Annotated in this window: 49 protein-coding genes and 2 pseudogenes (1 of these 51 running past the window's edge); 26 read left to right on the top strand and 25 right to left on the bottom strand. The window is 71.8% G+C overall.

All coding sequences use genetic code 11. The annotated features are described in order from the left end of the window. Both MTF69_RS33845 and MTF69_RS33840 read left to right on the top strand, forming a co-directional pair. Positions 1-1,414, top strand: partial view of a hypothetical protein gene (locus MTF69_RS33845; protein ID WP_243340191.1) — the 3' portion only. Its footprint begins 23 nt before the window's first position; the window shows 1,414 of its 1,437 coding nt (coding positions 24-1,437); the start codon falls outside the window, past its left edge; the stop codon is at positions 1,412-1,414. Positions 1,415-1,461: 47 nt separating this feature from the next. Further along, a complete protein-coding gene (locus tag MTF69_RS33840) occupies positions 1,462-2,232 on the top strand; it encodes a BTAD domain-containing putative transcriptional regulator (protein WP_243340190.1) in 771 nt (256 codons plus the stop codon). A 61-nt stretch (positions 2,233-2,293) separates the two neighbouring features. Here MTF69_RS33840 and MTF69_RS33835 read toward each other — a convergent pair whose 3' ends face one another. Continuing rightward, a complete protein-coding gene (locus MTF69_RS33835) occupies positions 2,294-2,815 on the bottom strand; it encodes a site-specific integrase (protein WP_243340189.1) in 522 nt (173 codons plus the stop codon). A gap of 125 nt (positions 2,816-2,940) precedes the next feature. Here MTF69_RS33835 and MTF69_RS33830 point away from each other — a divergent pair, with 125 nt between their 5' ends. Both MTF69_RS33830 and MTF69_RS43560 read left to right on the top strand, forming a co-directional pair. Next, entirely contained in the window at positions 2,941-3,390 is a 450-nt protein-coding gene (locus MTF69_RS33830) for a hypothetical protein (protein ID WP_243340272.1), read from the top strand. A 366-nt stretch (positions 3,391-3,756) separates the two neighbouring features. Then, the gene (locus MTF69_RS43560) at positions 3,757-4,938 is read left to right on the top strand and encodes a cytochrome P450 (RefSeq protein ID WP_374324779.1); all 1,182 of its coding nucleotides are present in this window, start codon (positions 3,757-3,759) and stop codon (positions 4,936-4,938) included. A 32-nt stretch (positions 4,939-4,970) separates the two neighbouring features. Here MTF69_RS43560 and MTF69_RS33815 read toward each other — a convergent pair whose 3' ends face one another. After that, positions 4,971-5,534: an EF-hand domain-containing protein gene (locus tag MTF69_RS33815; RefSeq protein ID WP_243340188.1), complete on the bottom strand. Its 564-nt coding sequence runs from the start codon at positions 5,532-5,534 to the stop codon at positions 4,971-4,973. Positions 5,535-5,727: 193 nt separating this feature from the next. After that, positions 5,728-6,426, bottom strand: coding sequence for a hypothetical protein (locus tag MTF69_RS33810; RefSeq protein WP_243340187.1), 699 nt, complete (start codon positions 6,424-6,426; stop codon positions 5,728-5,730). A gap of 426 nt (positions 6,427-6,852) precedes the next feature. Between MTF69_RS33810 and MTF69_RS33805 the strand changes: the two genes are divergently transcribed. Continuing rightward, positions 6,853-8,319, top strand: a complete 1,467-nt coding sequence (locus MTF69_RS33805; protein WP_243340186.1) for an FAD-binding oxidoreductase — start codon at positions 6,853-6,855, stop codon at positions 8,317-8,319. Here MTF69_RS33805 and MTF69_RS33800 read toward each other — a convergent pair. The 5 genes and pseudogenes from MTF69_RS33800 to MTF69_RS33780 all read right to left on the bottom strand — a co-directional run bounded on the left by MTF69_RS33800 (position 8,268) and on the right by MTF69_RS33780 (position 12,816). After that, positions 8,268-8,591: a hypothetical protein gene (locus MTF69_RS33800; RefSeq protein ID WP_243340185.1), complete on the bottom strand. Its 324-nt coding sequence runs from the start codon at positions 8,589-8,591 to the stop codon at positions 8,268-8,270. The genes MTF69_RS33805 and MTF69_RS33800 overlap by 52 nt on opposite strands. Before the next feature lie 141 nt (positions 8,592-8,732). Further along, a pseudogene (locus MTF69_RS33795) lies at positions 8,733-9,083 on the bottom strand (hypothetical protein); the annotation flags it as partial. A gap of 313 nt (positions 9,084-9,396) precedes the next feature. After that, positions 9,397-10,950: a fused MFS/spermidine synthase gene (locus MTF69_RS33790; protein WP_243340184.1), complete on the bottom strand. Its 1,554-nt coding sequence runs from the start codon at positions 10,948-10,950 to the stop codon at positions 9,397-9,399. 98 nt (positions 10,951-11,048) lie between these two features. Next, positions 11,049-12,284 carry a PP2C family protein-serine/threonine phosphatase gene (locus tag MTF69_RS33785; RefSeq protein ID WP_243340183.1) on the bottom strand — a complete coding sequence of 412 codons (1,236 nt, stop codon included), beginning with the start codon at positions 12,282-12,284 and terminating at the stop codon, positions 11,049-11,051. A gap of 124 nt (positions 12,285-12,408) precedes the next feature. Beyond that, positions 12,409-12,816: a RidA family protein gene (locus tag MTF69_RS33780; protein WP_243340182.1), complete on the bottom strand. Its 408-nt coding sequence runs from the start codon at positions 12,814-12,816 to the stop codon at positions 12,409-12,411. Between the two features lie 109 nt (positions 12,817-12,925). Between MTF69_RS33780 and MTF69_RS33775 the strand changes: the two genes are divergently transcribed. After that, positions 12,926-13,306 (top strand): helix-turn-helix domain-containing protein, encoded by a 381-nt coding sequence (locus MTF69_RS33775; RefSeq protein WP_243340181.1) that lies wholly within the window; start codon positions 12,926-12,928, stop codon positions 13,304-13,306. Between the two features lie 80 nt (positions 13,307-13,386). On the opposite strand, the gene MTF69_RS33770 is transcribed toward MTF69_RS33775, so the two are convergent. Then, entirely contained in the window at positions 13,387-15,021 is a 1,635-nt protein-coding gene (locus MTF69_RS33770; RefSeq protein WP_243340180.1) for a phosphocholine-specific phospholipase C, read from the bottom strand. A 606-nt stretch (positions 15,022-15,627) separates the two neighbouring features. On the opposite strand from MTF69_RS33770, the gene MTF69_RS33765 reads away from it, so the two are divergent. Then, complete coding sequence (locus MTF69_RS33765) at positions 15,628-17,505, top strand: ABC transporter ATP-binding protein (RefSeq protein ID WP_243340179.1); 1,878 nt, start codon at positions 15,628-15,630, stop codon at positions 17,503-17,505. Between the two features lie 200 nt (positions 17,506-17,705). Then, positions 17,706-19,508, top strand: a complete 1,803-nt coding sequence (locus tag MTF69_RS33760) for an FAD-dependent monooxygenase (RefSeq protein WP_243340178.1) — start codon at positions 17,706-17,708, stop codon at positions 19,506-19,508. Between the two features lie 16 nt (positions 19,509-19,524). On the opposite strand, the gene MTF69_RS33755 is transcribed toward MTF69_RS33760, so the two are convergent. Then, entirely contained in the window at positions 19,525-19,980 is a 456-nt protein-coding gene (locus MTF69_RS33755; protein ID WP_243340177.1) for a hypothetical protein, read from the bottom strand. Between the two features lie 38 nt (positions 19,981-20,018). On the opposite strand from MTF69_RS33755, the gene MTF69_RS33750 reads away from it, so the two are divergent. After that, entirely contained in the window at positions 20,019-21,101 is a 1,083-nt protein-coding gene (locus MTF69_RS33750) for an enoyl-CoA hydratase/isomerase family protein (RefSeq protein WP_243340176.1), read from the top strand. 27 nt (positions 21,102-21,128) lie between these two features. On the opposite strand, the gene MTF69_RS33745 is transcribed toward MTF69_RS33750, so the two are convergent. Then, positions 21,129-21,560: a VOC family protein gene (locus MTF69_RS33745; RefSeq protein WP_243340175.1), complete on the bottom strand. Its 432-nt coding sequence runs from the start codon at positions 21,558-21,560 to the stop codon at positions 21,129-21,131. Between the two features lie 108 nt (positions 21,561-21,668). Here MTF69_RS33745 and MTF69_RS33740 point away from each other — a divergent pair, with 108 nt between their 5' ends. Further along, positions 21,669-22,439 (top strand): TetR/AcrR family transcriptional regulator, encoded by a 771-nt coding sequence (locus tag MTF69_RS33740; RefSeq protein WP_243340174.1) that lies wholly within the window; start codon positions 21,669-21,671, stop codon positions 22,437-22,439. A 15-nt stretch (positions 22,440-22,454) separates the two neighbouring features. On the opposite strand, the gene MTF69_RS33735 is transcribed toward MTF69_RS33740, so the two are convergent. The 3 genes from MTF69_RS33735 to MTF69_RS33725 form a co-directional block, all read right to left on the bottom strand. Beyond that, positions 22,455-23,384, bottom strand: coding sequence for an SDR family oxidoreductase (locus tag MTF69_RS33735; protein ID WP_243340173.1), 930 nt, complete (start codon positions 23,382-23,384; stop codon positions 22,455-22,457). 159 nt (positions 23,385-23,543) lie between these two features. Further along, the gene (locus tag MTF69_RS33730; RefSeq protein ID WP_243340172.1) at positions 23,544-24,614 is read right to left on the bottom strand and encodes an esterase family protein; all 1,071 of its coding nucleotides are present in this window, start codon (positions 24,612-24,614) and stop codon (positions 23,544-23,546) included. A gap of 157 nt (positions 24,615-24,771) precedes the next feature. After that, on the bottom strand, positions 24,772-25,356 hold the full coding sequence (locus MTF69_RS33725) for a DoxX family membrane protein (RefSeq protein WP_243340171.1): 585 nt from the start codon (positions 25,354-25,356) through the stop codon (positions 24,772-24,774). Positions 25,357-25,656: 300 nt separating this feature from the next. Here MTF69_RS33725 and MTF69_RS43555 point away from each other — a divergent pair, with 300 nt between their 5' ends. Beyond that, complete coding sequence (locus MTF69_RS43555) at positions 25,657-26,439, top strand: hypothetical protein (protein WP_243340170.1); 783 nt, start codon at positions 25,657-25,659, stop codon at positions 26,437-26,439. Continuing rightward, complete coding sequence (locus tag MTF69_RS43550; protein ID WP_243340169.1) at positions 26,436-27,452, top strand: DNA repair exonuclease; 1,017 nt, start codon at positions 26,436-26,438, stop codon at positions 27,450-27,452. Before MTF69_RS43555 ends, MTF69_RS43550 begins: the two co-directional genes overlap by 4 nt. A 35-nt stretch (positions 27,453-27,487) precedes the next feature. Here the strand turns inward: MTF69_RS43550 and MTF69_RS33710 are convergent, their stop codons facing one another. From MTF69_RS33710 to MTF69_RS43125, 4 genes are all read right to left on the bottom strand, one after another. After that, complete coding sequence (locus MTF69_RS33710; protein WP_243340168.1) at positions 27,488-29,083, bottom strand: molybdopterin-dependent oxidoreductase; 1,596 nt, start codon at positions 29,081-29,083, stop codon at positions 27,488-27,490. Positions 29,084-29,142: 59 nt separating this feature from the next. Next, positions 29,143-29,430, bottom strand: coding sequence for a hypothetical protein (locus tag MTF69_RS33705; RefSeq protein WP_243340167.1), 288 nt, complete (start codon positions 29,428-29,430; stop codon positions 29,143-29,145). Between the two features lie 225 nt (positions 29,431-29,655). Further along, positions 29,656-32,019 carry an alpha-N-acetylglucosaminidase gene (locus tag MTF69_RS33700; RefSeq protein ID WP_279346599.1) on the bottom strand — a complete coding sequence of 788 codons (2,364 nt, stop codon included), beginning with the start codon at positions 32,017-32,019 and terminating at the stop codon, positions 29,656-29,658. A gap of 110 nt (positions 32,020-32,129) precedes the next feature. Further along, the gene (locus tag MTF69_RS43125) at positions 32,130-33,851 is read right to left on the bottom strand and encodes an alpha-galactosidase (protein ID WP_308401485.1); all 1,722 of its coding nucleotides are present in this window, start codon (positions 33,849-33,851) and stop codon (positions 32,130-32,132) included. Positions 33,852-34,031: 180 nt separating this feature from the next. Here MTF69_RS43125 and MTF69_RS33675 point away from each other — a divergent pair, with 180 nt between their 5' ends. Then, positions 34,032-34,676: a TetR/AcrR family transcriptional regulator C-terminal domain-containing protein gene (locus tag MTF69_RS33675; protein WP_279346598.1), complete on the top strand. Its 645-nt coding sequence runs from the start codon at positions 34,032-34,034 to the stop codon at positions 34,674-34,676. Between the two features lie 31 nt (positions 34,677-34,707). Then, a complete protein-coding gene (locus tag MTF69_RS33670) occupies positions 34,708-35,709 on the top strand; it encodes a serine/threonine dehydratase (protein ID WP_374324763.1) in 1,002 nt (333 codons plus the stop codon). Positions 35,710-35,766: 57 nt separating this feature from the next. Here MTF69_RS33670 and MTF69_RS33665 read toward each other — a convergent pair whose 3' ends face one another. Then, positions 35,767-36,216 carry a universal stress protein gene (locus tag MTF69_RS33665; RefSeq protein ID WP_243340165.1) on the bottom strand — a complete coding sequence of 150 codons (450 nt, stop codon included), beginning with the start codon at positions 36,214-36,216 and terminating at the stop codon, positions 35,767-35,769. Between the two features lie 191 nt (positions 36,217-36,407). Between MTF69_RS33665 and MTF69_RS33660 the strand changes: the two genes are divergently transcribed. Beyond that, positions 36,408-36,764, top strand: a complete 357-nt coding sequence (locus tag MTF69_RS33660; protein ID WP_243340164.1) for a hypothetical protein — start codon at positions 36,408-36,410, stop codon at positions 36,762-36,764. Positions 36,765-36,897: 133 nt separating this feature from the next. Here MTF69_RS33660 and MTF69_RS33655 read toward each other — a convergent pair whose 3' ends face one another. Then, positions 36,898-38,856 (bottom strand): transposase, encoded by a 1,959-nt coding sequence (locus MTF69_RS33655; RefSeq protein ID WP_243340163.1) that lies wholly within the window; start codon positions 38,854-38,856, stop codon positions 36,898-36,900. Positions 38,857-39,114: 258 nt separating this feature from the next. After that, positions 39,115-40,206: an ABC transporter ATP-binding protein gene (locus tag MTF69_RS33650; RefSeq protein ID WP_243340162.1), complete on the bottom strand. Its 1,092-nt coding sequence runs from the start codon at positions 40,204-40,206 to the stop codon at positions 39,115-39,117. 416 nt (positions 40,207-40,622) lie between these two features. Between MTF69_RS33650 and MTF69_RS33645 the strand changes: the two genes are divergently transcribed. The 4 genes from MTF69_RS33645 to MTF69_RS33630 all read left to right on the top strand — a co-directional run bounded on the left by MTF69_RS33645 (position 40,623) and on the right by MTF69_RS33630 (position 47,084). Continuing rightward, positions 40,623-41,957, top strand: coding sequence for a sugar ABC transporter substrate-binding protein (locus MTF69_RS33645; protein ID WP_243340161.1), 1,335 nt, complete (start codon positions 40,623-40,625; stop codon positions 41,955-41,957). Between the two features lie 221 nt (positions 41,958-42,178). Continuing rightward, a complete protein-coding gene (locus MTF69_RS33640) occupies positions 42,179-43,072 on the top strand; it encodes a carbohydrate ABC transporter permease (RefSeq protein ID WP_243340265.1) in 894 nt (297 codons plus the stop codon). Then, complete coding sequence (locus MTF69_RS33635; RefSeq protein ID WP_243340160.1) at positions 43,069-43,944, top strand: carbohydrate ABC transporter permease; 876 nt, start codon at positions 43,069-43,071, stop codon at positions 43,942-43,944. The genes MTF69_RS33640 and MTF69_RS33635 overlap by 4 nt, the downstream gene beginning before the upstream one ends. Before the next feature lie 116 nt (positions 43,945-44,060). Beyond that, positions 44,061-47,084, top strand: a complete 3,024-nt coding sequence (locus MTF69_RS33630; protein ID WP_243340159.1) for a glycoside hydrolase family 38 C-terminal domain-containing protein — start codon at positions 44,061-44,063, stop codon at positions 47,082-47,084. A gap of 29 nt (positions 47,085-47,113) precedes the next feature. On the opposite strand, the gene MTF69_RS33625 is transcribed toward MTF69_RS33630, so the two are convergent. Both MTF69_RS33625 and MTF69_RS33620 read right to left on the bottom strand, forming a co-directional pair. Further along, positions 47,114-47,908, bottom strand: coding sequence for a hypothetical protein (locus tag MTF69_RS33625; RefSeq protein ID WP_243340158.1), 795 nt, complete (start codon positions 47,906-47,908; stop codon positions 47,114-47,116). Continuing rightward, positions 47,905-48,618: an alpha/beta fold hydrolase gene (locus tag MTF69_RS33620; protein WP_243340157.1), complete on the bottom strand. Its 714-nt coding sequence runs from the start codon at positions 48,616-48,618 to the stop codon at positions 47,905-47,907. The genes MTF69_RS33625 and MTF69_RS33620 overlap by 4 nt, the downstream gene beginning before the upstream one ends. A 218-nt stretch (positions 48,619-48,836) precedes the next feature. On the opposite strand from MTF69_RS33620, the gene MTF69_RS33615 reads away from it, so the two are divergent. The 3 genes from MTF69_RS33615 to MTF69_RS33605 are packed head-to-tail and all read left to right on the top strand — an operon-like array spanning position 48,837 to position 52,655. Further along, a complete protein-coding gene (locus MTF69_RS33615) occupies positions 48,837-50,861 on the top strand; it encodes an NADPH-dependent 2,4-dienoyl-CoA reductase (protein WP_243340156.1) in 2,025 nt (674 codons plus the stop codon). A gap of 58 nt (positions 50,862-50,919) precedes the next feature. Further along, a complete protein-coding gene (locus tag MTF69_RS33610; protein ID WP_243340155.1) occupies positions 50,920-51,336 on the top strand; it encodes a PaaI family thioesterase in 417 nt (138 codons plus the stop codon). Then, the gene (locus MTF69_RS33605; protein WP_243340154.1) at positions 51,333-52,655 is read left to right on the top strand and encodes an MFS transporter; all 1,323 of its coding nucleotides are present in this window, start codon (positions 51,333-51,335) and stop codon (positions 52,653-52,655) included. The genes MTF69_RS33610 and MTF69_RS33605 overlap by 4 nt, the downstream gene beginning before the upstream one ends. A 7-nt stretch (positions 52,656-52,662) precedes the next feature. Here MTF69_RS33605 and MTF69_RS33600 read toward each other — a convergent pair whose 3' ends face one another. Further along, complete coding sequence (locus tag MTF69_RS33600; protein WP_243340153.1) at positions 52,663-53,475, bottom strand: hypothetical protein; 813 nt, start codon at positions 53,473-53,475, stop codon at positions 52,663-52,665. Positions 53,476-53,666: 191 nt separating this feature from the next. Between MTF69_RS33600 and MTF69_RS33595 the strand changes: the two are divergent. Beyond that, positions 53,667-53,912, top strand: a pseudogene (locus MTF69_RS33595) (substrate-binding domain-containing protein); the annotation flags it as partial. Between the two features lie 94 nt (positions 53,913-54,006). Next, complete coding sequence (locus tag MTF69_RS33590) at positions 54,007-54,237, top strand: substrate-binding domain-containing protein (RefSeq protein WP_243340152.1); 231 nt, start codon at positions 54,007-54,009, stop codon at positions 54,235-54,237. Between the two features lie 105 nt (positions 54,238-54,342). Here MTF69_RS33590 and MTF69_RS33585 read toward each other — a convergent pair whose 3' ends face one another. After that, the gene (locus MTF69_RS33585; RefSeq protein WP_243340151.1) at positions 54,343-55,155 is read right to left on the bottom strand and encodes a DeoR/GlpR family DNA-binding transcription regulator; all 813 of its coding nucleotides are present in this window, start codon (positions 55,153-55,155) and stop codon (positions 54,343-54,345) included. Between the two features lie 128 nt (positions 55,156-55,283). On the opposite strand from MTF69_RS33585, the gene galT reads away from it, so the two are divergent. Both galT and galK read left to right on the top strand, forming a co-directional pair. Then, positions 55,284-56,345: a galactose-1-phosphate uridylyltransferase gene (gene galT / locus MTF69_RS33580; protein WP_243340150.1), complete on the top strand. Its 1,062-nt coding sequence runs from the start codon at positions 55,284-55,286 to the stop codon at positions 56,343-56,345. Further along, positions 56,342-57,499 (top strand): galactokinase, encoded by a 1,158-nt coding sequence (gene galK, locus MTF69_RS33575; protein WP_243340149.1) that lies wholly within the window; start codon positions 56,342-56,344, stop codon positions 57,497-57,499. The genes galT and galK overlap by 4 nt, the downstream gene beginning before the upstream one ends. Positions 57,500-57,671 lie beyond the last annotated feature (172 nt).

Below are 57,671 nucleotides of genomic sequence, written 5' to 3'. Positions count from 1 at the left end.
GACGGGCACGGCCCCCGGGCCCGGGTCCGACGGCAGGCTGGACACGGCGGGCGGCGGGATCGAACGGCTCAACGCCTTCGACGGCCTCTTCCTGCGCGCCGAGCACCTCAACCGCATCCAGGACCACACCGAGGCCCACGCCCGAGCCCTGGGCGAGGCGGGCGGCCCGGGCGTGGTCGAGGGCTTCGCCGTCGAACTGGAGGACGGCGCCCTGCACGTCGGCGCGGGCCTCGCCGTCACGGCGGACGGCATCGCGCTGCGTTCCGGGCGCTTGACGAGCCTGCCGCTGCCGGCGGACAACTTCCGCGAGGACGGCTTCTGGTGGGTCGAGGCCGTTCCCGCGACCTGGCAGTACGGCGAGGCCCCGGTCCAGGGCGCCTACTGCGACGACCCCTGCTCCGGCTCCGGCACCGTCCGCCGCCCCTACGAGGTGGAGGGCGTCCGGATCCGGCTGGTCCAGGCCCTCGCGGAGGGCCTGGGCGGGAAGTCGGCCAAGCACCGCCGCAACTTCCTCGCCAACTGGTACTTCCGCGCCGAGCGGCTGGCGGCCGACCCCTGGCCGTACCGCTCGGACGCGCCCGACCTCCCCCGGCACTGGGAGCCGCCCGGCGTGGCGGGCAGGCCCGCGGGTGTCCGGCTCGCCGCGCTCATCAGGCACTGCGAGGGGGCATGGGAGACGGACACGTGGACCGCCCGCCGGGACCGGGGGGCGCCGCCGCCCGAGCGCTATTGGCAGATGCGGCTCGGTATGCGCCCCTGGGACGTGTTCATGGCCCAGATCCTGCAGTTCCAAGCCCAGTTGGCGGACGTGACGGGCAAGCCGGGGGTGCCGGAAGGCGCGTTGGGCCCGCTGGTGCACAAGCTGCTGAGCTTCGGGGGCCAGGACTACCTGAAGCGGCACACCAAGCTGGAGGTGGGGAAAGACCTGACCGAGCTCGCCGAGGGCGTCCGCACCGGTCGGTACAGCCCGCCCACCCGTCCGGGAAAGGGCGTTCACGCGCTGCGGGACCTGGGGTTCGACGAACTCCCTCCCGCCGGCTACCTGCCCGTCGAATACGGGGACCTGACGCAGTGGTTGGAGGAGCTGCGGGATCGGATGAGTACGTACCTGGGCGACGCGGTCGAGCTGCGCTACTGCGCGGTCACCGTCGCGGACGTCGCGCAGGCGGTGGAGGAGGCCCGGCACCGCGACCGCATCCGGATCAAGCTCGACGAACGAGTTCGAGAGCGGGTGCCCGTCGACATCCTCGTTCCCTTGGGCCCGCACTACGAGCCGGTGACCCGCTGGGTGGCGTTCGTCCGTAGGGATCAACGCCGGTGCATCGAAGAGCAGTGGAAGTCGCAGCAGGACACGCGTGAGCAGGATGCCGACCAGACTCCAGACATCGCATTGGGTGACGCATCGGTGACGTAGCGCACATAGCATCGGGCCGGTCGAACTGCTACCAGGAGGCCGCCTATATGAATCCGCAGTTCCTCGAGTCGCCGGTCCGGATCCCCAGGCAGGTGGACGCGCCGGTGCTCCATCTCCTCGGCGGCCCGAGGGTCCTCCACCGGGGGAGATGGCTGGACGTGCCGGAGGGGAGCAAGCGGCTGCTCGCCTTCGTGGCCCTCAACGGCGGCCGCGTCGAGCGCCGGCACGCGGCGGGCACGCTGTGGCCGGCCGGGGACGATCAACGGGCGGCAGGGAACCTGCGTTCTGCGCTCTGGCGGCTGAAGGCAGCCGGGATCGACCTGCTCGACTCCGACAAGTGCTCGCTCTCGGTGCGCGAGCACACGGTGATCGACCTGTACGTGCTCTACGGCTGGGCGGGGCGCCTGATCGCCGGCACCGCCACCGCCGAGGACCTGTCCGCGCTCAAGTGGCGCACCGACGCACTGGACCTGCTGCCCGGCTGGTACGACGACTGGGTCCTGTTGGAGCGCGAGCGGGTGCGTCAGCGCCTGCTGCATGCTCTGGAGGCGCTCAGCCGCGAGCTGGCGCGGGTCGGCCGGCATGCGGAGGCCGTCGAGTCGGCACTGGTGGCAGTGGCCGCGGAGCCGTTGCGCGAGAGCGCCCAGCGCGCCCTGATCGAGGCCCACCTGGCGGAGGGGAACCTGGTGGAGGCGAAGCGCTCGTACAACGCGTACCGCGGCCTGACCCGGCGGGAGCTGGGCGTCGGGCCGGGCAGGGAGCTGTCCGCCCTCATGGATCGGGTGTGCAAGTCCCTGACGTACAGCTCATCCTCCTGACGTTCCGAGGGGTCTTGGGGACCAGTTGGGGACCACGCGGCACGCGCGCTGCCGCTGGGGGTCAAGGGGTCGCAGGTTCAAATCCTGTCGTCCCGACTTTGCTTTGTGCAGGGGTCGAGAGGGTGGAGTGCCGCCGCGTCTTGGAGACCACGGTGAGGGGGACGCCGGCGGTGATGGTGATCGTGGCGGCCAGGTGTCGCAGGTCGTGAACGGTCACCCGCGGTACACCGGCCCCTTTGGAGAGTTTCCGGAGCCGGTCGAGGACGCTGTGGGGTCGCAGCGGTCGGCCGTCGGGTCTGCAGAACACGAGTCCGGTGAACGGGTCGGTTGGGTCGCTGCGGGAGAGGGCGCCTGACCGGGCCCGGTGTTGGAGGGCGATGGCGACGCGGGGCGAGATGGCGACCCAGTTCTTGCTGGTACGGGTCTTCGGGTTGGTGAGGACGAGGTGGTTGTTGTCGATCGCGGAGAGCGTGCACCGTACATAGAGGACACGCTCGGCCAGGTGGACGTCGTCCCAGTGCAGACCGAGGGCCTCGCCCTTGCGCAGGCCGGTGCCGATGAGGAACTCGAACAGGTCGGCCATCTCCGGGTCTGCCCGGTGGCAGTGCTGGAGGAAGCGGACGGCCTCGTCCGCGGTCCAGATCCGCCGCTCTGGCGACGGTGGCCGGTGAAAAGCCGGGGGCTGGCGGGGTTGTGGGGGAGGCGGTGTTGGCGGAAGGCGTCGCCGAGGGCGCTGGAGAGGGTGGCCAGGCATCGGTAGAGGGTGGTCCGGCCGAGGCCTGCGGCGAGCTCGCCGGTGACGAAGGCGGCGATGTGCCGGTGTCCGAGCTCGTCCAGCTTCAGGGTCCCGAAGGCGGGGACGAGATCGTTGTGGACGTAGTCCCGGTAGCGCGCGATGGTGGTCTTGAGTGCGAGGGCCTTGGCGGTGAGCCAGGCGGTCAGGTAGTCGTCGACGCTCTGGTTCGGGTCGGCGTTGAACCCGCCGGCCTCGCCCTCCAGGAACCTCCGCAGCGCCTCCTCGGCCGCGTCGTGGCTGCCGAATCCGCCACGGCGCACGGTCGTCCGGCGGTGGCGCGGTGCCGGGACGTCGACCGCGAACGTCCACGTCGCGTGGTCACCGTCAGCGAGCAGGTGGGGCAGTGGGCTCCGAGCTGGTGACGCAATGTGTCTCGGCAGCCACACCTGCGGTACATGCGGCCGCGCTCGCCGGTGGTACGCATGGGGATCGCCTCCAGGAGACGGAGGAAAGGTCGACACCTCCAGTCTCGTGCGACCACCCGCGACCACCACGACCCCATGCGCCCGCTGTGACCTGCGCCTTCCCCTTGTCTACGCGTCAAGGGCGGGTCCGCCGCCCCACGGTCTGGTCCGTGATTGGTCCGGATCTTGCCTGCCGCGTGCGTCCTCGGCATCCTGGTGGTCCGTGGTCGCGAACCACGGGCCAGCCCGACCATCGTCGCGGAGACGTCCATTCCGGTCACCCGGAATCCGGCCCGGACAAGCGCCTCGGCCACCGGCCGGCCCGTGCCGCTGCCGCCTGTGTGCCCGCACGCCGGGCGGGGCGTCGAGGCAGGCTCTGTGGACGGCTCGCCGCTGTTCGAGGTGTACCCCAATGGTGTGGGTGCCTGGTCGATCACCCGATCCTCCGATGTGCGGGCCGTGCGGGCCGACTCGGGGACCTTCTCGTCGCGTCGCGGGCCTGAAGACACGCTCCCCGGCTCCGAGAGCAGGGCCGCGCTGGAAGTCCTGCCGGGCATGTTCTCGCACCAGGATGGCGATGCGCATCTGGGCTACCGTCGCTTGCTGGCCCGGGAGTTCTCCGTCGTGCGTACCCGGCGCATGGCCGCAGGCATCGGCCGGATGGCGCAGAGCCGGCTTGAGGCCATGACCGCGGTGGGGGCCCCGGCGGATCTTGTCGCTGACTACGCGCTCCCGCTCTGCTCCGAGGCTGTATGCGGCGTGCTCGGTGTTGAGTGGACGAAGACGACGGCCGGGGAGATCCTGCGCCTCTTCTCCGGCCAGGACCTCGGCAACCACGATCTGTACGCCACGGGCACCCCCGTCGACGACTTCGTTCTGGACTTGGCCCGCCGGATCCTGAAGGAGCCCGGCCGGCGGTCCGGCCTGTTGGACAGGATCGCCGGCCTGCGGATGCCGGACGGCGGACGGATCGGAGACGCGGAGCTGGCCGGCGTGGCCAAGCTGGTGCTGATGGCAGGGCATGTGAGCCCCACCCACATGCTCGCACTGGGCGCGCTCACCCTTCTGGAAGACCACAGGGACTGGTACACGGCCCTGGGGCAGGATCCGGCCTGCGCGGCCGCGGTGACCGAAGAGCTACTGCGTCACATCACCGTCAAGCGTCTCGGGCTGATCCGCCGTGCCACGCGGGACGTCGAGATCGCGGGGGTGCGGATCCGCGACGGCGAGTGGGTGGTCTGTTCTCTTTGGGCCGGCGCGGAGGACCCCTGCGGGCAGGCCCCCGTCGCCTTCGACCCTCACGGCCACGCTGGCGGTCATCTCTCCTTCGGGCACGGTCCGCACCAGTGTCTGGGGCAGAGCCTGAGCCGGGTCGTCCTTCAAGAAGGGCTGGCCGCACTCAGCCACCGTCTGCCCGGATTGCGGCTGGCGGTGCCCAGGGATCAGCTGGCCTTCCGCAAGGAGAAGACGGTCTACGGCATGGAGCGTATGCCGGTCGAGTGGTGACCGGCATACGCCCCACACGTTCCGGGCTGCGATCAGCCGGCCGCTGCCGAAGCGCTGGCCAGCGGCCCGTAGAGCCAGTTCCCGGGCGCACTCGCATCCGTGCTCAGGAAGAACTCCTCGAAGGCGCTGGTGAGTTCATCGCGACGGATAAGTCCGTCATGGTCTCGGTCCAGGTGCTCGAACGCCTCCAGCGCCGAGGCCTGGTCGACTCCGTAGGCTGCGAGCCAGCGCGTGAACTCCTGTACGTCGAGAGCGCCGTCGCCGTTGCGGTCCATGGCCGCGATGACCGTGTCCACGATGGGCAGGATCGACGTGGTGAAACCGTAGGCCTCCTGCACGCCGTGCCAGGCGTCGACGAACTCCTCCCGGTTCATGCTCGTGTCCGTCCCACGTCCCAGCTGCTTGCACATGCGCAGCCAGCCCTCGTCGTACTCCTGGCGCAACCGCTGGGCCGGGTCGGAGTCCGGCTCACTGTCGGAGGCCTCGGCCAGGCGGACAGCGAGCCGGTCGTAGTCCGCCTTGCTCACCCGGCCGTCGCGGTCGTCGTCGAACAGTTCGAAGCGCCGCTGCAGTTTCGTGCGTGTCAGGCTGTTCATCGGCTCCGCACCTTCCTCATCGGATTGTCTTGTGGGGAGCCCCATGGAACTGACCTCGACCAACAACCCTGGCTTGCCGGGCAGCGATGGCTGACCGGCGAATCCTGTAACGCGACCTCGCTGCGACCGAAGATCACTAACAGCATCCGGAATGTGTGCCAGAAGCGAGTCACGAAAGCGCGTGCAGCTCAGTTCACAGTAGGTTGTGGCTACCGTTGTTCGCCTGGAGCGCGGCTGCCCGGTACACCTTTGGATCGGGGTTGACCGAAGCAAGTCCGCCGGAGACCATGCCTGGGAGTGGGTGCCTGCCGCCGAGCGGGTCGGGCCTGGGCGGGTCGTGCTTGGCGATCGGTGCGTCGACTTCCTTTTTGACCTCCCCGCCGTCCGAGGATCCCTCCAGATGACCTTGGATCCCGCAGAGGACGCGGCCTGAAGCGCCGGAGGCAGGATCTCGTAGCGTCGCCGCAATGGCTTTGCCGTAGTAGTCCGGGAACTCATCGAACACCAGGGCCTGGGTTCGCTCGCCGGCGGCGAAGGTCACCGGCCGGGAAATGCGCTTGGTGTAGGGGCCGCCGAGGTTGGTGACGTCACCGTGGAGATCCAGATGCAACGTAGCGCTACACCCGAAGTCGACGCTGCCGCTCTGCGGGTTGACCAACTGCTTCGCGTTGAAACGGTGCCTGTACTGCTTGTATCCGGTGGCGTCGCCGCCCCCTCTCTCCCACACCGGGTCGCTGGTGACGGATCCCTCTGTCTGGGAGGTCACCCGCATGCCCTCGCGGGCAACCACGATGAGGATGCTCTTCTTCTCTCTGGTCCAGCGCAGTACGCGCAGGCTCAGGACGGTGACGTTCTCCTGCTTCTCCGGACCGTCATACTCAACCGTCGGCACGGCTCACACTCCCTGGGTGACGCAGAGGGTGGGCGGACGGATGCCCATAATGACTCCATCAGCTCGGGGACCTGTACAGAACACCGTGCGGCACAGAAACCCGCCGCCCATTGCACTGTTGGTGGGCGTGGCCGCCTTCGAGGCCGAGATCCATCACCCTCAGGTCCTGCTGCTACTCAGGTTCTGACTCAACTTCTGGATGCTGTTGGTGATCTTCGGTCGCAGCGTGGTCGCCTTACGGAATTCGCAGGTCAGCCGTCGACCCGGCCCGGGCTCTCCATCGCACCCGGAACGGTTCAATGTGCCGCCGTGCCGGCCCTGGATCCTGTCCATTGCGTACGGGTGGTGTCTGAAGCGGGTTGTGCGGTCGTGTGAGGGGAAGGCTGCCGCGACAGTCAGGCGGGAAGGGAGTCTGTGGTGCGGCGGATGACGGTGGATGTGGCAGTAGTGGGCAACGGGGTGCTGGGACTGTCGATCGCCCTGGAGTTGGTGCGGCGATCCCCGGGAACGCGGGTGGCCGTGGTCGGTCCGGCTTCGCGGCGGGGCTCTGCGACGGCGGCGGCGGGGGCCATGCTCAACTGCTTCGCCGAAGTCACCGACGCCACCGACCGGCACCCGGCCTCCCGTGCCAAGTTCGCCCTCGCGCGCGAGGCACTCGATGCCTGGCCGCAGTGGTTCGAGGGCTTGCACCACGAAAGGGCGCCCTCGGCGCCCTTCTCCCTTTCCCCGGGCACGTTCGTCGTCCTGGGAGCACAGGCGACGCCCACAGCCGTCAGGAACTTCGAGGCCATCCACGCGGCGCTCAAGCAGTACGCCGAACCCCATCACGAGGTGGAACCCGCCGACATTCCCGGCCTGCGCCCCGTCCCGCACGAGCGCCCTGTACGCGCCCTTTACCTGGAACGCGAAGGATCACTCGACGCCCGCGCCGTGCTCGAGGCGCTGGAGAACGCCGGACGCCGCTCCGGTGTCACCTTCCTCGACGGCGAGGCATCCGATCTGGTCAGCGCGCACGGCAGAGCCTGCGGGCTGCGCCTTCTGGACGGACGGGCGATTTCGGCGGGGACTGTCGTGCTGGCCGCCGGCACCGGTTCGCAGCAGCTCCTGGACCGGCTGGCACCCGATGAAGCGCCCCCGCTGCTGCACGGCACCGGCTTCGCCGTGGAGACCCGGCGCCAGGTTCAGCCCGGGGGCTTCGACCGCGTCGTCCGCACCCCTGCCCGCTCGGGCGCGTGCGGAATGCACCTGGTTCCCCTGGGCGACGGAGTGGAGTACATCGGCGCAACCAACATCGTGCTGTTCGACCCTCCGGGCGGTCCCCGTATCGGGGTCACCCAATCACTGCTGCGGTTCGCCACCGACCAGTTCGACGTCCACCTGGGAATGTCCGCGATCCAGCGATGGCACTACGGCAGCCGCCCGGTCCCCCTGGACCGATTCCCGCTGCTGGGCCTCACCACCGTGGGCGGACTCCTTCTCGCCACGGGTACCTACCGCGACGGATTCCACAGCTCCCCGGTCATCGCCCGCCACCTCGCCGACATGGTCCTGGACTCCAACCCCGTCCCCGGGATCTTCACTCCGTTCGCGCCAGTGCGAGCCCCGATCGAAACGATGACCGTCGACTCCTCCATCGAGTTGTTCGTTGCCGACGCGGTCGAAACAGCGACCGAGTACGGCCTGCGCCTTCCGTACTTCCTCGATCCCGAACCGATCGTCTCCCATGCCCGACACGAAGCCCAGCAGGCCTTCGAACGTCTGGACCATCCGCTTGCGCTCGCCCCCGAGATCCTCGGCGCCGTCCGCGATGCCTCCTCAGCCCACGTCCAGCGGCTGAATGCCTACCTCCGGGCCACCCGCACCCGCCACCCCGTACCGACGTCGGCCGGTTGACCCGCAATTCGCACCCACACCGTCCCAACGCCGCAGGGGTCGCCGCCGGATGCCTCCCAGCCCCACGCCGCCCGCGCCGCCCGCTCCGCGATCAGCTCGCGCTCCTCGGCGGGCAGCTTGGCGCTGAGATCACTGCCGCTGAGGGACTGGTCGATGATGCGGCGGGCGGAGCTGACGTTGAGGCTGTGGACGAACTCGCCGACCCGGCCGGCCGGACGGGACCGGATGGCCCGCATGCGCAGGACCTCGTCCAGGCGGCCTTCCTCCTCCAACTTCCGGAGTCTGGCTTCGTAGGCCTCGTAGTCCGGTTTGGGCGTGTCCCGCGGCGGGCGACGCCCATGCTGGACACCGGCCGCCCCGACCCACAAGATCGCCGTCTCGTACGCATGATCGACCTTCGGGCTGGCTGGTTGTCACACGGGGCAGGGGCGGTACTCGAGGCTGAGTTCGCGGTCGACGGCGTAGCTGGTCCGCATCGACGCGTCGGTGACCTTCTCCCAGGAGCCGTACTTGGCGTAGAGCTGGTCCGCGGTGGGCCCGAGAGGGTTGCCGTACTTGGCCGTGTTCCGGTCCTCCAGGATGCGGACCTCCTCCGGGGTCATCCCGGCCCGGGTGATCTCCTTGGCCTGGTTGCGCATGTCGACCAGCTCCCTCGCGATCTCCTCCTCGGAGGCTCCCGACTCGCGCATGTTCGCCTCGGTCCGGTGCATGTCCTCCAGGAGGCCGTGGTAGCGGATCCGGGTCCGCTGAGCCTCCACCTTCTCGTCCACGAGGGCACGGCTCAGCAGGGAAGATGTAAGGCGCATGCGCGCATCCTTGGCGACGACGGCCCATGCCTCCACGTAAACACACCGATGATCACTCGTACGGGGCGCTCTGGTCCGCTCCACCGTCTCGTGTAGGGGCCCGCGCATCCGTCCGTGCTTGGGCCGCCGGGATCTGCGGGCCGCCGCGATACGCGGCGGACGTGTCCCGACTTTGCTTTGTGCAGGTCGGAGGTCGTCATCTCAGAAATGAGAAGGCGGCCTTTCGTGCGTTCGAGGCCGTGGCGGGGTTCGGCGTGGAGCATCTGACGACTCACCGGCTGCTGCGTGACCCGTACGGCTGGAGGAGCTGGTCGACGGGGGCGTGGTCGTCCGTGAGTGGTTGGGCATCGCCGATCCAGGACGTGAGGGCGTCGCCGGTGGTGATCTTCCAGCCGGGTTGCCGGGCGTCGAGTGCTGCCTGGGTCGCGGGGGCGTCGACCGGCCGGTTGGAGGCGAGCACCACCAGGTTGCCGCCCTTGGGGCCGGCCGTCGGTTCGAGGCCGATGTCGGTGGGCTTGCCGACGAGGGCGACGTGTTCGAAGCTCTTGCCGAGGGTGGCCACTTCGGCACGTGCGAAGGCCAGACCGCCGTGGTCGATGAGGTTGGCCACGTACAGGCCGTCTTCGTTGAGCACCCGCCGTACGTCGGTCATCGCTTCCACCGTGGTGAGGTGCCACGGCACGCTGACGCCGCCGAAGGCGTCGCCGACGATGAGGTCACGACTGCCGGCAGCCAGTCGCCGCAGTCCGATCCTGCCGTCCTCGACGCGTACGTCGATACCGCTGGTACCGCTGGTACCGCCTTGTGATCGCAGGCCCAGTTGGTCGCGGTCGATGCGCACGACCCCGCTGTCGATCTCGGACACACCGCTGCGCGTTCCCGGTCGCGTGGCCGCGAGGTAGCGGGGATAGGTGAGCCCGCCACCGCCCAGGTGGTGGGCGGCCAGTGGACTGTTCTTCGGGAAGGCGGCATCGACCACCGACGCGATGGCGCGCACGTACTCGAACTTGAGCGAGGTCGGGTCGTCGATGTCGACGTAGGAGTGCCGTACGCCGTCCAGAACGAGCGTGCGGCCGCTGCCCCGGTCGGGGTCCGCGACGACCCGGGCGCAGTGGTACCTGGTCTCCGTGTCGCAGCCGCCGGGCGCGACCGTGGTGGCCAGGCCTCCGGCGACGACCACGAGCGCCAGGGCGGGCGTACCGCTCCACCCGCGCGTCCGCCACTCGACCAGGGCCGAGCCGGCCACCAGCAGTGTGCCGAGACCGATCAGGATGCCGCTGACGGGCAGCCGCGAAACGAGGACGAAGCCGGTGAGGAGGGTGCCGACGATGGCGCCGACGGTCCCGACGCCGGACAGCCGGCCGACGACCGTTCCGGTTTCGGCGAGGCTGGTGAGACGCAGCTTGGTCACGATGGGCGTCACCGCGGAGAGCAGCGCGCCCGGCACGAGGATGGTCAGTGCCGCGATCAGCAGGAGCAGCGCCGGTGCCCACTCCGCGGTCGTGCGGAGCACGGCGGGGGTGAGTGCGACGACCGCTCCGGACAGCCCCAGCGAGGGGCCGATGAGCCGGCGTGCGTTGACCTGGTCGGCGAGGCGCCCACCCAGCCAGGAGCCGAGGGCGATCGCGGTGAGGGCGATGCCGATCACCATGGTGCTGGTCTCGAGGGTGAGGCCGAGGTAGGGAGCCAGCAGCCGCAGGGCGACGATCTCCACCACCAGGACCGCGGCCGACGATCCGAACACGAGCACGGCAGCGGTACGGGGGCCCAGGCCGTGGTCGTCAGGCGTGCCCGTTGCCACAGGCGGGGAGGACGAACTGGTCACGGCCGACATCCTTGCACGCGACTCATCGGCGCATCGCGGAAAGCCTGATCCGACGGGGAAGCACGGTTGACGAGAGGGTTGTTGGGGTTGTCGACCCTCTACGGACGCGTGCGGCTGTCGTGCGGTGCGGTGAGGGTGTGGTCCGCGCCTTCGGCGGGGTGGGACGGCCGGTGGCGCAGGCGTGCGGCGAGTACGGCCACGTCGTCCTCGGCGTGTTGGGCGTCCAGTCCGGCGCAGACCGTGTCCACCACCTCCGAGAGGCTCGTCCTGGAGCCCAGGCGCAGGGCGGCGAGCCTGGCCAGTGAGACGTCGATGTCCTCGCTGCGCCGTTCCACGAGGCCGTCCGTGTACAGCAGCAGGGTCTGGTCCGCGGTGATCGGCCGGGCGAGGGCCTCGTAGCCGCCGGCGCCGGTGCCCAGCGGTGGGCCGACCGGTACGTCCAGGAGTTCGCCGGCGCCGTCGCGGGTGAAGAGGGCGGGCGGCAGGTGGCCCGCGCTGGAGTAGAGGGCCATGCCCCGGGCCGGGTCGATGCGGACGAGCAGGCAGGTCGCGGGCCTGCGGGTGTCGTCCGACGCGGACAGGGAGTCCAGCTGGCGCAGCACCCGGTGCGGGGCGAGATCGGTGGAGGCGACCTCGCGCAGCACGGAGCGGTACGCGTTCATGTCGACCGCGGCCTCCAGACCGTGCCCCATCACGTCCCCGACGGCGAGGAGGGTGCGGCCGAAGTGCAGGCGGATCGTCTCGAACCAGTCGCCGCCGACCAGGGCGCGGGCCCCGACGGGCAGGTAGCGGCTGGCGATCTCCAGGTTGGGGTGGGGCCGGCCGGGCTCCGCGACCAGGGCGCGCTGCAGATCGAGTGCGGTCTTCTCGGTCGCCGCGAGGCGCCGGGCGTGAGCGAGGTGGACGGAGGCCAGGCGCGCCGCGAAGTGCAGGGTGGCCAGCTCGTGGTCCCCGTAATCTCCCCGCGTGCGGGCGGTCAGGACCCTGCCGTACAGCTCGCCCCGGGCGGTGAGCGGTACCGAGGCGAGGTAGGTGCGGGCGGCCCCGGCGCCCGCGGTCCACGTTTCCAGGGGGTGGTCGCGGTCCAGCGCCCGGACCAGCGGCGCGCCTTCGACGGCGGAGCCGTCCAGGAGGGCCGTCGCGCCGGCCACCGCCACGCGTTCGGTACGGGCGCCAGGGCGGATCAGGTCCACCGCCGCGGCGTCGGACAGGATGCGGAACAGGAATCCGGCCAGCTCCCGGCAGGTCTGCCGCTCGTCGGGGGAGGTTCCGATCTGCTCCAGGGCCTCCTCCATGGAACGCAGCCGCGCCTCCAGCCCGCCCTGTTGCGACACGTGCCTCCTCCGCCCGCCACCCGCCGTGGCCGCCCTACTGCGTTGAAGGCATTTCATCAGTCCGCCCGGCTCGCGGGGGCCAACCTGGCGGGTGTGGCGGGGAGTGGGCCAGGGCCGGGTGGGTTCAGCCGATGACCGCCGTGGCCTCGATCTCGACCAGGTGCTCGGGTACGTCCAGTGCCGCGACGCCCAGCAGGCTGGCCGGCGGTACCGGGGCGCTCCCCAGTGCCGCGGCCGCCCGGGTGATGCCTTCCAGCAGCAGGGGCATCTTGTCGGGGGTCCAGTCGACCACGTAGACGGTCAGCTTCGCCACGTCGTCGAAGGAGGCGCCGACCGCGGCCAGGGCGGTGGCGATGTTGACGTAGCACTGCTCGACCTGAGCGGCGAGGTCGTCCTTGCCGATGGTGACGCCGTCGGGGCCCCAGGCGACCTGTCCGGCGACGAAGACCAGCTTCGAGCCGGTCGCGATCGACACCTGCCGGTAGACGTCCGTTTCCGGGAGTCCCTTGGGATTCACCAGGGTTATCGCCATGTCGTGTGCCTCCATGTGCGGGGAGATCGCTCTCTTGTGGTTACTGAGGAACCGTAGGAGAGTGGCCGCCGACAGGGAAGAACGCACTTTTCGGTGACTGGGGAACCTGATGGTGACCAAGCAGTACAGCGGCTCGCCCGAGGACGCGGACCTCAGGCGCGCGGACTCCCTGGCGCGGGAGATCTTCTCGGACGTCGCCAACAAGTGGGCGCTCCTGATCATCGAGGCACTGGGGGAGCGCACGCTGCGCTTCAGCGAGGTGCGCGGCGAGATCGAGGGCATCAGCCACAAGATGCTCACTCAGAACCTGCGCATGCTGGAGCGCTACGGCCTGCTCGAGCGCACGGTGCACCCCGTCGTGCCGCCGCGGGTGGAGTACGCCCTCACCGGGCCGGGCCGGGCCCTGCGGGTGACGATCGCCGGACTGTGCGACTGGACCCACCAGTACCTCGGCCACATCGAAGCCTCCCGCCACCGCTTCGACGGCTGAAGCGCGAAGTGCCCGCGGGGCCGCCTGGAGCGGCTCCGCGGGCACTTCGTGGGGCGGATGCCGTCACGAGGACGTCTCCGTCAGGAGGACGTCTCCGTCAGGATCGCCGGGTCCGACAGGCCCGCCGCGCCGGTCTCCACCTTGCCGGCGAAGCGGCGAAGGAAGCCCGGGGCGCCGGACGCGGTGACCGTCACGTCGTACCAGCGGCGGGTGTTCTTCAGGGAGACGGAGTGCTTCACGGTGGCGCCCTTGGCGACGGTGAGGCGCTTCGGGCTGCCGCCGTAGGCGTTGGCGACCGTCAGCGTGGCGGTGGAGCCCGCGGCGTTGGTGAGCGTGAGGTCCAGGTTCCCGGTGGCGGCGTTGTGGCGCGCGGTGACCTCGGGGCCGGGGGTGGTCCCGGGGTTGCGGAAGCCGCGCAGGAAGCCGTTCGGTCCGTGCACTGCCAGGTCGGTGGACCCGGCCGAGTAGGCGGTGTTCCAGGTGTCCGCGATTGACTTGCCGGCCTCGGTGGTGTAGGTCGAGGGGGCGTCGGTGCGGTTGCCGGAGGTGACGTAGAACTGTGCGCCCAGCTGGGGGCCGCCGCTGAACGTCAGCCGGAACCTGCCCTCCGCGACGAGGGCGGCGCCGTCCACGTACGGGGCGTACTTGAGCGCGCGCGTGGGACGCACGCCCTTCTCCTGGCGCGGCATGGTCCCCTGGGCCGGCGGGGTGGCCCGGAAGTCGGGGTGGCGCTCGCGGTCCGGCGGGAACCAGCCGTCGGTCTCCGGCAGCGGGGCCGGGGCGGTGTCCTTGCGGGCGAAGTCGAACGCGGTGAGGTCGCCGCAGACGGCGCGGCGCCAGGGCGAGATGTTGGGCTCGTGGACGCCGAAGCGCTGCTCCATGAAGCGGATGACCGAGGTGTGGTCGAAGGTCTCGGAGCAGGCGTAACCGCCGGTGCTCCAGGGGGAGACCACGAGCATCGGCACGCGCGGGCCCAGACCGTAGGGGCCGGCCGCGTACCCGGCCTTGCCGGGGAACACGTCCAGGGCGGTGGGCGTGGTCGACAGGCCCTGCGCGGCACTGGCGGGCGCGTACGGCGGGACGACGTGGTCGAAGAAGCCGTCGTTCTCGTCGTAGGTGATGAACAGCGCGGTACGGGCCCACACGTCGGGATCGGCGGTGAGCGCGTCCAGGACCTGAGAGATGTACCAGGCGCCGTAATTGGAGGGCCAGTTGGAGTGTTCGCTGAACGCTTCGGGGGCCGCTATCCAGGAGATCTGCGGGAGGGTGCCGCCCACCACGTCCGCGCGGAGCTTGTCGAAGTAGCCTTCGCCCGCAGCGGCGTTGGTGCCCGTGCGGGCCTTCTCGTAGAGGGCGCTGCCGGGCTGGGAGCCCCGGTACGTGTTGAAGTACAGCAGCGAGTTGTCGCCGTAGTTGCCGCGGTAGGCGTCGTCGATCCAGCCCCAGGAGCCGGCGGCGTCGAGGCCGTCGCCGATGTCCTGGTAGACCTTCCAGGAGACCCCGGCCGCCTCCAGGCGCTCCGGGTAGGTGGTCCATCCGTAGCCGGCCTCGGCGTTGTTGAGGACCGGGCCGCCGCCCTGGCCGTCGTTGCCGGTGTGGCCCGACCAGAGGTAGTAGCGGTTGGGGTCGGTGGAGCCGATGAACGAGCAGTGGTAGGCGTCGCAGATGGTGAACGCGTCCGCCAGGGCGTACGCGGTTGCGGGGTGGCTGAGCACCCCACAGCACGTCCGGGGTTCCGGTAAGGGAGCGTCTCTGATGAGCTTAGGGTTCCTGGGCGGGCCTGCTTCAGGCCTGCGCGGAAGGCGGCTTGTGGTGCTGGGCAGGGTGTGGACGCCTGCGGTGTGCCGCGTGCCCGTGCCGCTGGATGCGGCTCGGGTGCTCATCGTGTGCGGTGCCTGCCGCCTGTGCCGCCGCTGGGTGCGGCGATTCGGTGGCTACAGCAGCCGCCCCGCCGGACGCTTTCCGCCCGGTGTGGACCCGGGTGGGGCGGGGCCCCCGCGTCGCTTCCTGGGCACGGGGCGGATTCTCATGGGTCCGCTCTCTTCGGCGGACCGTTCCGCCTCGTACAACGAGGGCTCAGCCACGAGGACACGGCCGAAGTTGCGATCAACGGATCAGCGGATCGCCCATGAAACCCAGGCCAACCAGCCAACTGCACGCGACCCTGACGTGACGCCGGCGCGTACACCATGCGAACGGCGGTCGGCTTTCGCGCCAGGTCGGCCGGTTTTGGGCTATCGGAGGAAAAGCCTTGGACCGCGTGGGCGCCCGTGCGGGACACTCCGCTTTCTGACCAGACGGTCCGAGAAGGCAGGGTTGGGATGGGATCGCCCGAATCGCACGGAAGTTCACTGAACACGAGTCCCCCGCGCAGGAGTCCGGTACTCCTCGCACTTCGTTACTACGGGCGGGAGCTGGTCCGCCTGCGATGGCTGACGGCGCCCGCGATGCTGCTTCCGGCGCTGGGCAACATCGGCATCCACTACCTCGCGCCGCTGGTCGTCGCGAAGCTCGTCGGCCGGATCGCGGGAGGAGGGGGAGGAGAGGGAGCAGGGGGAGGAGAGGCAGTCGCCGAGGGTGTCGGCGGCGCACTCGGCTGGGCGATGCCCTACGTCCTCGGGTTCGCCGGGGTCCTGCTGCTCTCGGAGGTGTTCTGGCGCATCGGGCTGCACTGCCTGAACCGCCTCGACGCCCGCGGGATCGAGCAGCTGTACGTCACCGGGATGGACGAACTGTTCGCCAAGGACGCGGCGTTCTTCCACGACAACTTCGCCGGATCGCTGACGAAGAGGGTCCTGAGCTTCGCCTCCCGCTTCGAGGAGTTCGTCGACACGCTGACGTTCTCGGTCATGGGCAGCTTCGTGCCCCTGCTGTTCGCCTCGGTGGTGCTGTGGCAGTACGACCCGCTGCTCGTCGTCGGGCTCCTGACGATGATCACGGTCACGGGACTGGGCGTGGTGCCCCTGATCCGCCGCCGCCAGGTGCTCGTCGCCCGGCGGGAGGAAGCGATCGCCCGGGTGTCCGGCCACGTGGCGGACAGCCTGATGAACATGGACACGGTCCGGGCGTTCGCCGCCGAACCGCGCGAGGCCGCCGAACACCGCACCCGGGTGGCGGAGTCGAGGAAGCTCACCCTGCGCTCGTGGGACTACGGCAACCTGCGCATCGACACGCTGGTCGCGCCGCTGTCCGTGGCGACCAACGTGCTGGGGCTGATGCTCGCCATCGTGCTCGGCGGGGGAGCGCACGGGGTGGAGGCGGTCATCGTCGCCTTCACCTACTACGCCGGGGCGACGCGGATCATGTTCGAGTTCAACCAGATCTACCGCCGCCTGGAGAGCTCGATGACGGAGGCCGCGCAGTTCACCGAACTGCTGCTGACACCGCCGACCGTGCTCGACCCGGTGGAGCCGGAACCGCTGCGGAGCCCGCCGGCCGCCGACGTGCGGTTCGAGCGGGTGGTCTTCGGCCACGAGGGCGGGAAGCCGCTCTTCGACGGCCTGGACCTGGCCGTGCCCGGCGGCTCCAAGCTCGGTCTCGTCGGCCGGTCCGGCGGGGGCAAGACCACGCTCACCCGGCTGCTGCTGCGGATGACGGACATCGACGCGGGCCGGATCCTGATCGGCGGGCAGGACATCAGCCGGCTGAGCCAGGCCGACCTGCGCAGCCTGATCGCCTACGTCCCCCAGGACCCGGCGATGTTCCACCGCACGTTGCGCGACAACATCGCCTTCGCCCGCCCGGACGCCACCGAGGCGGAGATCCGCCGCGCGGCCGAGGCGGCGCACGTCACGGAGTTCGCCGACAACCTGGCGGACGGCTTCGACACCATGGTCGGGGAGCGCGGCGTGAAGCTGTCCGGCGGGCAGCGCCAGCGGGTCGCCCTCGCCCGCGCGATCCTGCGCGACGCACCGATCCTGCTCCTCGACGAGGCGACCAGCGCCCTGGACTCCGAGAGCGAGATCCTGGTCCAGGACGCGCTGTGGCGGCTGATGGACGGGCGGACGGCGCTCGTGGTCGCGCACCGGCTGAGCACGGTCGCCACCATGGACCAGCTCGTCGTCCTCGACCACGGACGGATCGTCGAGCAGGGCACGCACCACCAACTGCTGGCCGCGGACGGCGCCTACGCGAAGCTGTGGCAGCACCAGTCGGGCGGCTTCATCGACGACACCGCGGCGCGGGCCGACGTGCGCTGACCGGGTGACGGGCGGGTGCCGTCGTAGCAGCGGGTGGCGGGTGTGCCGGTGGGTGGCGGGCGTACCGGTGGGTGGGGGCGTGGTACCCACGGCACGGCGGGCTGACCCGCTGGGCTGACCCGCTCGTCTGGCCGTACGCGCCCTGCCGGGTCAGCATGGTGGGAGGGAACCGGCTCGGGGCCAGGCGGTCGGGAGGACCCATGGCGCACACTCCGCCGACCGACGTGCTGATCGTGGGCGCGGGTCCGGTCGGCCTCAGCGCGGCCGCGGAACTGCGCCGGCACGGCGTGAACTGCCGCCTCGTCGACCGGCTGCCCGCCCGCCTCCCGTACGCGAAGGCCGTCGGCATCCAGCCGCGCACGCTGGAGATCTGGGACCGGATGGGCCTGGCCCGCACCGTCATGGAGACCGCCGTGTCCCTGCGCGGTCAGCTGATCTACGTCAACGGCACCGAACGCGCCCGGATCGAGCTCATGCTGCCCCCCGACGTGCCGTACCGGTTCGCCGCGCTGCCGCAGTACGAGACCGAGCGCATCCTCGAAGAGCACCTCGCGGCGCTGGGCACCACCATCGAACGCGGCACCGAACTGCTGTCGTTCACCCAGGACGGGGACGGGCTCGAAGGCGGCGTCACCAGCCTCCTGCGCACCGCTTCCGGCGGTGAGGAGGAGCTGCGCACCCGCTACCTCATCGGCTGCGACGGGGCGCACAGCACCGTGCGCAAAGGGCTGGGACTCTCGTACGAGGGCGGGGCCTTCGCCGAGGAGTACATGCTCGCCGACGTCGTGAGCGACTGGGACCTGCCCGACGGGTACGGACTGCGGTCCACGCACCAGGGCGCCGACGGATCCACCGACGACCTGCTGGTGTGCATCCCGCTGCCCGGCCGGGGCCGCTACCGGATGTCGATGCTGGTCCCGCCCGAACTCTCCGCGCAGCCGGACGGCGGACCGGAAAGGGGACCGGAAACGGGATCGGGAAGGGGACCGGAAACGGGACCGGCAGGCGGCCCCGGAGCGGGCGACGGCGTGCTGCACGGGCTGGAAGGGGGCCGGGTTCCCGAGCTCTCCCACATCCAGGCCGTCATCGACCGGCTCGCCCCCGCCCCCGCCACGGTCTCCGGCATGCGCTGGTCCTCCGTCTTCCGCATCAGCCACCGCATCGTCGACCGCTACGGCGACGGCCGCGTCTTCGTCGCGGGCGACGCCGCCCACATCCACCCGCCCACCGGCGCCCAGGGCATGAACACCGGGATCCAGGACGCCTGCAACCTGGCCTGGAAGCTCGCGCTCACCCTGAGGGAATCGGCCGGGCCCGCCCTGCTCGCCAGCTACGACGCCGAGCGCGGCCCCGTCGGCGAGGAGGTCGTCGGCCGGACCGTGCGGCACGCGACCCAGGGCATGGAAGACGAACCGGACGATCCGCGGGCCGTGCTGCTCCGCGAAGCCCAGCTGCTCGTCGGCTACCGCGACGGACCGCTCGCCGGCAGTCCGTTCGGCCCGGCGGACGCACCCCAGCCCGGCGAACGGGCCCCGGACTGCTCCGGGTTGGCCCTGCCCCTCGCCGCCTACCCCTCCCGGCTCCTCGACGTCCTGCGCGGCCGGGCCGGCCACGTGGTGCTCCTGTACGGGGCCGACGGCGCGGCCCTGGCCGAGGCCGCCGAGCAGGCCCGGGCCGCGGGCCCGGCGCTGGCGGAGGGCGGCGCGGGCGGCGCGGGCGGCGCGGGCGGCGCGGGCGGCGCCGGCGGAGCTGACGGGGATGCCACCGCCCTGCGGACCGTGGCCGTCCTCGCCCGCGAGGCCGCACCCGACGCGTCCGCCGGCCTGCCCGTTCCCGGATACCGGGACGCCGCCGGGGAGTTCGCCCGGCTGTACGGCGCCGACGGCCCGACCGGTTTCCTCGTACGCCCGGACGGTTACCTCGGCGCCCGCTTCCCGCTGTCCGGCACGGAGGCGGCCCTGTCCGGCTACCTCGCCTCGCTGTCCGCGCCGGCCACTCCCTAGAGCTCGCCGCGGGTTCCTAACTTCCTCCCGCTCCCTGTGCACCGGAGCCGAGGGCGTCGAGACCGCCGATCCAGCGCCGGGCGTCCTCGGTGAAGTCGCGGCGTCCGACCTCGTGGTGGGCGGCGACGGCGCGCAGGGCCGGCGGCTTGTCCTTCCAGACGGTGTGGCGCCGGTCGGCATCGCGGAGGAAGATCTCACTGCCGACCGCGTTGGTGTGGAAGGTCAGCTCCAGCGGTCGCGGGCCGGCGAGCAGGAAGGTCTGCCGGAGGGAGAGGTGCCATTCGACGTCGGGGACGGCGGGCTTGTGGGCCGCGGTGAGGTTGGCGGGTTGTAGAGGAGCGTCAGATGGATGCCGTTCACCTCCACGGCGCGGTCCGGGGCGCGCAGCGACGCGGTGCCGGTCGATCTGCCGCTCCGGACACTCGTAGGAGCCGTCGAGGGAGACCTGCGACATCAGGGTGATCTTGCGCATAACGGACCCGCTTGCGCGGCTCCATACTGGAGGGCGTGATGACCGAAGCCGACACCGCCGCCGCCGCTGAGACCGCAGGCACCGCAGACACCGTCCTGTGCGCCGTCGAAGGGCGTACCGGGGTGCTCACCCTCAACCGCCCCAGGGCCCTCAACGCCCTCACCCACCCCATGGTGCTCCGCATCACCGAGGCCCTGACCGGCTGGGAGCGGGATCCGGGAGTGGAACAGGTGCTCATCCGTGGCGCGGGCGAACGGGGGCTGTGCGCCGGCGGGGACATCCGGGCCATCCACGACGACGCCAAGGCCGGGACGCGGTCCTCGGCCGCCTTCTGGCGCGACGAGTACCGGCTCAACGCGTACATCGCCCGTTACCCCAAGCCCTACGTGGCCCTCATGGACGGCATCGTGATGGGCGGCGGAGTCGGCGTGTCCGCCCACGGCAGCGTCCGCGTGGTCACCGAGCGCTCCCGCGTCGCCATGCCCGAAACCGGCATCGGCTTCGTCCCGGACGTCGGCGGCACCCACCTGCTGGCCCGCGCCCCCGGCCTGCTCGGCACCCATCTCGCCCTCACCGGCTCCGCGGTGGGCGCCGCCGACGCGCTGCTGTGCGGGCTCGCCGACCACTTCGTACCCGCCGGCCGGCTCCCGGCGCTGACCGCCGAGCTCGCCGGGGCCCCGGCCCGGGAGGTGCTGGGGCGGTACGCCGCCGAGCCCGGGCCGGGGGCGCTGGCCGGGGCTCGGGGCTGGATCGACCACTGCTACGCGGCCGCCACCGTCGAGGAGATCGTGGACCGGCTGCTCGGCTACGGGGACCCGGAGGCCAAGGAGGCCGCCGAAACGATCCTCGCCAAGTCCCCGACAGCGCTGAAGGCGACCCTGGAGGCGGTGCGCCGGGCCGCCGCGCTCGGCGCGCTGGATCCGGTGCTGGAACAGGAGTTCCGGGTCTCCTGCCATGCGCTGACCTCGCCCGACCTGGTGGAGGGCATCCGGGCGCAGGTCGTCGACAAGGACCGCAGCCCGCGCTGGTCACCGGCCACCCTCGGCGAGGTCACCGAGCAGGACGTGGCCCGCTTCTTCGCCCCGCTCACCGGGGACGGCCCCGGGATCGCCACGGGGTGAACCCGTCCGCGGCGCTGGGGCCGTGGGTCAGAGGGCGGTGTCGGTCTGGGTGTCGGGGTCCGCCGCGGTCCCGGTGGTCCCGGTGGTCTCCACCCAGTCGACCAGTTCGATGATCACGCCGTTGGGGTCGGACACCAGGAACACCCGCTCGCCCCAGGGCTCGACCCGCGGTTCCATGACGACCGGGACGCCCTCGGCGCGCAGCCGCTCGTACTCGGCGGGCAGGTCGGCCACGGTGAACGCGAGCAGCACCCCGGCGGCACGCTGCTCGCGCAGCTCCTCGGGCAGCACCTCCAGGCCGCGCCGCACGAAGATCACGTTCGGGCCGTCGGGGTGGGAGAGGGAGGCGAAGCCGTCGGCGGCCATCGATTCCTTGAACCCGAAATGCCTGGCCAGGAACGCGGAGGAGGTGGTGACGTCCTCGACGGTGAGGCAGATGGCGGTGTCGGTGATCCGCATGGGGTCCTCCTGGGTGTCCGGGGCTCGGAGTTTTATTATACACAGTATTCTATACGGCGTAGAAAGTTAACTGAGCGGCTGCCGGACGGCGGCGGGAAGGGGTCGGGAGTGACCACGGACAGGAGCGGCGCGGGAGACCCCGTCCGCACGTTGGAGCTGCTGTGGCGCGAGCCGGGGCAGGGGGCGCCCAGCGGGCGGCGCGGGCCCCGGCAGGGGCTGACCGTCGACGCGGTCGTCGACGGCGCGATCGCGCTCGCCGACGAGGCGGCGAACGAGGGGCGGTCGGGACTGGCCGCGCTGACGATGCGGGCGCTGGCCCAGCGGCTGGGGGTCACCCCCATGACCCTCTACACCTACGTCCCCGGCAAGGCCGAGCTGCTCGACCTGATGCTGGACGCCGTCTACCTGGCCATGGAGCGTGCCGAGCCGGCCCCGGACGGAGCCTGGCGGGAGAAGGTCGCGTGCGTCGCAGAGGAGAACTGCGCGCTGTTCCTGCGGCACCCCTGGATCGGCGAGCTGTCCGTCACCCGCCCTCCGCTTGGCCCCGGGGTGATCGGCAAGTACGAGCACGAACTCGCGGCCTTCGACGGCATCGGCCTCACCGACGTGGAGATGGACGCGGCCCTGACCCACCTCCTCGGCTTCGTCCACGCGCAGGCCCTGGCCGCCGCCGACACCGCGGCCCACAACGCCCGCCAGAGCGACCAGGAGTGGTGGGAGCTCAGCGCCCCGCTGCTGGAGCGGGCCATGGACCCGGAGCGCTACCCCCTCGCCGGGCGGGTCGGCAGCGCGGTCGGCGGGTACAGCCCCGAGACCGTGTGGGACTTCGGCCTGCGCTGCGTCCTCGACGGGATCGCCCGACTGCTGGAACGGGGCTGACCCGAGGGGCAGGCCCTACCGGTAGCCGCCGGGGTCCGCCGGGAGGCCCGGGTCCTGCACCTCGACCATGTACCGCCAGGCGTCCGGCCGGCTGCCGTCCACGTCCGTGAAGCCGTAGACCCGCGCGAGCTGTCCGCTGGAGAGCGACTGCCCGTTCCAGCGGGACAGTTCCGGGTCGCCGGCCAGGGCCGCGACCGCGCGGCCGACGTAGAACGGGGTCTCCGAGATGCCGAAGTGCGGGACCTTCGTCAGTGCGTCCCGCCAGTTCGCCTCGGTGACACCGAAGTTGTCGAGCATCATCTCCGACCGGAGCCAGCCCGGGGTCAGGGCCACCGCCGTCGCTCCGCGCGGGCCCACCTCGTGTCCGAGTGCGAACGCCATGCGCAGCACCGCCGACTTGGCGATGTCGTAGAAGAAGGAGACCCGGTAGCGGCTCGCGTTGTACTCCGCCGTGCCGTCCGTCATCTCCACCACCAGCCCGCCCGGCTCGCGCAGCAGCAGGGGGAGCGCGTAGTGGCTTGTCACCGCGTGGGTCTCCACGGCCAGTCGCAGCAGCCGCAGCCCGTTCTCGAGGTCGTGTTCCCAGACCGTGCTCTCCCACTCGAAGAGCCGCTCGCCGCCCCAGATGTCGTTCACCAGCACGTCGAGGCGGCCCTGCTCGGCGTCGATCCGCCCGACCAGCGCCTCGACCTGTCCGGGCACCAGGTGGTCCGCGACCACCGCGATTCCCTGTCCGCCCGCCGCCGTGACCAGCTCGGCCGTCTCCTCGATCGTCTCGGGCCGGTCGTACTCCGAGCGCCTGCCCCGCGTACTGCGCCCGCTCACGTACACGGTCGCGCCCCGTGCCCCCAGCTCGACCGCGATGCCTCTGCCCGCGCCGCGGGTCGCCCCGGCCACCAGGGCGACCTTGCCTTCGAGTGTCCGCCGTGCTGCTTCCTGCACCATGACCGCGACCCTACGACGCCCGCGTGCGGCGCGGGCGGTGCGGCGCGCCTGCGGATTCCCGGGACGGGCGGGCCCGGCCTTGAACAACCGGCCCCCGAAGCCGAACTCCCGCACCGGCGCAGCTTCATCGGCAACAGCGTGGAGTCGCTTCCCCTCCTCCTACGGGGCTTCGCCCGGCGGTGAGATCTCCGTGCTCAGCCACCCCAGGGCGTCGGGGTACATCGCGATCCAGGTCTGGAAGTTGTGCCCGCCCTGAGGGCGGACCAGGGTCTTGACCCGGACTCCGGAGTTCTGGGCCGCCCTGGTGAAGTCGGTCAGCTGCTGCGGCGGGCTGTCCTTGTCCTGAGCGGACGTGGCCAGGAACAGCCCGACGTCCGTATTCTTCTCGTGCTGGACCAGCCACATCGGGCTGTTGCGCTCCCGCAGCACGGGATCGGACAGCACCTCCGGGTCCCCGGTCAGCGGATCCGGGTCCAGGGCGGCGCCCGCCCGGAACGCCTTCGGGTACTGGAGCGGCAGCTTGGCCGCGCAGAAGGCCCCGGTGGAAATGCCCATCAGCCCCCAGCCCTTGGGCTCGGGGAGCGTGCGGAAGTTCTTGGCGACCAGATCCGGCACGTCCTCGGCGAGCCAGGTCGCCACCTTCCGCTGCGGGGTGTCCGTGCAGTCGGTGTTCACCCCTCCGGGGTACAGGTCGGGGATCACCAGGATGAAGGGGTGCGCCGCCCCCAGCTGGACGAGCTGCTCCAGCGCGCCGGGCATGTCGCCGATGTCGATCCAGGAGCGGGGCGAGCCCGGATAGCCGTGCAGCAGCATCAGCACGGGGAACCGGGTCTTGTCCGCGCCCGGTGCGTCGTACTCCGGAGGGGTCCACACGATGACCTGCCCGGCGAGCTTCGAGTGGGAGCCGCGGAAGTACGTGGTGCGGGTCCCGTCGCCGCCCAGGGCGAACTTGGCCCGCCCCAGCGGCGGCCCGGTCATGGCGGAGTCGTTCTGCCCGGTGTCGGTGCCCAGCAGGTCGTCCCAGGAGGAGTAGAGGCCGTAGCTCCCGTTGATCCAGGTGGCCACCACGCAGATGGCGGTGAGCTGGCACAAGCCGATCATCAGCAGCCGGGACGGCCAGCGCACCCAGCCCGGGCCGGGGATCCGGTTCCACAGGAGCAGGGCGGCGATCATCGCGAGTGCGGTGACGACGATCAGCGTGACGAGGAACGACGTGCTGGTCAGCTCCACTGCGCCGACTCCTGGCGTGCGACGGAATGATGGAGAATTCCGGACAATACGCCAAATCTACGATGCGCACCGCCCGGGGGACGGGGCGGCGCGCATCGTGTCGGACCCGGGAAGGTCGGACCCGGGACGGGGGGAGGTGTCGGACGGGGAGCCGGTCTCAGATGAGGAAGCGGTACCGGCGGACGAGCGCGGTCCGGCGCCAGGCCCGGCCGAGCCCGAAGTGGTTGCCCGCGGCGGTCGTGGCCACGACCGCGCCGCCCACCGCGAGGATCCAGTGGTCGTCGGTCAGCGGGTTGGTCGCGGGCAGCATCGTGACGAGCCACATGAAGCCCATCATCAGGGCGCAGGACGCGGCGGCGATCCGCGTGCCGATGCCGAGCAGGAAGGCCAGGCCGATGCCGAGCAGGCCCGTCATGAAGATCAGGTCAAGCCAGCCGGCGCCGGCTACCGAGTCGAAGGTGTGAGCGAAGGGGCCCTTCGTCCCGTGCAGCAGGAACCCTTCGGTCGGCGAGCCGCCGTTGAGGACGGACTTGGCCGACGGAGTGCTGAATCCGAGCCCGAACAGCTTGTCCAGGAAGGGCCAGATGAAGGTCCAGGCGACCAGGAGGCGGAGGGCGGCGAGGGCGATGCGGGCCGGGAGGGCGAGTGTGGGACCGCTCTCGCCCCCGCTCTCACCTCCGGTCGCGCCGGCGGCCGGGCCGGTGGCGGTGGTCTTGCGGGAAGGGGTGAGCAGAGTGGCCATGACGTGCACCTTTGTCCGTTGCCGGGATCTTGTGAATGCATTCACAATCTACGATCCTTATCTGGCGTGAACGCACGGCGAAGATCCCGAACCGGGGGGCCGGGAGACCTCGCAGGTCAGGACCTTGGTCCTGCGGTAGATTCACCGCCTGTTCACCTGCGCGGTTCCGGGGCTTTCGGGCGGGCTGGTGTCGTATGAGGCATGATCGACGGGGATATGCGGAACACGCGGAAAACACGGAAAATCACGAAAGCGACGAGTCGCCGGATTCGTTCCGGCACGCGAGCCGGGATGTCGCCGGTGGCGCCGTCGCGCGCGGGCTACCAGGTCAAGCTGCTGGTCGACCCGGACCGGGTGCTCGACGCCGACGGCCTGCCCACGGTCGCCGCGGCCGCGGCGCTGTCACTCGGCGCACCCGCCCGGACGGAGGTCGCCCAGTACATGGACGACGCCGGGCGCAGCCTGAACGGGCAGGGCTGGATCGTCCGCATCCGGCGCCACGACGACGAGAACCGGATCCGCCTCGCCTACAAGGCCCGCTTCGACATCGAGGGCGACGGCACGGACCCGGCCGCCGTGCGGCGCGTCATGGACCGGGCCTCCGGGCACAACTTCTGCGCGGGCGACGGCAATTACACCGTCCAGGTCAACCTCAGCCACACCCGCGCCACCCTCGACTTCACCAACAAGAAGTGCCGGCCGGTCCCGGGCCTGGCGCCCGGCGAACTGCCGGGGCTCGACGCCTCCCGCGCCCTCGTCCTGGACCGCCTTCCCGGAAAGCTCGCCAAGTGGGGTGCGAAACCTGCCGGTTGGGCGGAGTCGGTCACCGCTTCATCTCGGCTCCACGGTCCCGTAAGACAGGCCAACTATCCTGGCCGGATGCTCGATCACGCGATGGAGACGCAAGTCAGCCGGCTGCGGACCGCCTCCGGCGAGCTGACCTGGTTCGCCGAGATCACCGCCAAGGGGCGCACCCTGCGCGACGCGGTCGAGCTGCGCTCCGACCTGATGGGCAAGCTCCGCGCCGAGGGCTGGCTGCTGGAGCGGGACGCCTTCAAGACCGAGCTCATCCTCGGCCCGTGAACACCTCCGCGCCCGCGCCGATACGCGTGGCCCACCTGGCCGACCTGCACATAGGTTCCGCCCTGCGCGGCCTGGCGGACTACCCCGGGGCGCCCGCGATAGACCGGCGCGAAGCCCCGTACGAGGCCCTGAGCGCGGCCGTGCGCCGCATCGTCGAGGGCGGCTACGACGCGGTGCTCATCGCCGGCGACGTCTTCGACCGCCGCCACGCCGACGCCCGGGCGCTGGCCGCCTGCCAGGACGCCCTCGGCGCCTTCCACGAGGCCGGCCTGCGCACCGTGATCGTCTCGGGCAACCACGACGCCGAGACCCCGCTGCCGCACAAACTGAACCTCCCGCCCTCGGTGCGCTGGCTCGGCGCCGACGCCCCCGAGTCGGTGACCTGGCCCGACCTCGGCATCACCGTCCACGGCCAGTCGGTGGCGGTGCCCGACGAGCGCCGCGACCTCGCCGCAGGCTTCCCCCGCGCGATACCCGGCGCCGTGAACATAGGACTGCTGCACACCAGCCTGCACGGTGCCTGGAGCCGCCGGATCTGCGCACCGGCCGACCCCCGGGCACTGGCCCGCACCGGATACGACTACTGGGCGCTGGGCCACGTCCACCACCGGCTGGTCCCCGGCGCCGCCGCCTTCGCCGCCTACCCGGGCAACACGCACGCCCGCGGCCCCTCAGAGCCGGGCGGGCGCGGTTTCACCGAGCTGCTGATCGAAGGCCCCGCCGCGGACCCGGACCCGGGCGGCGACCGCCGCCGGATCCGGATCCTCCCGGTGGACACCGCCCCGGTGCGCTACGAGACGCTCCACCTCCCGTACCCGCAGACCGCCGGGGCCGACCTGAGGGACCTGTTGGCGGCCGTCCCGGAGCAGCCCGCGGGCGGCGCCGTCGTCTGGACCCTCAGCGCCGCCACCCCGCCCGGCCTCCTCCACGAGGCCCGCGCCGCGGCCGGTCCGGCCGCCATGGTCTGCCCGGCCGAGGGCACGGCGGGCGAGGGCCCGGCCGTCGCCTGCTGACACGGGCCTGACCGGCGAGACCCGAAAGGCAGGCCCTAGCCCCGGACCCGGACCGTCACCGCGTGCCATCCGGTGGCCCCGTCGGGGAGGGTTCCGGCGCGTTCCCCCGTCTGCACGGCGCCCGTGCGGTCCGTGGCCCGGACCTCCAGGGTGTGCCCGCCCGGAGCCGCCTCCCAGATCCACACCCACTGGCGCCAGGTGTCGTCGCCGTCCGCCGCCCCGAGCCGGGCCTCCCGCCACGCGCCCGCGTCCACCCGTACCTCGACCCGCGCGATGCCCCGGTGCTGCGCCCACGCCACCCCGGCGACGGCCACCCGGCCCGCCGCGACCTCGGCGAAGGAGCGCGGGGTGTCGATGCGCGACTGGGTCTTGACCGGAGCCTGCTGCGCCCAGGAGCGGCGCACCCAGTACGCGTCGTACGCGGCGAAGGTGGTCAGCCGCAGCTCGCGCAGCCACTTGCACGCGGAGACGTACCCGTACAGGCCCGGCACGATCATCCGGACGGGGAAGCCGTGCCGGAAGGGGAGCGGCTCGCCGTTCATCCCCACGGCCAGCAGCGCCTCCCGGCCGTCCATCACGGCCTCGACGGGGGTGCCGAGGGTCATCCCGTCCACCGAGCGCGCCACGAGCTGGTCGGCGCGGCCGCCCTGGGACGGTGGCCGCACCCCCGCCTCGCGGAGCAGATCGGCGAGGCGCACGCCCAGCCAGCGGGCATTGCCCGCGTACGGGCCGCCGACCTCGTTCGACACACAGGTGAGGGTGACGTCGTGCTCGACCAGGGGGCGGGCCAGCAGCTCCCGCAGGCTGAGGGTGAGAGGCCTGGAGACCCCGTCGCCGTGCACGCGCAGCCGCCAGCTGTCCGCGTCCACGCGCGGGACGACCAGCGCGGTGTCCACCCGGTAGAACGCCTGGTTGGGGGTGATGAAGCGGGAGGCCCCGGGGATCCGCAGGTCCGACCCGGCCGGTACGGGCGGGGCCGCCACGGCGGGCGGCGGAAGGACGAGCCCGGCCCGCGAAGCCGTGGCTCCCGCGTCCCCGAAGGCGCCGAGCCGCCGCCCGGCGTACCCGGCCCCGGCCGACAGGGCCAGGGTGGCGACGGCGAGGCGGCCGAAGCCACGCCGGTCCATGGCCCCGGGCGGGCCGGCTCCGGAGGTCCGCGTCGTGGGCCGGGGGATGGCTCTGACCAGCAGGTACAGCACCGCTGCGGCCGCGAACCCGCCCACCAGCGAGGGCAGTGCGTCCTGCCAGGCGGCCTCCGGCCGGCTGAGCGCGGCCGCCGCGCCGAGCACGCCGAAGGCGGCCGCGAGCGCCGTGCCCGCGGCGGGGCGGCGTACGGCGAGCAGCCCGGCCACGATCGCCACGGCGGCCAGCACGGCGCCGATGCCCAGGGTCAGGACCAGCTTGTCGGCCGTACCGAACTGGCGGATCGCCCACTCCCTGACGGCGGCCGGGGTGCGGTCGACCACGGCCCCGCCGACGGCGGTGACCGGGACGGCCTCGGGCCGTACGGCCGCCGCGGCCAGCTGGGCCAGGGCGAGCCCGGCGAAGGCGGCGAGCAGTCCGCTGACGGCGCCGAGCGCGGCCCGGCCCCGCCTTCCGGCGCCGGCCCGCCCCGCCTTCGTACGGATCATGCGGAGTCACCGCCCGCCCCGCTCGGTGGGATGTGCCCCCAGCTACCAGGGTGCCTCAGCTACCAGGGTGCCTCCGAACCAGTGGTCCGCGCCTGGGGCGGGCGGGCGGTCTGCCGCCGCTTGCGCAGTTCCACGATCCCGTCGGTGAGCCGCTCCCGCAGATCGGAGCGGCGGCGCAGCTGCTGCTCAGGCTCCGGCTCCGCGGGCGGGCGTAACCGGCCGGTGGGGGACAGGGTGGCGGGCGCGGTGGCGGGCAGGGCGGCGGTCGCGGGCGCGGTGCCCCCGCCGGTGAGGAGCGTCAGCAGCTCCAGCGTCGCCGAGGTGCGGTGCGGGTCGGGCTCGGTCATGGCGGGGTCCTTCCGGCGGCGATGGCGGCGTCGGAAAGGGCGGTCGCCGGATGATGGTTCCGGTGACCGCCCCTGATCCGCTTCCGTCAGTTCCCTTCAGTGAACCCGGCACCGCGCCGGAGCGGCGGCCGGTCCACCCGGTTGTCCCCCGGGCGGGTGGGGAGCTTCCCGCCGGAGGGTGAGCGGCGCCGCATCGGGAGGTCCCCATCCCCCCTGTGGTGTAGGTCAGTTGACCTCGGGAAGGGAGGCGGCGATGTCGGTCGCCAGGACGTACGGGTCGCCGCTCGGCCGCGCCGGGTGGCGGGTGGTGAGCCGGGCCCAGTCGTCCTCGAAGGCGTGCCAGTCGATCGCCCTCGGCGCGCCGCGCCGCACCAGGGCCTCCTCCAGCGAGGCGAAGTAGGAGGACCAGCGCCGGGCGTACAACTCGCTGATCAGGCCGCTCCATTCACGGTTCGCGTAGTCGTGCAGGAAGCCGCCCTCGCTGGTGCTCTGCCGCCCCCACACGCTGAGGATCGAGCGGGCGTCGTACTCGTACCGGTCCTGCTCGGCCTCGTCCGCGCCGTGCGAGCGGGCCGCCGTCAGCCAGGAGCCGAGCAGGAAGTTCGGATCGGAGCCGACGAGCGCGTCCAACTGCCGCTCCCGGTAGGACCAGTCGGCGGTCAGCTCCCGGAACAGGGCCAGGTCCTGGGCCTCGTAGGCCGTCTTGATCTCGGGCAGCAGGACCCGGGAGTGGTTGGCGAGGGCCTGCCGGGTGGTGTCCACCAGGTCGAAGCGGTAGGCGCTGGAGGCGCGCAGCCGGGGGTCCACCTTGAGCAGGTGGTCCAGGGCCCGGCGTACCGAACCCGCCGGATACCGCATCGCCTTGGGGCTCCAGTAGGCCGATCCCACCGCCGTGAGGCTCGGCCGGGCGGTGAACAGGCTGTCCTGGGACTCCGACCACAGCCCCGAGGAGGTGCTGTACGGTCCCTTGCGCAGCTCCTCCCAGGCCGCGGCGGCCGCGGCGTCGGGGGCCCCGTAGCGGCGGCCCGCGAAGTCCTCGAACCACTTCCGCTGGTCGATCGGGCCGGGCTCCCAGGCCAGGTCGGTGAAGAGGTCGAAGGCCGCCGGGTTCGTCCCGGTGGCCTCGGGCATGTAGGCGATGCCGGCCAGCGCACTGTCGGGCTTCGCGCGCCAGGACTGGAACCGGTCGATCCACACGGAGGTGTTGGCGCCGATCGTCGTGTGCCCGCCGAAGTTGTAGATCGAGCCGATGGCGTACGTGGTCCCGGCCCAACGGGTCTCGCGGTCCAGCCGGTTGTACCGGTCGGAGAGCCCGTCCAGGATCAGCAGCTTCGAGGTGTCCACCCCGGCCAGCAGCTCCTTGGTCGGATCGTCCTGCCAGCCCAGCACCGCCCACAGCGCGCCCGGATGCGCCGCCCACAGGGCCTGCTGCACGGCCCCGGCGGCCGCCTTGACGTCCACCGAGCCGGTCTGCCCGCCCTCGTGCAGCGGGCTCATCCGGTACATCGTGCTGTCCCCGAACACCGCGCGCTGCTCGGCGTAGTACGCGGCGGCCAGTTGGGCGAAGGGCGGCGAGACCGGGTCCAGCCAGTCGGGCCGGTCGAAGCCCGCCCAGTCGCCCTGCGCGACCGTCACCGCGCCCGGATTGCGCCCGGCGAAGGACGGCGGCACCGTCCCGAAGTAGCCCGGCAGGACCGGGGTCATGCCGAGACCGCGCAGCTGTTCGGCGATCCGTCCGCCCAACGTGGCCCGCCCGCGCATCAGTTCCTCGGACACCGGACCGCCGAAGCCGCTCAGGTTCTGCAGCAGCCACCAGCTCTGGTGACCGGGGCCCGGGATCCACTCCCGCAGCTCCTCGGCGGTGTAGCCGAACCGCTGGAGCGCCCGGTAGTACGGGTATTCGGCGCCGACCTGTACGAACACCTCGTTGATGCCGTGCAGGGCGAGCAGGTCGATCTGCCGCTGGTGCTCCTCGAAGGTGCGGTACGGGCCGCTGTACCCGTCGTCGGTGTCGTTCAGCGCGTACCGGTGCGTCACCCGCGCGCTGCGGGTGACCGGGGAGGGCACCGCCGGCAGCTCGGCCGGCAGCAGGCCGATGCTGTCGCCGGGCCAGCCGATGTCGGCTCCGGCGACGTGCTGCAGGTACCAGCCGACCCCGGTGAGCAGGGTGGCGCCGGTGGAACCCCGGACGGTGACCGCGCCGGCCGTGCCGGACAGCGTGAACGTGTCGGGCCCGGCTCCCGTGTCGGGCACCAGCGTGAACTGCCCGGCGTGGCGCGGCAGCAGCCGCTGCAGGGAGGCCCGCGCCGGGCCGACGTCGAAGACCCGCGGCCGGGGCGCGGGCGGCGTCGCGGTGTGTCCCGCACCGGTCCGGGCGGGTGACGGCGCGGGGGACTCGGCGGGGGGCTGGGCGGGGGCCTGGGCGGTGGACGGGCCGGGGGGAGCCGTGGCTCCGGCGGCGGGATCCGTCGCTCCGGGGGCGGCCCCGGCGACCGCCAGGGTGAGCAGGACCGCGGGCAGCGCGGCCAGGGTGACCCGGCGGCGCACCCGCCGGGCGGCCCGGCCGCGTGGTGGGAGGGGGACCGGCATGCGCGTCGTCCTCGTCTCGGCCGGCTCCGGCGCTGCGGCCGGCTCGCTCGGCTCGGTGGGTGGGTGCTTCCTCGTCTGGTGCCTCGTCTGCTTCCCCATGGGGCGGGCCGTCAGACCGGCAGGGCCCACGCCTGGTCGACCTGGTGGTCGCCGCAGGGCGTCAGCCGCAGCCGCTCGGCGGGGGTGCCCGGTTCGACGGGCGGCGCCGCCGGTGCCGGCGCCGTCAGGCAGAGCCCGCTCACGTCCTCGACCAGGGCCCCGTCGCGGTGGGGGGTCCAGCTCTGACCCGGCTCGCGGCGCTGCTGGTCGCCCGGGCAGTCGGCCAGCTCCACGAGGCCCTCCTCGCCCGCCGACAGGCAGGCGCCGGCCAGGCGCAGGCTGCCGTACCGGCCCACGGTCCAGCGCTGGTCGGGTGCGCCCGTACAGGCGGCCATCACGACGGCGCCGACACCGGTGGTGTTCGCCCCGTCGGCGCAGGCGGCGCTCGTGCCGGAGCCCCGGCCGGCGATCTGCCCGGTGGGCACGGCCCCGGCGCAGCCGGTGTGCGGGGTGAGCCGCCAGACACCGGTGTCGTGCGCGGCCAGTGTTCCGGTCAGGGCGTCGGACACTTCGCGGGTTGCGCCGGTCCACAGGTTCTTCGCGTCGACGGTGCAGGAGCCCAGCCCCAGCCCGAGCTCGTCGAGCGGTACGCGGATGTCGCGGGCGGCGGCGGACCGGTTGAGCACGGCGACCGCGCGGTCCCCGGTCGCCAGCGGCCGCACCAGGATGTCGAAGGTGGCGTTCGAGGAGACCACCGCGCCCTGGACGCCCATCGGGTCCTGGTCCAGCGCGATCAGATCGGTGTTGCCGAGGGCGGCGAGCCCGTCCGGGGTGAGCTCGGAGACCTGCGAGGACAGGATGAACGGCGCGGCCATCATGGCCCACAGGCCGACCTGGCTGCGGCTTTCCGCGGGGCTCAGTCCGGGGGCGCCCGCGATCAGGAAGTCGGGGTCGTTCCAGTTGCCGGGGCCGGCGTACCGGCCGAGCCAGCGGTTGTAGCCGTAGTTGCCCAGGACCGAGCTCCAGCGCGAGGTGTCCGGGGCGGCCGGCTTGTAGACCTTGATGTCCCGGCCCTCGCGCCACAGCTGGCCGGTCTCGCCGACCCAGTCGATCACCTTGTGCCAGTCGGATCCGCCCCACTCGCCCTGCTGGAAGTACGCGGGCGCCGAGGCGGACAGCACCATGTCCCGGCCGCTGTCGCGCAGCGCCCTGGCGACGGAGTTGTAGGCGTCCCGGTAGGCCTGTTCCTTGGTCTTGCCCTCGGGCACCCAGAGGTTGCAGCCGTCCATCTTGACGTAGTCCACCTCCCAGGAGGCGAACTGCCGGGCGTCGCGGGCGTAGTGGTCGGGGCCGCCGCCCTCGGGGGAGCCGCTGCCGGGGTAGCGCTCGCAGGTCAGGGAGCCGGCGTCCTGGTAGATGCCGAACTTCAGCTTCCTGGCGTGCAGGTACGCGCCGAGCCAGGCCATGCCGTGCGGGAACTTCTGCGTGTCGACGACCAGATTGCCGTCCGCGTCGCGGCTCTTGGTCATCCAGCAGTCGTCGATGGTGACGGTGTCGTAGCCCTTGGCGGCCAGGCCGGTGGCCACGAGCGCGTCCGCGTTCGCCACGACCGTGGCCTCGTCGATGTCGCACATGTAGTGCGCCCAGTTGTTCCAGCCCATGGGCGGAGTGAGCGCGAGCGGGGTGTCCGAAGTCGCGGTGGGCTCGGCCGTCGCCGGGGCGGGGCAGAGCGCGAGGGCGAGCAGGGCGGCCGCGGTCAGACAGGGGAGCGACGCACGCAGGCGAGGCGGCACGGAGTCTCCTTGACGTGGGGGCTGTCGAGGGCTCAGTGCAGCGGTGTGACTACCCGCTGTCAACATAAGTCGGGGGTTATTGATCAATGACCAGCAATATGGGTGTAGTCGAGCGCACTCGAAGGGGTTGATACGTCGTACGGTACGCCGGATGTGACAGCGGCTGATACGGTGTATCTCATGCCGAGAACATCAGCCGCCCTGGACCGCGCCACACCCGCGGCGATCGCCGCCGCCGCCCTGCGGATCCTCGACGAGCAGGGGCCCGCCGCGCTCAGCTTCCGCGCGCTCGCCGAGCGGCTCGACGTCTCGCACGCCACCGTCCAGCGCCGCTGCACCGACCTCGCCGGCCTGCTCGACCTCTGCACCGAACACCTCGCCGCCCAGTTGCCGCAGATTCCGGCCGCGGTGGGCTGGGCCGAAGCCACCGAGCAGCGGTTCACCGCCCTCTACCGGCTCCTCGCGGCCCACCCCGGGCTGATGATCCTGCGCGGCGGCCGCCCCTGGCTCGGCCGGCAGCTGCTCGCCCGGCTCGTGGAACCGGCGCTCGCCGACAGCGTGGCCGCCGGGATGACCCCCGCCGAGGCGATGACCGCCTACCGGCGGATGTACCTGCTGACCCTGGGCAGCGCGGCCTTCGTCGACCACCGGGACCCGGCCGCCGCCACCGCAGCCTCGCGCGCGGCGCTGGCCGCCCTGGACCCCGCCGAGTTCCCCGTGCTCTCGGGCGGGCTGGCCGGCGTACTGCCCGCCCTGACCGACCACGAGGTGTACTACGGCGCCCTGCGCCAGCTGATCGAGGCGAACCGGCCCGCCGGAGCCTGAGACGAGTTTCGAACGACAGGAGTACGGGGCCATGTCCATGGAACAGCAGCTCGACGCGGTGCAGCTCGACGCGGTGCCGCTTGACGCGGTGCCGCTCGATGCGGTGCCGCTCGACTACGGCGCCGTGCGCGCCGCCGCAGGCCGCATCGCCGGGGCCGTGCGGCCCGTCGCGGTGATACCGGCGGGCGGAGGGATTTCGTACGCCCTGGAGTACCTCCAGCACACCGGCTCCTTCAAGGCGCGCGGCGCCCGCAACTTCCTCGCCGCCCACCGCGCCGCCGGCAGCCTTCCCGGCGCCGGGGTCACCATCGCCTCCGGCGGCAACGCCGGCCTCGCCTGCGCCTGGGCGGCCCGCGCCGAGGGCGTGCCCGCCACGGTGTTCCTGCCGGCCACGGCCCCCCGCGTGAAGGTGGAGCGGCTGCGCGGCTACGGGGCCGACGTACGGCTCGTCGGCGACCGGTACGCCGAAGCGCTCGCGGCCTGCCGGGAGTTCGCCGCCGGGAGCGGGGCGCTGAGCAGCCACGCGTACGACCACCCGCTCATCGCGGCGGGCGCCGGAACCCTCCTCGACGAGATCCGCACCGCCCTGCCCGGTCTGGACACGGTCGTCGTCGCGGTCGGCGGAGGCGGGCTGTTCGCCGGCATCGCGACCGCCGCGCGGGAACACGGCGTACGGGTCGTCGCGGCCGAGCCGGAGAACTGCCGGGCCCTGAACGCGGCCCTCGAAGCCGGCCGGCCGGTGGACGTCCCGGTGAACTCGGTGGCCTCCGACTCGCTCGGAGCCACCCGGGTCTCCGCGGACGCGCTGGCCGCCGTGCGGGAGCCGAACGCCGCATCGGTCCTGGTCCCGGACGCGGCGATCACCGCCGCCCGGCGCGCGCTCTGGGACGAGCACCGCATCGTGGTCGAAGCGGGCGCGGCCACCGCCCTGGCGGCCGTACGCACCGCGTCCGGGCCGCTCGGCGAGCGGGTCGCGGTGGTGCTCTGCGGGGCCAACACCGACCCGGCGGACCTGGGCGCCGCGCCGTCCTGAGCGGTCGGGGCGCGGCCGGGGCGCGGCCGGGGTCCGGTCCCTCAGCCCCTCAGCCCCTCAGGCGGAGCCGTCCTCGCGGACCACGACGACCGTACTGGCCGCGTACTGCACCACCTGCTGGCTCACCGAGCCCAGCAGCGCGCCCTTGATGCCGCCGTAGCCGCGGGTGCCGACGACCGTCAGCGCCGCTTCCTCCGAGGCGTCCACCAGCACCTGCGCGGGCGAGCCCTGTTCCACCCGGCGGAAGACCGGAACGCCCGGCGAGGTGCCGACGGCCTCCGCCACGGTGTCGGCGAGCTTCTGCCGGGCTGCGTCCTCGGCGTGCACCAGCTCGGTCTGCTCGGCCGGGCTGACGCCGAAGGGGTTGGTGTTCCACTCCCAGCTCATCACGGCGTGCACGCGGCCGCCGATGGCCTTCGCCTGGGCCACGGCCCAGCGCAGGGCCTGCTTCGAGTGGTTCGAACCGTCCACGCCGACGACGATCAGAGGCTCGGTGTTCTGGCTCACGATGGTTCCTCACGTTTCGTCCGAATGATCGTTCTCATCCCTGTATACACGCCGCACCCGGTCCGACCTCGAACGACGATCGTTGCGCGGACCGACGACTTTGGAGAACAGCAGGCGGCCGCCCCGCTTGCGAGAGTCGGGAGGACGGACGGCAACCGTCCGACGGACGGCAGAGGAACGAGGAGTTCGACGTGGCGCGACGCAATGGATGTCTGATCGGCTGTGCGGTGGCCGGGGTGCTGGGAATCGGACTGCTCGTGGCGCTGCTCTTCGGGGTGGGCAAGGTCATGGACGTGGCCGACAAGACCCTCGTCGACCAGAAGGTGTACGAGGCCGTCAAAGTCGGCGACGCCGAGGCCGAGGTCCGCGCGAAGCTGCCGTCCGGCGAAAGCTTCGTCACCTCGGCCCTCAAGGAGGGCGGCCCCGCCGTGCCGACCGGCAGCCAGTGCTCCTGGTTCCTGTCCGACTCCGGGAGCGGCGACACGGTGCTGCGCTTCTGCTACAAGGACGGCAAGCTCGCGGAGAAGGCCGACTACCGCGTGAAGTAGGGCCTTCGGTCCCTGCCCGCCGGGTCCGCCCCGCCGGAGGGTGGAGGCATGCAGACCAACTCGGCCGGTTCCACCCCCGCCAGCCCCGTCCTGGCCGCGGTGGACGGCTCGGAACACAGCGTCTCGGATGAGCTTAGGTTTTCCTGGGTGGGGCTGGGTGTTCGGCCCGGTGGGAAAAGAGTCTCGGGTTTCGCCGTGCCCGTTGTTTGGGCGGGGTGGCGTGGGTGTGCAGGTGGAAGCCTGCGCCGAGTCTGGTCCCGGTCGGCTGGTGCCGGTTGGGGGTGCTCATCGTGTGCGGTGCCTGCCGCCCACGTCGCCGCTGGGTGCGGTGGGTGGGTTGCTGGGGCGGCCGCCCCGCCGGACGCTTTCCACCCGGGCCGGTCGATGCCGGTGTTGCGGGTGGGGCGGGGACCCTGCGTCGCTGCCTGGGCACAGGGCGGTCTCTCGTCGGTCCCTCCTTCGTCCGGTCCGCGGAGGAATTCTGCGGACCAGACACGGGCGGGGCCGGGTGGGTGGGCTTGGGGTGCTGGACGGGTCGGTCCAGTTCCTGGACGGTGCGCCGGATCAGGTAGGTGCCGGTGGTCCGGTCCAGGACGGTCAGGTGTTGGTGTTGCAGTCCTCGGGCGCCGATGCGTTGCCAGGCGGCGACGTCCCGGTCGGCGCTGTATCCGCACCGCGTGTTGGGGCAGGTGGCCCATTTCCAGCCGGCTCGGGTGTTGTCGGGGGCAGTGTGGTGGCGGAAGGCGGTCAGGCAGCGGGGGCAGTATTTGGAGGTGCCGCGTGCGGGGACGATGACCACGGCGATGCCGTGCCGGGCGGCCTGATGTCGTACGTCGGCCACGATCTGTCCGCGCACGGAGCTGGAGAGGCGGGTGTTGAGGGTGCGGCCCTTTCCGCGGGCCTCCATGTCCCGCAGATCCTCCAGGTAGATCACCGACGCCCCCCAGCCGCGGGCGTGATCGACCATGAACCGTGCGGCCGCCTTGGCGATCTCCGCGTTCAGGCGCTGACGCCGCTTACTGACCCGGGCGTGCTCGGTGCGCAGCACTGCGAGCTTGGCGGCCGTCAGGGTATCCGGGCAGCGGCCCAGGACTCGCTGGCCGTCCAGGAGGCATTCCAGGTGCGCGGCTTTGGTCCACAGGTGTTCGGCGTGGATGCGGAGCCGGTCGGCTTTGGCCAGTACCCCGTCCATACGGAGGAAGACGGGCTGTCCGTCGGTCAGGACGGCCGGTTGGACGCCGCCGGTCAGGGTGAGAGTTCCGCCGGTGAGCAGGGTGTTCAGTCCGTAGTCGAAAGCCACTGCCCGACCGTGCCCAGAACGCAGCGTCTTGGGCACTCCGGTGGTGTGGGCGAGATCCAGACGCAGCCGCCCGCCGCGCAGGCGCAGGGTCGGTGCGTGCAGGGCGGCCGTGGCGTCGATGGTGGGCGGCAGCCGGAACCGGATGCGTACCGGACGCCAGTCGGAACGGGTACGTGGGTCGGGGCGTACCGGGAGTCGTACGGTCAGCACCGCGTAGCGTGCGGGCTCGTCCTCGCACCGGACGAGGGTGGCGAGTTGCTTGTCTGCGGCGGCCAGCACCACCTGATGGCCGCCGCCCGGCGCCGCCTCCAGCTCACACAGGCCAAGGGGCAGACGACGGTGCGCGGTGGTGAAGCGCAGCACCTGACGGGTACGTGAGCGGAAGACCGAGGCGGGCGCCGCCGTCCCCTGCGGACAGGCAGCCCGTAGCGCCGCCCACTCCTCCTCACTACGTTTCATCGGGTCAGCGCCGGCCGGCCAGGTGGTCAGGACCGCATCCAGGATCGCCGCGCGCCATTCGGCCGAGCGCAGTACCCGCCCGGCCTGCTCTTCCGCGACCCGGCGGACCCGGTCGGGCACATACAGGCCCTCCGGCACGGTTGCCGTCCAGCCCAGAGTGCGCAATGCCATCCACGCGTTCGACGGCAACCGCTCACCCGATGGCCCGACACCCGATGCAAGTTGGGTCAACTCTGTCCGGCTCCAGTGCCCGCCGATCACCCCGGCGGCCATCGACTCCACCAGCGTCGTCAGCCAGCCCACCCGCTCACCCAGCGCGGCGGTATTCAGCACCTCACCAGAGACGGTGTCCAATCCCCGGAACGCGGTCGCGGACGCGCACGCCACCCGGCCGCTCTCGCCCTCACCCAGCGCGACCTTCCGCCGCACACCCACACCCCCGCCCCGCCCGCGACCTACTGTCCGATCATCGGACCCACATACGAAACGAGCCCAACCCGACAAGGACACGCAACACCACAAGATCCCGTCCAACACCCAGGAAAACCAGACCAACCCAACGACTGCGCGCGACCCTCTCGCGCCCCGGGGTCAGTCGGGGAGGCGTTCGCCCGTCGTCGTGTGGAAGAGGTGGACGTCCTCCTGGCGCGGGATGACCCGGATGGTCTTGCCGCGCAGGCCCTCCTCGCGGCCGTACGTCCGTACGGTCAGCGGCTGGGTCTCGCCGTTGCCCAGGTCGAGGTTGCCGTACGCGAAGCCGTCCGCGCCGAGCTCCTCCACCGAGTAGAAGGTGACGGGCAGGCCCTTGTCGCTGTGCGCGGCGTGGAAGTCCAGGTGCTCCGGGCGGATGCCCAGGGTCACCGTGTCGCCGCCGGCCGCCTCGCGGGCCGCGCGGCTGATCTTGACCGTGGAGCCGCCGAAGCGGATGCCGTCCTGCTGCAGCGGCAGGCTCAGCAGGTTCATGGCGGGGGAGCCGATGAACCCGGCCACGAACTTGTTCGCCGGCCGGTCGTACATCGTGCGCGGGGAGTCGCACTGCTGGAGGAGGCCGTCCGCGAGGACCGCGACGCGGTCGCCCATCGTCATGGCCTCGACCTGGTCGTGGGTGACGTAGACGGTGGTGGTGCCCAGGCGGCGCTGGAGGTTCGCGATCTCGGCGCGGGTCTGGACGCGGAGCTTGGCGTCCAGGTTGGAGAGCGGCTCGTCCATCAGGAAGGCCTGCGGTTCGCGGACGATCGCGCGTCCCATCGCGACGCGCTGGCGCTGGCCGCCGGAGAGGGCCTTGGGCTTGCGGTCGAGGTACTCGGTGAGGTCGAGGATCTTCGCCGCCTCCTCGACCTTCCTGCGGATGGTCTCCTTGTCCACCTTGGCGATCTTCAGGGCGAAGCCCATGTTCTGAGCGACCGTCATGTGGGGGTAGAGCGCGTAGTTCTGGAACACCATCGAGATGTCCCGGTCCTTGGGCGGCAGGTGCGTGACGTCGCGGCCGCCGATGGAGATCGAGCCGGAGGTGACCTCTTCGAGGCCGGCCAGCATCCGCAGGGTGGTGGACTTGCCGCAGCCCGAGGGGCCGACGAGGACGAGGAACTCGCCGTCGGCGATGTCGAGGTCCAGCGATTCCACCGTGGGGCGGTCGGCGCCGGGATAGGTGAGGCTCGTCTGGTGGAACGTGATCTCAGCCATGGCTGTCAATCCCTCTTTCACCGGCGGTACGTGCCGGGCGATCCGTGTGGGTGGGGTCGGCAGGAGTGGCGGAGCTGTTTCGCAGTTCGCAGTTCGCGGTGTCGGTGTGCGAGGTAAACCGCATTAGTGCAAGTTTTGGTTAATCGGCGATAAGAAGTCAACCTCCATCGGCCGGACCAGTTCGTTATCGAATCGATATCACGCCAAAGTCGGTAAGGACTAAAGCGCATCAGTGCAGGTCAGAGTGGTGGTCGTGGAGTGACTTTCGGACTGCCGTCCCCTTCTCTGTCGTAATTCGGGACGTACGGGTACCTGCCGCTCGGGACTTTGGTCATATTGACGGAATCTTCATTTCGGGTGAGTTTGGGCCCAGTGATCCGGCGACGAGGCCGGAACTCCCCCCGAAGGCGGCGACGATGACCCGTAAGAACGTGACCCGTATAGCCATCACCACGCTCGTGGCCGGCACTTTCTTCGCGACCTCCGCGTGTGGCATGAGTGGTGGCGCCGGAGACGTGAAGGAGGGGGAGCGGACCGGCAAGGTGGCCGGTCAGATCACGTTCCGCACGCTCCAGCTGAAGCCCATGTTCACGTCGTACGTCCAGGGGGTCATCGACGCGTTCGAGAAGAAGTACCCGGACGCGAAGGTCAAATGGGAGGACGTGCCGGGCGACGGCTACAACGAGAAGATCGTCGCCGACGCCCAGGCCGGGGCCCTCCCGGACGTGGTCAACCTCTCCACCGACTCCTTCCAGCTCCTCGGCGACCGCGGCATGCTGGCGGACGTGGCGAAGCTCGACCCCGAGGTGGCCAAGGACTACGTCCCCGGCGCCTGGGAGCAGTTCAAGCTGCCCGGCAAGGGGGACAGCGTGTTCGCGTACCCCTGGTACGTGACCCCGGAGATCCTCACGTACAACAAGGACCTCTTCGAGAAGGCCGGTCTCGACCCGGCCGAGCCGCCGACCAGCGTCGAGCAGTTCTTCGACTACGCCGAGCAGATCGCCGCCAAGTCCGGGGGCAAGTACTCCGCCTTCATGGCCGACCCCAAGGGCCGGCTGCCCGGGGACTGGCAGAAGATGGGCGTCCCGATCCTGAACGAGAAGCAGGACCGGTTCACCTTCGACACCGACAAGGCCGTCGCGTGGGTCGAGCGGATGAAGGACCTGTACGCCAAGGGCGCCATGCCCAAGGAGTCCCTGCTCAAGCAGGACGACATCAACCAGCTCTACGGCGGCGGCAAGATCGTCTTCGGTCCCGGCTCCCCGGGCTTCGTCAAGGACATCAAGCAGAACGCCCCGCAGATCTACGCGAACACGCAGGTCGCGAACGCGGTCACCGGGCAGCTCGGCCACATCGGCATCTATGCCCAGTCGCTCGGCATCAAGAAGGACACCCGGCACATGGACGCGGCGACCGAGTTCGCCAAGTGGCTCACCAACGGCCCCAACCAGGTGGAGTTCTCGAAGCACGCCACCATCTACCCCTCCAACGCCGTCGGCCTCGCCGACCCCTTCTTCGCCGACAAGGGCGACGGCAAGGACGCGGAGACGCTGGCCCGCGCCGTCGGCGCCGAGCAGCTGAAGACCGCAGGACTCGACGCCAACACCCCCGTCCAGTGGACCAACCAGGTCGGCGACGTGGTCGTGCGCGAGATGCAGAAGGCCATCAAGGGCGAGCAGGACGCCAGGACGGCGGTGAAGAAGGCGCAGGAGGAGGCGAACAAGCTGCTCGCGAAGACGGCCCGGCAGTGACGGCGGCAGCGGAGAAAGGAGAGGCAGACGCCATGAGTCCATCCTCAGGCCCGGAACTGCGGGAGAAGTCCGGCCCGTCGCGGGACGCGCCCGGCACCGCGCCCACCCTCGACACGGTGCAGGCCTGGTCGCAGACCGGAGGGCCGGCGGCAGCGGACCCCGGAGGCAAGGCCCCACGGAGCAGGGCCAAGGCCAAGCAGGCGAAGCAGGCCAAGAAGGCGATGGAGGCCGAGACCGGGCTGCGCCACCGCAAGTGGTGGACTCCGTACCTCTTCCTCGCCCCGGGCCTGATCATGGTGACGATGTTCAGCCTCTGGCCGTTCGTCAACACCGTGATCCTCTCCTTCACCGACGCGCAGATCCTGCGCGGCGGCGGGTTCGTCGGCTTCGACAACTACACCCGCGCCTTCGCCGACCCCGACTTCTGGGTCGCCACCGGCAACAGCGTGCTGTACCTCGTGGTCGTCGTCCCGTGCCTGGTCTTCCTGCCGCTGGCCCTCGCGGTCCTCGTCCAGACGAAGGTCCCCGGCATCGGCTTCTTCCGCTCGGCGTTCTACACCCCGGTGATCGCCTCGGCCGTGGTCGTCGGCCTCATCTGGCAGTGGGTGCTGCGCAGCGACGGTCTGGTCAACACGCTGTTCCAGAAGCTGAGCATCATCTCCGAGCCGATCCCGTTCCTGACCGACAGCACCATGCTGCTGGTCTCCGCGATGATCGTGACCGTGTGGAAGGGCCTCGGCTACTACATGGTCTTCTACCTCGCCGCCCTCGGAAACGTCTCCACCTCGCTCTACGAGGCCGCCGCGCTCGACGGCGCGGGCCCCGTCCGCCGCTTCTTCAGCATCACCGTCCCCCAGGTGAAGCCGATGATGCTGCTGGTCGGCACCCTCTCCGCGATTTCCGCGCTCCGCGTCTTCACCGAGATCTACATCCTCGGCGGCGAGAGCGGCGGTCCCGGCGGCGGCGCCCGTACCCTGCCCTTCCTCATCCGGCAGGTCGGCCTCGGCTTCTCCGGCGAGACCGGATACGCGGCCGCCATCTCCATCCTGTTGTTCCTCCTGACGCTGGTCTTCAGCCTGCTGGGCCGCCGTCTCTCGAAGGGAGACGAAAGTTGAGTGCCCTCGCGTCCCTCGGGAACAAGGCGGGCAAGCGCGTCGGAGCCGACGCGCGGCGGTACTGGATCGGCCTCGCCGGCCGGTACGCCACGCTCCTCCTGATGCTCGTGATCATGCTCGGACCGATCGTCTGGCAGTTCCTGACCTCGATCCGCGGCCGCACCGAGAACGTGTACGACGGGGTGCTGCCCTCGCAGCCCACCCTCGACAACTACTTCCGGGTCGCCGAGTCGTTCCCGCTGTTCCAGTACGTCGGCAACACCCTGACGGTGGCGCTGCTCGCCATCACCTCGAACATGCTCTTCGCGGCCATGGGCGGCTACGCCCTCTCCCGGGCCGCCTGGAAGGGCCGCAAGATCGTCTTCACCGTGCTGGTGGCGACGCTGATGTTCCCCTTCGAGTCCGTGATGATCTCGATGTTCCTCACGGTCCGGGAGATGGGCCTGGTCGACACCCTCATCGGTGTCTGGCTGCCCGGCGCGGTCTCCGTCCTCAACATCATGATCATGCGATCGGCCTTCCTCTCCGTCCCCAAGGAAGTCGAGGAGGCCGCGGTCCTGGACGGTGCGAACGAGTGGACCCGCTTCACCCGGGTCTTCCTCCCCGCCGCCAAGGGAGCCCTGGCCGTCGTCTGCATTACCAGCTTCATGGGCGCCTGGGACGACTTCCTCTGGCCCCTGCTGGTGCTGACCAACAGCGACAACTACACCCTCCAGCTCGGCCTGAAGACCCTGGCCGGCGCCACCACCGTCAGCGACCAGCGGATCATCGCCGCCGGTGCGATGGCCGCGCTGATCCCGATGATGCTGCTCTTCTTCGCCCTCCAGCGCTTCTTCTTCAAGGGCGTCGGCGAGGGAGCCATCAAGACCTGACCGGGCGGCCCGGTCGGGCCCCGGCGGCCCGACCCCACGCTTCGCCCCCGCCCCGCCCGCCGTCCCGCCCCGACCGACCGCAGGATCGCAGTCCACCCCACTCTGGAGCAGCCGTCATGCACGACGACCGCAGCATCACCGAACACCGCCTCCGCCGTGTCCTCAAGGAGCGCATCAAGCCCGCCGTCCACTCCCGCCCGGTCCCGCTGACCGTCGAGCGCTGGGAGGCCCCCGGCGAGCCCGTCCCCGTGGCCGAGGGCCTGGCGGCCTCCTACGAGCCCTGCGCCATCGGCGAGATGTGGGGCCCGGCCTGGGGCACCACCTGGTTCAAGGTCACCGGCACCGTCCCCGCCGACTGGGCCGGCCGCACCGTCGAAGCCGTGCTCGACCTCGGCTTCGACCGGATGATGCCCGGCTTCCAGTGCGAGGGCCTGGTCCACCGCGCCGACGGCGGGGAGGTCAAGGCGCTCAACCCGTACAACGACTGGGTGCGCGTCGCCGACCGGGCGGCCGGCGGCGAGCGCATCGAGTGGTACGTCGAAGGCGCGTCCAACCCGATCCTCGTCGACCACTCGGTCACCTACGAGGGCGACAAGCAGACCAGTGGCGACCAGCCCCTCTACCGGCTCGCCCGGATGGACCTCGCCGTCTTCGAGACCGAGGTCTGGGAACTCGTACAGGACCTCGAAGTCCTCTACGACCTGATGACGCAGCTCGACGAGCGCGACGCCCGGCGCTACGAGATCCTGCGCGCCATCGACTCCGCCCTCGACGCGGTGGACCTGTGCGACGTCCCCGGCACCGCGGCCGACGCCCGCGCGCTGCTCGCCGGCGTCCTGGCGGCCCCCGCCAACGCCTCCGCGCACCGGATCAGCGCGATCGGCCACGCCCACATCGACTCCGCGTGGCTGTGGCCGCTGCGCGAGACCGTGCGCAAGGTCGCGCGGACCACGTCCAACATGCTGGGCCTGATGGAGGAGCACCCCGAGTTCGTCTTCGCCATGTCGCAGGCGCAGCAGCTCGACTGGATCAAGACCTACCGGCCCGAGCTCTTCGAGCGGGTCAAGAAGAAGATCACGGACGGGCAGTTCGTGCCGGTCGGCGGCATGTGGGTCGAGTCCGACACCAACATGGTCGGCGGCGAGGCCATGGCCCGCCAGTTCCTGTACGGCAAGAAGTTCTTCATGGACGAGTTCGGCATCGAGACGAACAACGTCTGGCTGCCCGACTCCTTCGGCTACACCGCCGCCATGCCGCAGATCGTCAAACTCTCCGGATCCCAGTGGTTCCTGACGCAGAAGATCTCCTGGTCGCAGGTCAACAAGTTCCCCCACCACACCTTCTGGTGGGAGGGCATCGACGGCACCCGCGTCTTCACGCACTTCCCGCCCGTCGACACCTACAACTCCGACCTCGGCGGAGCCCAGCTGGCGCACGCCGCCCGCAACTACCAGGAGAAGGGCCGTGGTTCGCGCTCACTGGCCCCCTTCGGGTGGGGGGACGGCGGCGGCGGCCCGACCCGGGAGCAGCTCGGCCGCGCCAAGCGGCAGCGGGACCTCGAAGGCTCCCCGCGCGTGGAGATCGAGCGCCCCGACGCGTTCTTCGAGAAGGCGCACGCCGAGTACGAGGACGCGCCCGTCTGGGCCGGTGAGCTCTACCTGGAGCTGCACCGCGGCACCTACACCTCCCAGGCCAAGACCAAGCAAGGCAACCGGCACAGCGAATCACTGCTGCGCGAAGCCGAGTTGTGGGCTTCCACGGCCGCCGTGAAGGTCCCCGGGTACGCGTACCCGTACGAGGACCTGGAGCGGATCTGGAAGACCGTGCTGCTCCACCAGTTCCACGACATCCTCCCCGGCTCCTCCATCGCCTGGGTGCACCGCGAGGCCCGCGAGACGTACGGAGCAGTGCGGGAGGAACTGACGGCGATCACCGTGGCCGCGCAGAGCGCCCTCGCGGGGGAAGGCGAGGAGGAGCTCGTCTTCAACTGCGCCCCGCACACCCGGCGTGGAGTCCCGGCCGGCGGGGCGGGCCGGCCGGCGGCGGCCGGGCAGGCCGTCACGGTGGAGGAGCGCCACGGCGGCGGCCACGTCCTGGCCAACGGGCGGCTCCTCGTGGAGATCGACCGCCGCGGGCTGATCGTGTCCGCGTACGACCTGGAGGCCGGGCGGGAATCGGTCGCACCGGGGGCCGCCGCGAACCTGCTCCAGATCCACCCCGACTTCCCGAACATGTGGGACGCGTGGGACATCGACGAGTTCTACCGCAACAAGGTCACCGACCTGGTGGAGGTGGACGCACTGGAGGTGACCGAGGCCGGTCCGTCCTCGGCCACCGTACGGGTGACCCGCTCGTTCGGCCTGTCCCGCGTCGACCAGTCGGTGACCCTGCGGGCCGGGGCCAAGACGGTGGACATCGTCACGGACGTGGACTGGCACGAGACGGAGAAGTTCCTGAAGGCGGCTTTCCCGCTGGACGTCAAGGCCGAACGCTCAGCCTCCGAAACGCAGTTCGGGCACGTCTACCGGGCCACCCACACCAACACCTCATGGGAGGCCGCTAAGTTCGAGATCTGCGCGCACCGCTGGATCCACGCGGAGGAGCCGGGCTGGGGGGTCGCGGTCCTCAACGACTCCACCTACGGTCACGACGTGACCCGCGACATGCGCCCCGACGGCGGCCAGACCACCACCGTCCGCCTGTCCCTCCTGAGGGCCCCGCGCTACCCGGACCCGGAGACCGACCAGGGCGCGCACACCCTGCGCTTCTCGCTGGCCCCCGGCGCGGCCGTCGGCGACGCGGTCCGCGAGGGCCACGCCCTGAACCTGCCGGAGCGCGTGCTCCGCGGGGCGGGCCCGGTCGCCCCGCTCGTCGCGGTCGACGCGGACGCGGTGGTGGTCGAGTCGGTGAAGCTCGCCGAGGACCGCAGCGGCGACGTGATCGTCCGCCTCTACGAATCCCGGGGCGGCCGCGCGCACGCCACCCTGGCGGCGGGCTTCCCGCTGGCGGCGGCGATCGAGAGCGACCTCCTGGAACGCCCCCTGGACGGCACGGCGGTCTCGCCCCCCACCCCGGACGGCACGATCCCCCTCACCCTGCGCCCGTTCCAGATCGTCACGGTCCGCCTCCACCGGGCCTGACCACGGTGACGGTGGGGCCCCTGCCCGGATCACCCGGGCAGGGGCCCCACCGCCTCCCTCCACGCGTCCGGCGAGCGGTAGTGGTTCGCGTGCCCGGACGCCAGTACGGCACGCAGGGCGGCCAGGTCCTCGGTGGCGGGCGCCAGGGGCAAGCTGTCCAGCAGAGTCAGCGCGGCGGGCGGGTCGAGCTGCCCGAAGAGGTCGTGATAGCTGCTCCGCAGGGCCCGGAACACGGCCTGACGAAGTTCCGGCACGGCCGCGGCGGCCCGGTAGGCGGGCTCCTTGGCGCGCCACGGCACCGGTCCGGAACACTCCAGGACCCGCTGGGTCCGCCGTAGGAAACCCTCAGGGGCCCCGGTGCGGATCCGCCCGGCATCCCGGCCGAGCACCCCTTCGAAGGCGACTTCGGCGGTCTGCCAGTGCTCGAACCAGTCGAGCCACAGCGAGGCGATGACGGCCTCCGGCGCCGGCTCGGCCTCCAGGCGCCGCCGGTAGCCGTTCCACAGGACCTCGATCGGCAGCGGCCCGGCGGGCCCGAGGTGGGCCATGTGGATCGGGCGGTGCACCAGGACGTGGCTGCCGACCAGGTCCATCAGGCCGAGCGCCACCCGGACCCGGTCGGCCGGGTCGATCCGTTCGTCGTCGAAGACCAGGAATCCGTACGTGTCCGCGATGTCGTCCGTGTTCGTGGCTTCGGGCGGTTCACCCGGAGCATCGTCGTCCGCGTTCCACCACGCGCCGCCCGCGTCCTGAGTCACCCCCTCCGAGGCGAGCCAGCTCCTGGCGAGGGCCGTCTCCGGGTGTACTTCCCCGACGGGGTTCACCGCGCGAGGAAGGACGAGACCGCCGCCGTGAACTCCCCGGGCGCCGCCGCGTGGATCAAGTGGCCGTACGGGAAGGTGATCAGGCGGGCGTCCGGGATGCGGCGGACCACCTCGTCGAAGGAAGCGGGCGGCAGGTGGCTGGCGGGGCCGCCGTACACGACCAGGGTGGGGGCCGTGATGCGGGACAGGCCCGCCAGCCAGGCCGGGTCCGGGCGGTCGAGCTGGGGGCGGACCGCGAGCACCATCGCCCAGTCGAAGGCGAGGTCGCCCTCGGGACGTACGGGGGCCGCGGCCTCGCGGGGGAGCGGCGCGGGCGCGTCCTCCAGGACGAGGCGGCCGACGCGGTGCGGCTGCGCGGCGGCGACCAGGTAGGCGACGACACCGCCCATCGAGTGACCCACCAGGTCCACCCGGTCGAGCCCGAGGGCGTCCAGGAAGCCCAGTACGTCGTCCCGCATGAGCGGGAGCGAGTACGCGGACGGCCGCGCGCTGGCTCCGTGGCCGCGCAGGTCCAGCGCGAACACCCGCCGTTCCCGCGCGAGTTCGTCCCGTACGGCAGCCCAGTCGGCGACGGTCCCGCCGAGCGCGGGGAGCAGGAGCACCGGCGGGCCGGCGGGGGGCCCGGTGACCTCGTAGGCGAGGCGCACCCCGCCGTTCACCGTCACGGCGCGGCGCTCGGTCGGCCGGGTGGTCCGGGGCTTCCTCGTCATCCGCCAGAGGGTATCCGGGGAGTGCGGGCGCCCCCGTCCCCGGCGATCAGCCGGGCCGTGAACTGCGCCACAGGTGCCGACGGGGAGAGGGCCCGTGGCCACCGGAATCCCCGGATTTCCGGGAGGCGTGGTCCCGCGCTCGCTTATGCACCTAGTTGCACAATAAGCGCTTGCTCAGCTAGAACAGATCCATCACCCCCGCGCGAGGAGGCGCCCTCATGAGTTCCCAGAGCCGGTACCCGCACCTGCTGAGCCCCCTGGACCTCGGCTTCACCACCCTGCCGAACCGCGTGATCATGGGCTCGATGCACACCGGCCTCGAAGAGCACGAGCGGGGCTTCGAGCGCCTCGCCGCCTTCTACGCCGAGCGCGCCCGCGGCGGCGCCGGCCTCATCGTCACCGGCGGCATAGCCCCGAACGACGCCGGCCGCCCCTTTGGGGGGGGCGCCCGCCTCACCACCGAGGAGGAGGCCGCCGAGCACCGGGTGATCACCGACGCGGTGCACGCCGAGGGCGGGAAGATCGCGATGCAGATCCTCCACTTCGGCCGCTACGCCTACCACAAGGACCTGGTCGCCCCCAGCGCCCTCCAGGCCCCCATCAGCCCCTTCGTCCCGAACGCCCTCACCGACGCCGAAGTCGAGCGCACCGTCGAGGACTTCGTCCGCGCCGCCCGCCTCGCCAAGCTGGCCGGCTACGACGGCGTCGAGATCATGGGCTCCGAGGGCTACCTGGTCAACGAGTTCATCGCCGCCGCCACCAACAAGCGCACCGACCGCTGGGGCGGCGCCTACGAGAACCGCGTGCGCTTCCCGCTGGAGATCGTCCGGCGCACCCGCGCGGCCGTCGGCGAGGATTTCATCCTCGTCTACCGCCTCTCGATGCTCGACCTGATCCCCGGCGGCTCCACCCTCGACGAGGTCGTCCACCTCGCCAAGGAGGTCGAGGCGGCCGGCGCCACCATCATCAACACCGGCATCGGCTGGCACGAGGCCCGCATCCCCACCATCGCCACCTCCGTCCCGCGCGGTGCCTACACCTGGGTCACCAAGCGGCTGATGGGCGCGGTCTCCGTCCCCCTCGTCACCAGCAACCGCATCAACACCCCGGAGATCGCCGAGGAGTTGCTCGCCGACGGCCGCGCCGACCTGGTCTCGCTCGCCCGCCCCTTCCTCGCCGACGCCGATTTCGTCGCCAAGGCCGCCGCCGGCCGCTCCGAGACCATCAACACCTGCATCGGCTGCAACCAGGCCTGCCTGGACCACACCTTCAGCGGCAAGCTCACCACGTGCCTGGTCAACCCGCGCGCCTGCAACGAGACGGAACTCATCCTGTCTCCCACGCAGTTGAAGAAGCGCGTCGCCGTCGTCGGAGCAGGCCCGGCCGGCCTGGCCTGCGCCGTCTCCGCCGCCGGACGCGGCCACGCCGTCACCCTCTACGAAGCCTCCGGCCACATCGGCGGCCAGCTCGACATCGCCCGCCGCATCCCCGGCAAGGAGGAGTTCGAGGAGACCATCCGCTACTACGGCACCCAACTCGCCGAGCACGCGGTCGAGGTCAAGCTGAACACCCGCGCCGACGTCGAGACCCTGCGCGGCTACGACGAGGTCGTCGTCGCTACCGGCGTCACCCCCCGCACCCCCGACATCGAGGGCGTCGACGGCCCAAACGTCGTCAGCTACCTCGACGTCCTGCGCGACGGCGCCCCCGTCGGGCAGCGCGTCGCCGTCCTCGGCGCCGGCGGAATCGGCTTCGACGTCGCCGAGTTCCTCACCGACAGCGGCGAAGGCGCCTCCCATGATCCCGAGGTCTACTTCCGCCACTGGGGCGTGGACACCGCCTACACCGGCCCCGGCGGCCTCACCGCCCCCGAGCGGCCGGCCCCGCCGCGCCAGGTCCACCTGCTCCAGCGCAAGACCACCAAGGTCGGCGCCGGGCTCGGCACCACCACCGGCTGGATCCACCGGGCGGAGCTCAAGCACCGGGGCGTCGTCTCCGTCGCGGGGGCCGCGTACGACCGGATCGACGGTGAGGGCCTGCACATCACGGTCGACGGCGAGCAGCGCCTCGTACCCGCCGACACGGTGGTCCTGTGCACCGGCCAGGAACCGCGCCGCGACCTGTACGAGGCCCTGCGCGCGGCCGGCGTCGAAGCGCACCTGATCGGCGGCGCCGACGTGGCCGCCGAACTGGACGCCAAGCGGGCCATCCGCCAGGGCACGGAACTGGCCGCCTCCCTCTGAGGACCGGCCCGCGGAAAGGGAGTTGTGGCGGCCACCGGCCGGCCGCCACAATCACCCGGTGACGACGCTGACACCGGCAGACGCGGACAAGATCCTCCACGACAACTTCGCCCCCTGGGTGCTCGCCCTCGGACTCACCGTCCAGGAGACCGGCGAACGGCACGCCGTCCTGCGGCTGCCCTGGTCCGACACCCTCGCCCGCGACGGCGGGGGCCTCAGCGGGCAGGCCCTGATGGCCGCCGCGGACACCGCCACCGTCATCGCGATCTCCGCCGCGCGCGGGGCCTACGGTCCGATGACCACCGTCCAGCAGTCCACCAGCTTCCAGCGGCCGGTGGTCGGCGCCGACGTACTGATCGACGTACGGATCACCAAACTGGGCAAGCGGATGGCCTTCGCCGACATCACCATGACGCCCGAAGGTGCCGGTGAACCGGCTGCGAAAGCCTCCACCGTCTACGCCCTGCTGGGGTGAGCGGCCCGCGGAGCGGACTGCGCCACAACCGCCCCTTCACCGTCTTCTGGCTCGGCCAGGCCCTGTCCGTGCTCGGCGGCTCGGTATCGATGCTCGCCCTGCCGCTGCTCGTCCTCGAAGTCACCGGATCCCTGGTCGGGATGGGCCTGATCACCGCCCTCTCCGGGGTCTTCGCCATCGCCACGGGAACCTTCGCCGGGCATGTCGTGGACCGGGTGGACCGCCGCCGCCTGATGATCGGCTGCGACCTCGCGCGGGCGGTGCTGCTGGGCTCCGTACCGCTGATGTGGTCCTTCGGCGGCCCGCGGATCTGGCTGCTGTACGTGCTGACCGCGCTGGTCACCGTACTGAAGACGCTCTTCGACGTGGCCTACGTGAGCGCCGTGCCCTCCCTGGTCGAACCGGCCGACCTGATCGCCGCCAACGGCCGGCTGATGGGCACCTTCGCCCTCGGCACCCTCCTCGGCCCGGTCGTGGCCGGCCTGCTCGTCGCGGGGGTCGGCGGGTCCTGGGCGCTCGCCCTGGACGGAGCCACCTTCCTCGTCTCGGCGATCAGCCTGCGGTGGGTCCGCTTCGGCACACGGGGGGAAGCGGCCACGCCCCGGCCGTCGCAGACGAACGCCTCACTGCGCGAGGTGTTCGTGGTCGGCTTCCGCTTCCTGTGGTCGCACGCCCTGCTGCGCCCGCTGACGGTCCTGCTCACCCTCCTCACCTTCGTCACCATCGGCGCCACCGACCTGCTGATCTTCCGCCTCCGGGACGACCTCGACCGCTCCCCGTCGACCGTCGGCTACGTGATGGCCGTGAGCGGCATCGGCGTCGTCTGCGCCTCCTTCGCCGCCGGGCCGCTGCGCCGGACCCTCGGCTTCGGCCCGTGCTGGCTCGGCTCGACCGTGCTGATCGGCCTGTCCGTGGCGGGCACCGGGGTCAGCCGCAGTGTGCCCGTGATCGCGGCGATGGCCGCCCTCTTGATGTTCGGGCTGACCGTGGGCGGCATCTGCTCCATGACCCTGCGCCAGGAAGTCACCCCGGACCACCTGCTCGGGCGGGTCACCTCCGCGTTCTGGACGGTCCACAACGCCTCGGGCCCGGTGGGAGCCGCGGTGCTCACCGCCCTGGCGGCCCGGCACGGGGTCCCGTCGACCAGCCTGGCCGCGGGCGCCTTCTGCCTGCTGATCGCCGCCTCGGGCCTCCTGACCCCCCTCCGCTCCGCCCGCCCGACCCCGCCGCACAAACCGCCGACGGGCCCGCGCGCACCGCTGCCGGATCGCGCGGCCCCCGGCCCCCGGCGCCGCGATCGGCCGGGGGCGGCGGACTGATCCCGGTTCAGCCCGCCTGGACGGTGATCGTGCGGCCCGGGGCGACCGTGGGGGTCGCGTACGTGTACGTCACTCCGTCCACGACCTTGGTGCGGGCCGGCTGGGGCACTCCGTCGACCGTGAGGGTGGCGTGGGTGCCGGGGAAGCGGGCCTCCCAGGTGTAGGGGGAGGCGCCCGAGGTGTGCGTGAGGGTGGACTTCGTCGCCCCGTCGTGGCGGAGGGCGAAGGCCGAGTCACCGACCCGGAGGTCGTCGATCCGCAGCCAGTCCATGCCCGAGGGCAGCCGGGACCCGGTGCTCCCCTCGGCCACCTCGATCGCGCCGTTGTCCTTGAGCCCGTCGTGCAGGGTGACGAACTCGTCGGTGGCGCGGCGGGAGAAGTTCCACAGGGCCGGATCGTCGAGATAGGCGCGGTCCCCGCTCCAGCGGTACGCCTCCTCGGACTTCTGCACCAGCTCGAAGGTGGCGGGCACCTCGCGGACGAAGTTCGTCGGACTCTTGTAGCCGATCGAGAGGTACGTCGAGGTGTCGAAGTTGAAGGCCCACGCCGGGTAGTACTTGTGCTCCGGGGTTGCGGACGCGGCGAAGGAGCGGAGCATCGACTTGTTCTCGGCGTGCAGGGCGAGCACGCCCGCGCCGGACAGCTGGTGGGCCATGTCGCGCGAGTAGTAGCCGCTGCGGTTGGCGTAGCCGGCCCAGTAGGAGGCGGCGTAGGTGCCGTTGCCGCTGCCACCGGTGCGGTTCTCGTCCACGTTGAGCGGGCCCCGGGTGCCCGGCAGGTGGACCCAGCTGTTGGCCTTGCGCTTGGACCAGTCGAACATCTCGACGACCGGCCTTCCCCGGCGGGGTCCAGGAGCGGGACTTCATCTCCGCGCTCGTCGACAAGGGCGTCGCGGCCGTCGTCTTCCTCTCCGCCTCCAACACCGTCGAGGGCGCCGACACCGAGACGTACGAACTGCTGCGCCAGCGCCGGGTCCCGTACGTCGGCATCAACGGGGAGTTCGCGGACGGGGTGGCGACCCCGGTCTTCTCCACCGATGACGCGCTCGCCGCGGAGCTGGCCGTCGACCACCTCCACCGACTGGGGCACCGCAGGATCGGGATGGCCTCCGGCCCGGCCGGCAACCAGCCCGCGGACCGCCGGGTGCGGGGCTTCCTGGAGGCCATGGCCAAGCGGGGCATCGAGGAGCCGGAGCGCTGGGTGATCCGGCAGTCCTACACGGTGGAGGGCGGCCAGGCCGCCGTCGGCCCGCTCCTCGCCCTGGGCGCCACCGCGATCGTGGCCGCCAGCGACTACATGGCCCTCGGAGCGATCCGGGGCGATCCGGGGCATCCGGCGGCAGGGACGGGTGGTGCCCGGGGACGTATCGGTCGTGGGGTACGACGGCTCGTCCATCACCGAATTCACCGACCCGCCCCTGACCACGGTGCGCCAGCCCGCCGACCGGCTGGCCCTGGAGGTCGGGCGCAGCGTACTGGCGCTGGTCAGCAACCGGGACGTGCCCACGGGGGAGCTGCTGTTCGACCCCGAGCTGGTCATCCGGGCGACCCCGGGACCGGCACCCGCGGATCCCGGAGCCTGATCCGGGCCGGGCCGCCGGTCTGATGCGTACCCGCGCCTGATCCGTACCCAGGGCCTGATCCGAACCCGGGCCCGATCCGTACCCGGGCCCGATCCGTACCGGGACTCAGTGCCGCTCCTCGCCCGCGACGAGGAGTTCGCCCACCTCCTCCGCAAGGGCGGCGCGGGCCGCGGTGGGCAGGCCGGCGTCGGTGACGAACCAGTCGGCCTGGTGCAGCGCGGCGAAGCCGCTGAGCCCCACCACCCCCCACTTGCTGTGGTCCGCCACGACAGCGACCCGGCGCGCCGAGGCGACCAGGGCCCGGTTGGTCTGGGCCTCCATGAGGTTCGGGGTGGTCAGTCCGGCGCCCTGCGCCACCCCGTGTGCACCGAGGAAGAGCAGGTCCACGTGGAGCGAGCCGATCGCCAGGTCGGCGAGCGGTCCGACCAGGGCGGCCGAGGGAGTGGGGGAGCCGCCGGTGAGCAGCAGCGTGGGGGCGTCGGCCCCGCGGCTGCGGCCGTCGGCCCACACCAGTTCCGCCACCGGGAGGGAGTTGGTGACGATCGTGAGCCGCGGGACCCCGAGGAGCCGGGCGGCGACGGCGTGCGCTGTGGTGCCACCCGAGACCGCGACCACGCTGCCCGGTTCCACCAGCGTCGCGGCCGTGTCCGCGATGGCCGCCTTGGCGTCGCCCTCCAGATCCGACTTGGCCTCGAAGCCGGGCTCGTGCCCGCTGGCCCCGGCCGGGGCGACGGCTCCGCCGTGGACCTTCTCCACGAGGCCTTGCCGGGCGAGGGCGTCCAGGTCCCGGCGGACGGTCATGTCCGAGACGCCGAACTGCCCGACCAGGTCCGCCACCCGCACCGCGCCCTCGCGCCGGACCGCGTCCACGATGAGAGCGCGTCGCTGGTGGGCCAGTTGGGCAGCCTGCTCGGCCACGGGTCGCTCCCGGGAATCGGCGAATCGGGTCAGAAAGCAGCAAGATAACACGGCAATGTTGTTGGAGTCTGAGGGAAAGCCCGGTGTAGGGGTGGTGGAAAATGTTGGAGACTGTTTATTCTCGCTACGTGAAGAAGACCCTCGCGAAACTCGCGGACGGCCGCGAACTGATCTACTTCGACACCGACCAAGGTGCCGTGCGCGACGCGCCCGACCTGCGCCCGCTCGATCCGGTGGACAGCCGGCCGGAACTGCGGCGGGACGAGGCCACCGGCGACTGGATCACCATCGCCTCCCACCGCCAGAACCGGATCTACCACCCGCCCGTCGGCGAGTGCCCGCTCTGCCCGTCCCGGGACGGCCGGCTCAGTGAGATCCCCGCCGCCGACTACGAGGTGGCCGTCTTCGAGAACCGCTTCCCCTCCCTCGCGGGCGAGGCCGGACGCTGCGAAGTCGTCTGCTTCACCCCCGACCACGAAGCCGGCTTCGCCGACCTCACCCCGGCCGCCGCCCGGCTGGTGCTGGACGCGTGGACCGACCGCACCGCGGAACTCTCCGCCCTCCCCGGCGTCGAGCAGGTGTACTGCTTCGAGAACCGGGGAGCCGAGATCGGGGTGACCCTCGCCCATCCGCACGGCCAGATCTACGCCTTCCCCTTCGTCACGCCGCGCGCCGCCAAGATGACGGCCGCCGCGCGGAAGCACCGCGCCGCCACCGGCCGCAACCTCTTCGAGGACCTGGTGGCCGGAGCCCGCGCCGCCACCGAGCGGGTGGTGACGGCCGGGGAGCACTGGACCGCCTTCGTGCCCTACGCCGCGCGCTGGCCGTACGAGGTCCACCTCTACCCGCACCGCCGGGTCCCCGACCTGACCTGCCTCACCGAAGCCGAGCGGGCCGAATTCCCCGGCATCTACCTCGACTTGCTGCGCCGCTTCGACCGCCTGTTCCCGGTACCGGAGCCGCAGCCGGAGCGGCCGCAGGGGCCGGCGCCCACCCCGTACATCTCCGCGTGGCACCAGGCGCCCCGCACCCGCGGGGAGGAACTGGCCCTGCACTTGGAGCTGTTCACCATCCGCAGGACCCCCGACAAGCTCAAGTTCCTCGCGGGGACGGAGTCCGGGGCGGAAGCCTTCATCAACGACATCGCCCCCGAGACGGCCGCGCGACGACTGCGGGAGGCCCTGGCGTGAACCGGCCCGAACAGGCCGCGGGCACCTTCGCGAAGCTCTTCGGCGGCGCCCCCGACGGGATCTGGGCGGCGCCCGGCCGGGTCAACCTGATCGGTGAACACACCGACTACAACGACGGGTTCGCCCTCCCCATCGCCCTCCCGCAGACCACCCTGCTCGCCGCCCGCGCCCGTACGGACGGCCGGCTGCTCCTGCACAGCGCGCAGGGAGACGGCCGGATCACCGAACTGGCCGTGGCCGCCCTCGCCCCCGGGGCCGTACCGGGCTGGGCCGCGTACCCGGCCGGAGTGGTCTGGGCACTCGCCGAGGCGGGACATCCGGTCGGTGGCGCGGACCTCCACTTCGACAGCACGGTGCCCACCGGCGCGGGCCTCTCCTCCTCCGCCGCGCTGGAATGCGCGGTCGCCGTCGCCTACGACGAGCTGTACGGACTGCGGCTGCCCGGGCCCGGACTGGCCCGGATCGCCCAGCGGGCGGAGAACGCCTTCGCCGGGGTCCCCTGCGGGATCATGGACCAGATGGCCTCCGTGTGCTGCACCACCGGGGCCGCCCTCCACCTCGACGCCCGCACCCCGGAACTCCACCGGCAGGTGCCCCTCGACCTCCCGGGGCAGGGGCTCGGACTGCTCGTGATCGACACCAGGGTCTCCCACGACCTGGGCGACGGGGCGTACGCGGCCCTGCGCGCGGGCTGTGAACGGGCGGCCCGGCTGCTCGGCCTGCGCGCCCTGCGGGATCTGCCCGCCGGGGACCTCGCGGGGGCGCTGGAGGGCCTCCCGGCGGAACTCGTACCGCTGGTCCGCCACGTGGTGACCGAGAACGGCCGGGTCGCCGAGGCCGTCGCCCGGCTCCGGGCGGACGACGCGGCCGCCCTCGGCCCGATCCTGACGGCCGGTCACGCGTCGCTCCGCGACGACTACCGGGTCTCCTGCGCGGAGACCGACCTCGCCGTGACGGCCGCGCTGGGCGCCGGGGCCCTCGGTGCCCGGATGACGGGGGGCGGCTTCGGAGGCTCCGTCATCGCCCTGGTGGAGGCGGGGCGCGAGGACGCGGTGGGCGGCGCCGTCGTGGCGGCCTTCGGCGCGTCCGGCCACCGCCTCCCGCGGCTCCTCACCGCCACCCCGGCGGCGGGCGCCCGTCGGGTGGAGACGTAGCCGCCGACTGGAGCCGTGGCCGTGGCCGTGGCCCGGGCCCCGGGCCCCGGACGTCGTCCGTGGCCCGGGCCACGGCGCTCCGGCAGCCCGCCCGTTCAGCCGGTCCTACGTTGTTGTGTGGGTTGGACGGGCCAGTCGTAAGGTCCAGAGATCCAGAGACACCGGGTATGGC

The sequence above is a fragment of the Streptomyces sp. AP-93 genome (genome assembly GCF_022808175.1).
GTDB lineage: Bacteria > Actinomycetota > Actinomycetes > Streptomycetales > Streptomycetaceae > Streptomyces.
This window is presented reverse-complemented; position numbering and strand designations above follow the sequence as displayed.

Bases quoted from the DNA above. Each gene is read 5' to 3' on its own strand.
- MTF69_RS33840 (WP_243340190.1), top strand. From the start codon at position 1,462: ATGAATCCGCAGTTCCTCGAGTCGCCGGTCCGGATCCCCAGGCAGGTG.
- MTF69_RS33835 (WP_243340189.1), bottom strand. From the start codon at position 2,815: ATGGCCGACCTGTTCGAGTTCCTCATCGGCACCGGCCTGCGCAAGGGC.
- MTF69_RS33815 (WP_243340188.1), bottom strand. From the start codon at position 5,534: ATGAACAGCCTGACACGCACGAAACTGCAGCGGCGCTTCGAACTGTTC.
- MTF69_RS33805 (WP_243340186.1), top strand. From the start codon at position 6,853: ATGACGGTGGATGTGGCAGTAGTGGGCAACGGGGTGCTGGGACTGTCG.
- MTF69_RS33780 (WP_243340182.1), bottom strand. From the start codon at position 12,816: ATGGCGATAACCCTGGTGAATCCCAAGGGACTCCCGGAAACGGACGTC.
- MTF69_RS33775 (WP_243340181.1), top strand. From the start codon at position 12,926: ATGGTGACCAAGCAGTACAGCGGCTCGCCCGAGGACGCGGACCTCAGG.
- MTF69_RS33765 (WP_243340179.1), top strand. From the start codon at position 15,628: ATGGGATCGCCCGAATCGCACGGAAGTTCACTGAACACGAGTCCCCCG.
- MTF69_RS33760 (WP_243340178.1), top strand. From the start codon at position 17,706: ATGGCGCACACTCCGCCGACCGACGTGCTGATCGTGGGCGCGGGTCCG.
- MTF69_RS33755 (WP_243340177.1), bottom strand. From the start codon at position 19,980: ATGCGCAAGATCACCCTGATGTCGCAGGTCTCCCTCGACGGCTCCTAC.
- MTF69_RS33750 (WP_243340176.1), top strand. From the start codon at position 20,019: ATGACCGAAGCCGACACCGCCGCCGCCGCTGAGACCGCAGGCACCGCA.
- MTF69_RS33745 (WP_243340175.1), bottom strand. From the start codon at position 21,560: ATGCGGATCACCGACACCGCCATCTGCCTCACCGTCGAGGACGTCACC.
- MTF69_RS33735 (WP_243340173.1), bottom strand. From the start codon at position 23,384: ATGGTGCAGGAAGCAGCACGGCGGACACTCGAAGGCAAGGTCGCCCTG.
- MTF69_RS33725 (WP_243340171.1), bottom strand. From the start codon at position 25,356: ATGGCCACTCTGCTCACCCCTTCCCGCAAGACCACCGCCACCGGCCCG.
- MTF69_RS33710 (WP_243340168.1), bottom strand. From the start codon at position 29,083: ATGATCCGTACGAAGGCGGGGCGGGCCGGCGCCGGAAGGCGGGGCCGG.
- MTF69_RS33705 (WP_243340167.1), bottom strand. From the start codon at position 29,430: ATGACCGAGCCCGACCCGCACCGCACCTCGGCGACGCTGGAGCTGCTG.
- MTF69_RS33700 (WP_279346599.1), bottom strand. From the start codon at position 32,019: ATGCCGGTCCCCCTCCCACCACGCGGCCGGGCCGCCCGGCGGGTGCGC.
- MTF69_RS33675 (WP_279346598.1), top strand. From the start codon at position 34,032: ATGCCGAGAACATCAGCCGCCCTGGACCGCGCCACACCCGCGGCGATC.
- MTF69_RS33670 (WP_374324763.1), top strand. From the start codon at position 34,708: ATGTCCATGGAACAGCAGCTCGACGCGGTGCAGCTCGACGCGGTGCCG.
- MTF69_RS33650 (WP_243340162.1), bottom strand. From the start codon at position 40,206: ATGGCTGAGATCACGTTCCACCAGACGAGCCTCACCTATCCCGGCGCC.
- MTF69_RS33645 (WP_243340161.1), top strand. From the start codon at position 40,623: ATGACCCGTAAGAACGTGACCCGTATAGCCATCACCACGCTCGTGGCC.
- MTF69_RS33640 (WP_243340265.1), top strand. From the start codon at position 42,179: ATGGAGGCCGAGACCGGGCTGCGCCACCGCAAGTGGTGGACTCCGTAC.
- MTF69_RS33630 (WP_243340159.1), top strand. From the start codon at position 44,061: ATGCACGACGACCGCAGCATCACCGAACACCGCCTCCGCCGTGTCCTC.
- MTF69_RS33620 (WP_243340157.1), bottom strand. From the start codon at position 48,618: ATGACGAGGAAGCCCCGGACCACCCGGCCGACCGAGCGCCGCGCCGTG.
- MTF69_RS33615 (WP_243340156.1), top strand. From the start codon at position 48,837: ATGAGTTCCCAGAGCCGGTACCCGCACCTGCTGAGCCCCCTGGACCTC.
- MTF69_RS33600 (WP_243340153.1), bottom strand. From the start codon at position 53,475: ATGTTCGACTGGTCCAAGCGCAAGGCCAACAGCTGGGTCCACCTGCCG.